General features: G+C 60.3%; 39 protein-coding genes and 1 pseudogene (1 of these 40 cut by a window edge). 29 read left to right on the top strand and 11 right to left on the bottom strand.

The window, feature by feature from the left end:
* Positions 1-892: the 5' portion of a helix-turn-helix domain-containing protein gene (locus FTE24_RS05845; RefSeq protein ID WP_150234977.1), read on the bottom strand. Its footprint begins 14 nt before the window's first position; only the first 892 of its 906 coding nucleotides appear in the window; its start codon is at positions 890-892; the stop codon falls past the left edge of the window.
* Between the two features lie 133 nt (positions 893-1,025).
* On the opposite strand from FTE24_RS05845, the gene FTE24_RS05840 reads away from it, so the two are divergent.
* The 5 genes from FTE24_RS05840 to FTE24_RS05820 are packed head-to-tail and all read left to right on the top strand — an operon-like array spanning position 1,026 to position 5,928.
* Positions 1,026-1,805, top strand: a complete 780-nt coding sequence (locus FTE24_RS05840) for an ABC transporter ATP-binding protein (protein ID WP_237401660.1) — start codon at positions 1,026-1,028, stop codon at positions 1,803-1,805.
* A complete protein-coding gene (locus FTE24_RS05835; RefSeq protein WP_150234979.1) occupies positions 1,802-2,671 on the top strand; it encodes an ABC transporter permease in 870 nt (289 codons plus the stop codon). The genes FTE24_RS05840 and FTE24_RS05835 overlap by 4 nt, the downstream gene beginning before the upstream one ends.
* Complete coding sequence (locus tag FTE24_RS05830; protein WP_160441670.1) at positions 2,664-3,467, top strand: ABC transporter permease; 804 nt, start codon at positions 2,664-2,666, stop codon at positions 3,465-3,467. Before FTE24_RS05835 ends, FTE24_RS05830 begins: the two co-directional genes overlap by 8 nt.
* Positions 3,468-3,527: 60 nt before the next feature.
* Positions 3,528-4,208, top strand: coding sequence for a response regulator transcription factor (locus tag FTE24_RS05825; RefSeq protein WP_150234987.1), 681 nt, complete (start codon positions 3,528-3,530; stop codon positions 4,206-4,208).
* Between the two features lie 13 nt (positions 4,209-4,221).
* Entirely contained in the window at positions 4,222-5,928 is a 1,707-nt protein-coding gene (locus FTE24_RS05820) for a sensor histidine kinase (protein ID WP_150234989.1), read from the top strand.
* A gap of 878 nt (positions 5,929-6,806) precedes the next feature.
* On the opposite strand, the gene FTE24_RS05815 is transcribed toward FTE24_RS05820, so the two are convergent.
* The gene (locus tag FTE24_RS05815) at positions 6,807-8,684 is read right to left on the bottom strand and encodes an LTA synthase family protein (protein ID WP_150234991.1); all 1,878 of its coding nucleotides are present in this window, start codon (positions 8,682-8,684) and stop codon (positions 6,807-6,809) included.
* Between the two features lie 390 nt (positions 8,685-9,074).
* Here FTE24_RS05815 and FTE24_RS05810 point away from each other — a divergent pair, with 390 nt between their 5' ends.
* The 11 genes from FTE24_RS05810 (at position 9,075) to FTE24_RS05760 (ending at position 27,168) form a co-directional block, all read left to right on the top strand.
* Entirely contained in the window at positions 9,075-10,253 is a 1,179-nt protein-coding gene (locus FTE24_RS05810) for a C40 family peptidase (RefSeq protein WP_160441669.1), read from the top strand.
* Positions 10,254-10,471: 218 nt separating this feature from the next.
* Positions 10,472-12,763, top strand: coding sequence for a helicase C-terminal domain-containing protein (locus FTE24_RS05805; protein ID WP_150234995.1), 2,292 nt, complete (start codon positions 10,472-10,474; stop codon positions 12,761-12,763).
* Positions 12,764-13,021: 258 nt separating this feature from the next.
* Positions 13,022-13,540, top strand: a complete 519-nt coding sequence (locus FTE24_RS05800; RefSeq protein WP_237401659.1) for a MarR family winged helix-turn-helix transcriptional regulator — start codon at positions 13,022-13,024, stop codon at positions 13,538-13,540.
* Positions 13,534-15,282: an ABC transporter ATP-binding protein gene (locus FTE24_RS05795; RefSeq protein WP_150234997.1), complete on the top strand. Its 1,749-nt coding sequence runs from the start codon at positions 13,534-13,536 to the stop codon at positions 15,280-15,282. The genes FTE24_RS05800 and FTE24_RS05795 overlap by 7 nt, the downstream gene beginning before the upstream one ends.
* A complete protein-coding gene (locus FTE24_RS05790) occupies positions 15,279-17,150 on the top strand; it encodes an ABC transporter ATP-binding protein (RefSeq protein WP_150234999.1) in 1,872 nt (623 codons plus the stop codon). Before FTE24_RS05795 ends, FTE24_RS05790 begins: the two co-directional genes overlap by 4 nt.
* A 313-nt stretch (positions 17,151-17,463) precedes the next feature.
* The gene (locus FTE24_RS05785; protein ID WP_160441668.1) at positions 17,464-19,467 is read left to right on the top strand and encodes a putative bifunctional diguanylate cyclase/phosphodiesterase; all 2,004 of its coding nucleotides are present in this window, start codon (positions 17,464-17,466) and stop codon (positions 19,465-19,467) included.
* A gap of 145 nt (positions 19,468-19,612) precedes the next feature.
* Entirely contained in the window at positions 19,613-20,566 is a 954-nt protein-coding gene (locus FTE24_RS05780; protein ID WP_150235003.1) for a diacylglycerol/lipid kinase family protein, read from the top strand.
* Between the two features lie 394 nt (positions 20,567-20,960).
* Positions 20,961-23,189, top strand: coding sequence for an MMPL family transporter (locus FTE24_RS05775; protein ID WP_150235005.1), 2,229 nt, complete (start codon positions 20,961-20,963; stop codon positions 23,187-23,189).
* Between the two features lie 197 nt (positions 23,190-23,386).
* A complete protein-coding gene (locus FTE24_RS05770; protein WP_150235007.1) occupies positions 23,387-24,337 on the top strand; it encodes a nucleoside hydrolase in 951 nt (316 codons plus the stop codon).
* Between the two features lie 748 nt (positions 24,338-25,085).
* Positions 25,086-25,559: a Dps family protein gene (locus FTE24_RS05765; RefSeq protein ID WP_150235009.1), complete on the top strand. Its 474-nt coding sequence runs from the start codon at positions 25,086-25,088 to the stop codon at positions 25,557-25,559.
* 331 nt (positions 25,560-25,890) lie between these two features.
* A complete protein-coding gene (locus FTE24_RS05760; RefSeq protein WP_150235011.1) occupies positions 25,891-27,168 on the top strand; it encodes a nitric oxide synthase oxygenase in 1,278 nt (425 codons plus the stop codon).
* A 136-nt stretch (positions 27,169-27,304) separates the two neighbouring features.
* On the opposite strand, the gene FTE24_RS05755 is transcribed toward FTE24_RS05760, so the two are convergent.
* Complete coding sequence (locus FTE24_RS05755) at positions 27,305-28,024, bottom strand: 3-ketoacyl-ACP reductase (RefSeq protein ID WP_141450401.1); 720 nt, start codon at positions 28,022-28,024, stop codon at positions 27,305-27,307.
* 285 nt (positions 28,025-28,309) lie between these two features.
* On the opposite strand from FTE24_RS05755, the gene FTE24_RS05750 reads away from it, so the two are divergent.
* The 3 genes from FTE24_RS05750 to FTE24_RS05740 all read left to right on the top strand — a co-directional run bounded on the left by FTE24_RS05750 (position 28,310) and on the right by FTE24_RS05740 (position 30,768).
* Complete coding sequence (locus FTE24_RS05750; RefSeq protein ID WP_150235012.1) at positions 28,310-28,789, top strand: hypothetical protein; 480 nt, start codon at positions 28,310-28,312, stop codon at positions 28,787-28,789.
* A gap of 166 nt (positions 28,790-28,955) precedes the next feature.
* Positions 28,956-29,456, top strand: coding sequence for a sigma-70 family RNA polymerase sigma factor (locus FTE24_RS05745; protein ID WP_337190020.1), 501 nt, complete (start codon positions 28,956-28,958; stop codon positions 29,454-29,456).
* Positions 29,449-30,768: an anti sigma factor C-terminal domain-containing protein gene (locus tag FTE24_RS05740; protein WP_150235016.1), complete on the top strand. Its 1,320-nt coding sequence runs from the start codon at positions 29,449-29,451 to the stop codon at positions 30,766-30,768. The genes FTE24_RS05745 and FTE24_RS05740 overlap by 8 nt, the downstream gene beginning before the upstream one ends.
* Positions 30,769-30,990: 222 nt before the next feature.
* Here FTE24_RS05740 and FTE24_RS05735 read toward each other — a convergent pair whose 3' ends face one another.
* Positions 30,991-31,812 (bottom strand): Nif3-like dinuclear metal center hexameric protein, encoded by an 822-nt coding sequence (locus FTE24_RS05735; RefSeq protein WP_150235019.1) that lies wholly within the window; start codon positions 31,810-31,812, stop codon positions 30,991-30,993.
* A gap of 52 nt (positions 31,813-31,864) precedes the next feature.
* Positions 31,865-33,997: an alpha-glucuronidase gene (locus tag FTE24_RS05730; RefSeq protein ID WP_150235021.1), complete on the bottom strand. Its 2,133-nt coding sequence runs from the start codon at positions 33,995-33,997 to the stop codon at positions 31,865-31,867.
* 276 nt (positions 33,998-34,273) lie between these two features.
* Between FTE24_RS05730 and FTE24_RS05725 the strand changes: the two genes are divergently transcribed.
* Entirely contained in the window at positions 34,274-34,966 is a 693-nt protein-coding gene (locus tag FTE24_RS05725; protein WP_150235023.1) for a GntR family transcriptional regulator, read from the top strand.
* 207 nt (positions 34,967-35,173) lie between these two features.
* Here the strand turns inward: FTE24_RS05725 and FTE24_RS05720 are convergent, their stop codons facing one another.
* The gene (locus FTE24_RS05720; protein ID WP_150235025.1) at positions 35,174-37,480 is read right to left on the bottom strand and encodes a hypothetical protein; all 2,307 of its coding nucleotides are present in this window, start codon (positions 37,478-37,480) and stop codon (positions 35,174-35,176) included.
* A gap of 177 nt (positions 37,481-37,657) precedes the next feature.
* On the bottom strand, positions 37,658-39,196 hold the full coding sequence (locus tag FTE24_RS05715) for an FAD-dependent oxidoreductase (RefSeq protein WP_141447492.1): 1,539 nt from the start codon (positions 39,194-39,196) through the stop codon (positions 37,658-37,660).
* Between the two features lie 248 nt (positions 39,197-39,444).
* Between FTE24_RS05715 and FTE24_RS05710 the strand changes: the two genes are divergently transcribed.
* Entirely contained in the window at positions 39,445-39,696 is a 252-nt protein-coding gene (locus FTE24_RS05710) for a hypothetical protein (RefSeq protein WP_150235026.1), read from the top strand.
* A gap of 228 nt (positions 39,697-39,924) precedes the next feature.
* Positions 39,925-41,844 carry a ribosomal protection-like ABC-F family protein gene (abc-f, locus tag FTE24_RS05705; RefSeq protein ID WP_150235028.1) on the top strand — a complete coding sequence of 640 codons (1,920 nt, stop codon included), beginning with the start codon at positions 39,925-39,927 and terminating at the stop codon, positions 41,842-41,844.
* A gap of 860 nt (positions 41,845-42,704) precedes the next feature.
* Here the strand turns inward: abc-f and FTE24_RS05700 are convergent.
* Positions 42,705-43,571, bottom strand: coding sequence for a manganese catalase family protein (locus tag FTE24_RS05700; RefSeq protein ID WP_141447489.1), 867 nt, complete (start codon positions 43,569-43,571; stop codon positions 42,705-42,707).
* Positions 43,572-43,936: 365 nt separating this feature from the next.
* On the opposite strand from FTE24_RS05700, the gene FTE24_RS05695 reads away from it, so the two are divergent.
* The 3 genes from FTE24_RS05695 (at position 43,937) to FTE24_RS05685 (ending at position 48,088) form a co-directional block, all read left to right on the top strand.
* Positions 43,937-44,902 (top strand): aminoglycoside phosphotransferase family protein, encoded by a 966-nt coding sequence (locus FTE24_RS05695; protein ID WP_150235030.1) that lies wholly within the window; start codon positions 43,937-43,939, stop codon positions 44,900-44,902.
* A 307-nt stretch (positions 44,903-45,209) separates the two neighbouring features.
* Positions 45,210-46,604 carry an MBOAT family O-acyltransferase gene (locus FTE24_RS05690; protein ID WP_141447487.1) on the top strand — a complete coding sequence of 465 codons (1,395 nt, stop codon included), beginning with the start codon at positions 45,210-45,212 and terminating at the stop codon, positions 46,602-46,604.
* A 32-nt stretch (positions 46,605-46,636) separates the two neighbouring features.
* Positions 46,637-48,088 (top strand): stalk domain-containing protein, encoded by a 1,452-nt coding sequence (locus FTE24_RS05685; protein WP_150235032.1) that lies wholly within the window; start codon positions 46,637-46,639, stop codon positions 48,086-48,088.
* A gap of 111 nt (positions 48,089-48,199) precedes the next feature.
* Here the strand turns inward: FTE24_RS05685 and FTE24_RS05680 are convergent, their stop codons facing one another.
* The 3 genes from FTE24_RS05680 to FTE24_RS05670 all read right to left on the bottom strand — a co-directional run bounded on the left by FTE24_RS05680 (position 48,200) and on the right by FTE24_RS05670 (position 52,646).
* Positions 48,200-49,555, bottom strand: a complete 1,356-nt coding sequence (locus FTE24_RS05680; protein WP_150235034.1) for a helix-turn-helix domain-containing protein — start codon at positions 49,553-49,555, stop codon at positions 48,200-48,202.
* A gap of 10 nt (positions 49,556-49,565) precedes the next feature.
* Positions 49,566-50,900: a hypothetical protein gene (locus tag FTE24_RS05675; protein WP_150235037.1), complete on the bottom strand. Its 1,335-nt coding sequence runs from the start codon at positions 50,898-50,900 to the stop codon at positions 49,566-49,568.
* Positions 50,901-51,272: 372 nt separating this feature from the next.
* Complete coding sequence (locus FTE24_RS05670; RefSeq protein ID WP_150235038.1) at positions 51,273-52,646, bottom strand: tetratricopeptide repeat protein; 1,374 nt, start codon at positions 52,644-52,646, stop codon at positions 51,273-51,275.
* Between the two features lie 441 nt (positions 52,647-53,087).
* On the opposite strand from FTE24_RS05670, the gene FTE24_RS05665 reads away from it, so the two are divergent.
* The 4 genes and pseudogenes from FTE24_RS05665 to FTE24_RS23210 form a co-directional block, all read left to right on the top strand.
* Positions 53,088-53,939, top strand: a complete 852-nt coding sequence (locus tag FTE24_RS05665) for a uroporphyrinogen-III synthase (RefSeq protein WP_150235040.1) — start codon at positions 53,088-53,090, stop codon at positions 53,937-53,939.
* 70 nt (positions 53,940-54,009) lie between these two features.
* Positions 54,010-54,396 carry a phasin family protein gene (locus FTE24_RS05660; RefSeq protein ID WP_141447481.1) on the top strand — a complete coding sequence of 129 codons (387 nt, stop codon included), beginning with the start codon at positions 54,010-54,012 and terminating at the stop codon, positions 54,394-54,396.
* A 1-nt stretch (position 54,397) separates the two neighbouring features.
* On the top strand, positions 54,398-56,071 hold the full coding sequence (locus FTE24_RS05655) for an ABC1 kinase family protein (protein ID WP_150235042.1): 1,674 nt from the start codon (positions 54,398-54,400) through the stop codon (positions 56,069-56,071).
* Positions 56,072-56,391: 320 nt separating this feature from the next.
* Positions 56,392-57,669, top strand: a pseudogene (locus FTE24_RS23210) (SulP family inorganic anion transporter); the annotation flags it as partial.
* Between the last annotated feature and the right edge of the window lie 2 nt (positions 57,670-57,671).

Below are 57,671 nucleotides of genomic sequence, written 5' to 3'. Positions count from 1 at the left end.
CTTCGAACGACAGATTGATCGGCCGGTCGGGCAGCGGTTCTTCCGTTTGAAGATGGGTGGTCGGCACGGTGTCCGGTACCTCTTCGAACGCGAAGCCGTCGACATGGATCTGCCCGGAACCGCTCAGTAGAACGCCGAACGAGATCTGCGCGGCGGATTCGGGGACGTCCAGCACGATCGCGTAATGGTTCCAGTCCAGCGTCCCGGTCAGCGGGCGGTTCGCCATGTTGTCGAACTGAAGCACGTCGCCGTCGGCCGCGTCCACCCGCATCCACAGCGCCGCGAAGCCCGGTTCGACCTGGTCCGTTTTGACGAATGCCGACAGCCGGATTCTTTGCCCGACATAACGTTCCGCCCGAAAGACCTGCATCATCGTGCCGAACTGCTCCGGCGCCTCGGCCGCGGCCGACTTGAGATAGCCGGACCCGGTTCCCCGGTGCACGGTATGGCGGTCGATACCCATTTCGTACAGAAAAGGATGACTCCCGCTCATGAACCAGCCTTTGACCGGAGACTCTTGAAGATTGGAATTTGTCTGCATGGAAAGTTCCTCCTTGTGCAGCATGCCGCCCATCCATCTGCGATAACGGGCAGGCGGCAGCCCGTATATTTTTTTGAATGCCCGGCCGAACGCTTCCTGCGACTCGAACCCGAACCGCAGCGCGAGATCGAGCACCCGCTCGTCCGTATGCAGCAGCGCGGACGCCGCGCCGGCCAGCCTTCTTGCGCGCACATACTCCGACATCGTCATGCCGGTCTCTCTCTGGAAAATCCGGTGAAAATGGAAAAAGGAAAACCCGGCTTCGGCCGCGATGTCTTCGCCCGTCAAGGCTCGTTCCAGATTGCGCTCGATATAGTCGATCGTTTTTTGCACCGCAGGATGATAGCTCACGTGAACGCCTCCTTGTACCCAGAGTAGCAGACCGGGCGCAGCGGGGTTTTGACTTTTTTTGCGAACTTTTATTCTTTCTTTAGATTTGCCTTCTACACTTGGGGCAGACGAAAAAGAAAGAGGCGATGCACACATGCAGGCGACACAAACGGAACGGGAAAAAAAGATCATGATCCCGCAGGCGGAGCAGCCGCTGGTCGAGATCGGGAACGTCACCAAACGGGTGCGGCGGCGGACGCTGCTCCAAAACGTGTCGTTCGCGGTCGAACGGGGCGAGATCTGCGGGCTGCTCGGGCCCAACGGGGCGGGCAAAACGACGCTGATCCGCGTCATGACCGGACTGATCCGGCCGGATTCCGGCGACGTCCTGATCGGCGGGCGCAGCGTGGTGCGCGATCGGCAGGCGGCCGCCGCGCAGTTCGGCGCGATCGTCGAATCGCCGATCTTCTTCCCGTACATGACGGGGCGAGACAATCTCGACAATCTGGCGCTGCTGCATCCCAACCTGCCCGACCGCGCGGCGCGGCGGCAGCGGGTGCGGGAAGTGCTTGAGATCGTGCGCATGGACCAGCGGGCCGACGAGCGCGTCAAAACGTATTCGCTCGGCATGAAGCAGCGGCTCGGTATCGCGCAGGCGCTGCTCGGCGATCCGCAGCTCCTGATCCTCGACGAGCCGGCGAACGGACTCGATCCGATGGGGATCCGGGAACTGCGCGAGCTGATTCTGCGGCTCAAGCACGACCTCGGCAAAACGGTGCTGATCTCCAGCCACCTGCTCGACGAACTTCAGAAAATCTGCGACCGCATCGTGGTCATTCGCGAAGGCGAGCGCGTCTTCGCGGGCAGCCGGGAAGAGATGATCGGCGATCACGGCAGTCTGGAAGAAGCGTTCGTGGAAAGGATGACGACATGAGCCTGCTGCTGTACGAACCTTCAAGCGGCGGGGTCGGCTTTCACAGGCTGCTGGCAGCGGAATGGGGCAAACTGTGGAACCGGCGCGTCGTGCGGCTGATGGCGCTCGCCGCTCCGCTGATGGCGCTCGTGTCGGCCCGCTATTTGCTGTCGCAAAACGGCGTGCTGGACCCGGGACTGCCGGAGTACGCGACGGCCGGCAGCGTGCCGGTGCTCGCGCTGGCCGAGATGCTCGTCACCGCGTTCAGCGGCATGATGCTGGTGCTGGCCGGCCTGACGGTGACGGAAGAATACCGCAGCGGCCAACTGCGCATGGGCCTACTGCGCGCCGTGTCGCTGAAGCGGATCATGGCGGCCAAATGGGTCGTCTGCCTGTCTTTTATGTGGATACAGCTGGCGCTCTATCTGATCTGCTCGGCGGCGATCGGGCGAATTCTGTTCCCCAACCCGGAGACTTATCCGTTGTTCTACGGGGCCGGCTTCGCGACGTACGGACAAGGGCTGCTGTACGATCTCGCGTACTACGGATTGGCCGCTCTTGCGCTGGCCGCGCTGCTGACCGTCTTTTTCTGGCTTGCGGCGGTCGGGCGTTCGTCCACGGTGACGCTTGCGCTCGGGATCGGTTTCCTGCTGCTGTCGTATCTGCTGCCGACGCTGCTGACGTATTTCCGGCCGCTGTTCGAGCTGGAGGCTTATGTACGGCTGTATTTTCTGTCGCTGCTCATGATCGAATGGGAAGGGCTGGCGGCGATGCTTGCGGACCTGCACGGGCTGCGGCTGTGGAATCTGGGCGTGATCGCGGCCTACGGCCTGCTGTTCGGCGTTATGACGGCGTTGATCTGGAGAAGGAGGGATTCTTTTGAATAAGGAAAAACAAATCGGAGTCGGAACGGGCAATCTGCTCCGAAGCGAAGCGCAGCGGGTGTTCAAACGCAAACGGACGTGGGCGGTCATCGCCGTCTACCTGCTCTTCGTGCCGCTGGAATGTTTGTTTCTGGCGATGATGAACACAAGTTTCTACGACATGAACCGTCCCGTGACGCTCGATTCGCTGAACACGGCGCCCTTTCTGCTGCGGGAGCTGGCGATTCTGATGCATTTCGTCGTCATTCCGATGCTTGCGGCGGACAGCTTCGGCGGCGACGTGTCTTCGGGCGCGCTGCGGCTGGCGCTGATCCGTCCGGTGTCGCGCGTGCGCCTGTTTCTGGCCAAATGGGCCGTGCTGGGCTTGATCGTCGGCGTTCTGACGCTGTTCACGTGGGCGGCCGGAACGGTGTTCGGGTCGATCTTTATGGCGCCCGCCGCCGAGACGACGCTGCCGGGCGCGGGCACGGTCGGCGCTGCGGGCGCGCTCGGCTACGGGCTGTCTTTTTACGGCATCGCTTTCTGCGTCTTCGTCGCCCTGATCGGGATCGGCGGCCTCGTGGCGCGGCTTGTGCCCAATCCGGTGCTGGCCTATGTCGGCATGCTGGCGGTCATCGTCGGCGGACTGTACGCGTCGGACCGGCTCGCTTTTCTGCTGTCGGTGTCCGATTCGATCTTCCGGTTTCTCGGCCAAACGGGCGGCAGCGACGGAGGTCTCGGCTGGACGGTCTGCGTGCTGCTCGCGGGCTGCGCTATAATGGGAACATGGAGTTGGAAACGGAGAGAATGGACGCAGTAGGCACGGACGGTTTGGAAAACGGGCGTGCCGCTGCGAAGCGAAAAGGAGGATGAGGCGGACATGGCCGATACGGTGCTGCTGGTGGACGACGAGCGCGAGATCGTGGCGTTCATGCGCGATGCGCTGGAAGACGAAGGATATGAGGTGCTGTGCGCCTATGGCGGACAGGAGGCGCTGGCGCTGCTGCCCCGCCGGCCCGATCTCGTCGTGCTCGACGTGATGATGCCCGGCATGGACGGCTACGAGCTGTGCGCGGCGATCCGCGAAAGCGCGTCCTGCCCCATCTTGTTCGTCAGCGCCCGGCGCTCCGAAGAAGACAGAGTGCGCGGGCTGATGGCCGGCGGCGACGACTACTTGGTGAAGCCGTTTGGCCTGCGCGAGTTCAAGACGAGAATCTACGCGCATCTGCGCCGGGAAAAAAGGGACCGCGGCGCAGCGGAGCGCTACCTGCGCTTCGGCGCCCTCGCGATCGACGCGCAGGCCCGCGAAGTCCGCCTCGGAGAGACAGCGCTCGCGTTCACCGGGCGCGAATTCGACATTGTGCTGCTGCTTGCGCTGCACCCGTCGCAGGTGTTCGCGCGCGAAGACATCTACGAGCGGATCTGGGGTCTCGAAGCGGACGGCGACTCGTCGACGGTCACGGAACACGTCAAAAAAGTCCGGGCCAAACTGCACGCCGCCGATCCCGAACTGAACCCCATCTCCACCGTGTGGGGGGTCGGATATAAATGGCGGATATGAGGGAGGTAGCGGAATGCGTGAAGCAGGCGGGACTCGCGGGGGAGAGCCCGGGAGCGAAGAGAGCAGGGAACAATCCGTGAGCCAGGCGGGCGAAGTTCGCGGGGCGGAAACCGTAGGCGAAGCGGGTGAAGGGAGTGGAGAGCGGGCGGCTCGCGGGGCGGAGCCTGTGGGCGAAGGGAGTGCTGCGGGCGGGGCTCCGAATGAACGCGCCGCTGTTCGAGGCGGAAGCGCGCCGGGCCTCAGCCCTGCAAAAGATCGGCTGCTAAAAAGCCTGATCCAGCGCACGTTCCAGCGGACGTTTCTGCTCAGCGTGCTGGCGACGGTGCTGACCTGGGCGCTGGGCCTGGGCGTCCTGCTCGTCTGGAGCGGCTCGCTGCGTCCGGCGAACTATTACGAAAGCCTTGTGCCTCAGGTCGCCGAACAGGTTCGGCAGCTCGGCGATCCGGTATCCCCGGCTTCGCGAAGCGCCGTCGCGGCGATCGTGCCGGCGGACGGGATAGATTACGAAGTGTTCGACGCCTCGGGCCGACGGATCTACGGTTCATTTGTCACGGACAGCGCGCATTCGATCCGCGGCGGGCCGGATCTGCTGTCGCGTCTGAACGGCCATGTATCAGCGAACGGCTATTATATACGCTACGAGCCGCTGACAGGGCCGGACGGCGCGTTCGCCGGCGCGATCGCACTGCGCTACAAGCTGACGGCCGCCGCGGCGAATCCGTCGCATGCCGTGCCGCTGCTGCTCGGCGGGCTGCTGATGGCGGCCGCGCCGTTCGCTTATTTGTACGGGTTCACGGTCTGGAGCGGCCGCCGCCTCAGCCGCAAGCTCGAAGAGCCGTTCGGGCATCTGATCGAAGGCGCGGAGAAAATCCGCGAGCACGATCTGGATTTCTCGCTGGAACGCGGAGGCACCGGCGTCCGCGAGCTGAACCAGCTGCTCGCCGCATTCGAGCAGATGCGCGAAGCGCTGCGGGAATCGCTGCGGCGCGAATGGGAGTCGGAACGCGACCGGCGCGACGCGATCGCGGCCGTCGCGCACGACCTCGGCACGCCGCTCAGCGTGATTCGCGGGCACGCGGAAGTGCTGCTGGAAGACGGAGGCCGCCGTCCCGAGCGCGCGGTCCGCTACGCCGAGACGATTCTCGGCGCGGTGGACCGTTCGATCTCGCTGACGGCGGACCTGTCGGAAGCCGCGCGGGTGGAACGTCCGGACTTTGCGCTCAGTCCGGAGCCGGTCGACCTGGAGGCGGCTTTCCGCGCCAAAGGGCGGGAATACGCCTTCCTGTGCCGAAAGCGCGGCCTCGCCTTCGAGCTGTCGGCACACGACCTGCGGGCCGAGGACGCACGCGGCCCGCTGCGATTGGACCAGCACCGGATCAACCGGGTGCTGGACAATCTTGTCAGTAACGCCCTCCGCTACGCGCCGGAGGGCGGCTCCGTCGCGGTCGAGCTTCGAATCCGGCCCGGCACGGCCGAATTCGAGGTGCGCGACGACGGCCCCGGCTTCGCGGAGGCCGGGGGCGGCCGCATCTTCGAGAAGTTCTATCGCGAAGATGCGGCAAGGTCTGCCGACGCCGGAACGGGCGGCGTCGGGCACTCCGGTCTCGGGCTGTTCATCGCCCGAACCGTCGTGCGCCGGCACGGCGGCGAGATCGCCGCGCGCAACCGCCCGGAGGGCGGCGCCAGCGTCTCCTTCTCCGTCGCGGAGCTGGAGGACTAGCCGGGCTGCGCGGCTGGGCTTGACTGGCGCATGGCCGCGCCCTGCGATCCCCGCGCCCAACCGCGCCCTGCACCCTCACGCGCTGCCCCGCCGCGCCCGGCTTCGCCATCGGGCCTGCCAACCCCGCCGCCCCGATCCGCCTTCCACAGCCTACAGCCGCATACCCCGCCCAAGTACCGGCTCAAAACCACCAATCCGACTTTATCCCACCCAAATAAGTGCTCCAAAGCAGCTAATTGTCCCGGCCCATTCGCTGCATAGAAAATAAGTGCGACAGAACACTTATTTTCCCCGTTCGGCCCGCCCCACACAGATATGTGCCAAAATAACTGTTCTCCTGCACTTATTTTCGGGAAATCATCTTTTTGAAGCGGAATAGCTGCTCTCACGCAGTTATTTTTGCATTCGAGTGTATAGAGGGCATTTCGAGCCTCCGGCGCTCCGCCGAGCCCGAACCCACCCCAATCCAACTCAAGCAAATTAAAAAAACCAAAAACACCACCAACAAATCTCGCGATTTGCGGTGGTGTTTTTTTGCAGGCACCCGGTCTGTTTGCGTTCGCACGATAAGCTTAACTTTTGATCGACGGGAAAGCTTCTCTGTTCACATGCGAAACCCGGAATCTTCTTGCAAGATTCCTTCAAATTTTGTTCTGCCCTCATGGCCGCCGCCGCTGTCGCGCCAGCTTGCAGGTCGCCTCCGCGAGCCCGCTTCACAATCCGCCGCTGTGCCAGCTCTGCACTCCGCCTTCGCGAGCCCGCTTCGCAATCCGCCGCTGCGCCAGCTCTACTCCGCTTCCGCAAGCTCGCCTCCACGCGCCAGTTCCGCCGCACTTCGGCCCGCCGCGCGCAGCTCTCCGCGTCGCCCCGCTACCGCCTCACTCTTCCTCCGCCGTCCCCGGCCGGTCCGGCTGCTGCCGGACGTAGCTGCTGGACAGTTCGAACAGTTGGAGCATGCGGTTGTACTGGTCTTCGGTGACGCCGGAGTCGGACGTGCCGCCTTTTTTGAGCGGGTAGTAGGTGCCGTCGGCGTATCCGGTGCCGGGGATGAACAGCGTGTCGCCCGCGATCAGCGAGCCCGAAGGCCAATAATAGCGTTCCGGGATCATGTTCTCCGACTGGTTCAGCAGGTCCTGGCCGAAGTGGATATGGTCGTCCAGCGAGACGCCGAGCAGATTCGCCGCCGTCGGCAGGATGTCCACCTGGGCGCCGAGCTGCGGCTGCACATGGGCTTCGTTCGTGTCGTCGCCGAGAATGAGAAACGGAATGTTCGGCATGTCGCTGTACGTATAGTCGTGACCGAGAATTTCTTTGGCCAATGCCAGGTCCTGTTCGTCCATCGAATGCAGCGGCAGGCCGAGATGGTCGCCGTACAGCATCAGCAGGCTGTCTTCCCACAGCCCTTTCTCTTTCAATTCGTCGATCAGCAGGCCGAGGCAGTAATCCGCATAGTTCTGCGCGCGGATATAATCGCCCACGAGCGTGCCTTCGTAACGCGCCGGCAGATCCATTTTGTATTTGTCCGCGGGGATCGTGAACGGGTGATGCGCGCTCATCGAGATGATCTGCGCGTAGAACGGCCGACTCGATTTGTCCATGTGCTGGAGCACGTCGGTCGTCTTGTCGTACAGCACTTCATCGGAAGCGCCGAAGAAGACCGTATCGTCCGTGCCGAAAAAGGCCTGGTCGTAATACTGGTCGAACCCGAGCGCGGCATACAGCTGGTTCCGGTTCCAGAACGAGACTTGATTGGTGTGGAACGTGGCCGTTTGGTAGCCGTTGGCTTCCAGCAGCTTCGGCAGGCTCGGCAGTGCCTTTTCGCCGTACGCGATGACGGACGCTTTGCGCGGCGGGATATAGAACGACGTATTCACCGTAAACTCCGCGTCCGACGTGTTGCCCTGGCCGGCGCTTTGGTAGAAGTTCGGGAAATAGAGCCCTTCCGCGGCGAGTTTGTTCAGGTTCGGCGTGACTTCTTGTCCGTCGATCTTGAGGCCGACCATAAAGTTCTGAAGCGATTCCAGCTGGAGGATGATCAGGTTCTTGCCCTGGGCCGCTCCGTAATGCGCCGGCGCTTCGGGCTGCTCGATACTTTTGAGTTCGTTGATCCGGGTCTGGCTGATCTCGTCGAGCGGCACCGGTTCTTCGTCGCGGTCGGTCAGCAGCGTGTACGCTTCGTAGTTGAGGATGCCCATCTTTTCCGCTTTGACGACTTCGTTCATGCTCGCGCGGTTCGGCCAGACGTTCATCGTGCACAAGACCAGCGAGACAATCAGCACGCTGCCGAGGACGCGGCGGTTCATCGGGCGGTGAACGACGTTTGCCCGCCATTTCCGCGCTTTTTTACTGGCAAAGAACCACACGGTCAGCACGAGGATATCGGTGAAAATAAGCAGGTACTGCGGCGCAAGCAGCGTGAACACGCTGTCGCTGACTTCGACGGCCTGCCGGCTCTGGTCGAGCGCATGGTAGTTGACGACGACGCCGTAGTATTTGAAATAGATAATCGCCGTGAAAAAAAGTCCCGTGACGAACAAATTGGTGACCATATACCACAGCAGTTTGCGTTTGGTCGCCAGCCATTCGAACAGGCAGAAAATAATCCATAAAAACGGGATCTCTGTCAACAGCGGTCCCCACAGCGGAGTATCTTCGAAAATCGGTCCCCAGGCGATATAGCCTTTGACCAACAGGATGAGGGTAAACAACACGAAAGGTCGGGTCCATACAGACCGCAGATACTTGATCGGCTCCATGGTGCAAAGCTCCTTTTCTGTACATGAAAATAAAGAGGGTCCGCCGGAAAATTCGTCTCGCCGGAAAACCTTTTATATAAGGTTAAACCGTTCGCGGCGTTTTGCCTCATTTTGGCTCAAGAGCCATAAATCCTTAGCTATTATGCTCCCGGACGCAAAAGATGTCAAAATCGTTTCTTATTTGTCTCCAATTTGCTCAAAACGCTGGAGATTTGCGCCGATAGAAGATAAACTAGCGATAGAATGCAGAACCGTCGGCCCGTTACCAGCCCAGCGCCTTTCCGTTTTTTTGCGGAAGCGCTTATCGACAACAGGACATGCGCGCGATTTGCGGTTTCGGCGACCCCGCCGAGCCGCCGTTTGCGCCCATGCCGTACCAAGGAGGCAATCATGAAAAGAAAGCTTTTCGGCTTGTTCGCAGTATCGACTCTTCTAGTGACTGTACCCGTCGTCGCGGAAGCGGCTCCCGGCAAAGTCGACCGTCCCGTCAATCTTCGTTCGGCTCCGTCGGCCTCGGAAGGAAGCGTGCACCGCACGCTGCAGCCGGGCACCAAGCTCGAAGTGCTCACCGCGCTCAACGCCCACTGGCTCAAAGTCGATGTAGGCGGCAAGACCGGATACGTATCGGCCTCCTATGTAACGTACGCCAAAGAAACGCAGTCGCAGAGCGCCGTCAAGGCCGCCGCGTCTTCGTCCGTCAAAACCGCGTCGTCCGCGGGCGTCAAGGGGACGCCTTCGGTCAAGCCGATCTCGGCCGCCGCGCAGGCTCCGATCGTTCAGGCAACGGTGGAATCCGTCGCTCCCGAAGCGGCACCTTCCGCGGCTCCGGCCGTCGTGCCCGCAGCCGTTTCGGCCAATACGGGCAGCGGAACCGTCGCCAAGAACGTCAATTTCCGCGCCGAACCGACGACGGGCAGCGCCGTGCACCGCGTCCTGTCGGCCGGCGAAGCGTTCACCGCCGTCGAACTCGCGAATTCCGCCTGGCTCAAGATTACCGACGCCAACGGCTTGACCGGCTACGTCTCGACCAGCTACGTCACGTACACGCTGCCCGGCGGAACTTCGGTCTCGCCGGCCGCGACTCCGGCTCCGCCGGTTGTCGACACGGCCGTGCCGCTGCCGCTTCCGAGCGTCCCGCTGCCGGTCGTTCCGCTTCCGGCGCCGCCGACCGGCAGCGCCATCGACTCGGGCACAGCCGACCGGATCATTCAGGACGCGCTGTCGCTGCAGGGCATCACGCGCTACGGGTTCGGCAAGAACGAAGCGCCGGTGCTGCTTGACTGCTCTTCGTTCACGCGCTACGTGTTCGGCCTGCAGGGTCTCAACCTGCCGTTCGGCACCGCGTACCAAAAAGATATCGGCATCGCGGTGGACAAAGACCAATGGCAAAAAGGCGACCTGCTGTTTTTCTGGAGCAGCGTGCCCGGCCTGATCGGCCATGTCGGCATCTACAACGGAGAAGGCGGACTGGTCCACAACAGCGCGAGCAAAGACGGCGTGGTCGTGGCCGACCTCGACCTGAAATACTGGCAGGATCATTACGTGTCCGCAAGACGCGTACTGCAATAAGCTTCCGGCAGTACGACGAACAGGCGTTTTCGAAGCTTTCGCTGCGGCGAAAGCTTCTTTTTTTGCGGCAAAACAAGAACTTGCGCAGCGCTTCGTCTATAATGGATAGACGTCTGCGGACGTCGTACGGTCTGCATAAAATCGCAAAAAATAAGCGAAACGCCGAAAAGGGCGAACAGGATATAGAAGCAACAGGTTATGCGGAAGGAGAAATGGGCATGGCTTATACGGTAAAAACTTCTGTGCGGCCGCTGGTGGAATACGTGTTTCGCAGCGGCAGCCTGGAGTCCGGCACCCGGTTCGGCAGCGCGCTGCAGGAAGGCACGCGTATCCACCGCGAAGTGCAGGAGAGCTACGGGGAGAACGACCGGAAGGAAGTATTCGTGAAAACGGAACTGACCTGCGCCGAAGGAGAGCTGACCGTGCAGGTGGAAGGACGCTGCGACGGGCTGCTGCTGGGCGAGGACGGCCTCTATACGATCGACGAGATCAAATCGACGTCGGAGACGGCGGACTTGATCGGAGACGGGCATGACGTGCATTGGGCGCAGGCCAGGTTTTACGCCTACATGCTGACGCTGGACCTGAAGCTTGAACAGATTCGCGTCCGGCTGACGTACGTGCACAAGCCGGGCGGCGAGCGCAGCGTGCGCGAAGTCGTGCAGACGGCGGAGGAGCTGGCGTCGTTCGTGCAGGACGTGGCCGAGCGCTACGCACTGTACGCGCTGCTGCTCAAACGGCGCGAAGAACGGCGCAACGAAGCCGCTTCGGCGCTCGCTTTCCCGTTCGGGCGCTACCGCGAAGGCCAGCGGCTGTTCGCGGGAGCGGTGTTCAAAACGGTGCGCGAAGAGAAAAACCTCATCGCGCGGGCGCCGACCGGCACCGGCAAGACGATCTCGACGCTGTTTCCCGCGATCAAAGCGATCGGGGAAGGGCTGATCAGCCGCATCTATTACCTCACCGCCAAGACAACCACGCGGGCCGGGGCGGAAGAAGCGCTGGCGCTGCTCGAACGAAACGGGGCGTATTTGAGTTCCATCACGATTACGGCGAAAGACAAAGTCTGCTTCAAGGAAGAAGAAGACTGCGCGGGCGGTCAATGCCGGTTCGCCGTCGGGTATTACGACCGGATCAACGACGCGCTGATCGACCTGTTCGAGCACGAGACGAGAATTACCCGCGACGTGCTCGAAACCTATGCGCGCAAGCATACGGTGTGCCCGTTCGAGTTTTCGCTCGACGCGGCTTATGCGGCGGACGTTGTCGTCTGCGATTACAACTACGTGTTCGATCCGCGCATCGCGTTCAAGCGGCTGTCCGACGAGCAGCGGAGCCGTTCGGCGCTGCTCGTCGACGAAGCGCACAATCTGGTCGAACGCGGACGCGAGATGTTCTCGGCCGACGTGCTGAAATCGGCGTTCCTCGCGATCAAGCGCGGCTACAAAGACGTGCACGAAGGCGTGCGCGCCGCGGCCGACCGGGTCAACGCGTATCTGATCCTGCTGCGCAAGCAGGCCGGGGAAGCAGGGCGCTTCGTCGGCAGCGAGCCGCCGGAAGTGATGTTCAAGCTGCTGGAGCCGTTCGTCGAGCAGGCGGAACACGCGCTCGTGACCGTGCACGGCAGCGAAGCCGAAGAAGAACTGCTGGAAGCCTATTTCTCGGCGCAGGCTTTCCTGCGGGTCGGGCGGCTGTACGGCGATCAGTACGTGACTTACGTGGAGACGGACGGCAGCGAAGTGCGGATGAAGATGTTCTGCCTCGATCCGTCGCAGCTGCTGCTCCAGTCGTCCAAAAACTACCGTTCCGCCGTCTATTTTTCCGCCACGCTCGCTCCGCTCGGGTTTTACCGGGAGATGCTCGGCGCCGCGGAAGACGACTATACGCTGTCGATTCCGTCGCCGTTCAGTCCCGAGCAGCTCGAAGTGACGGTGCTGCCGTTCTCCACGCGCTTCCGCGACCGAGAACGGACGCGGGACGCGCTGGCCGGGGCGCTGGCGGACACGGTGACCAAGCGTCCGGGCAACTACCTGTTCTTTTTCCCGTCGTACGCATATTTGCAGGAGATCCGGCAGGCGTTCGAGACGCGCGTCGACCGCGAGGCGATCGAGATTCTCGGGCAGGATTCGGGCATGTCGGAACTTGCGCGCACCGGATTCCTCGACGCGTTCTCGGCGGATCGGGAGAAGACGCTCGTCGGCTTCGCCGTCATGGGCGGCGTCTTCTCGGAAGGCATCGACCTCGCCGGCGACCGGTTGACCGGAGTGGCCGTGATCGGCGTCGGCCTGCCGCAGATCGGGCTGGAGCGCGATATCGTCCGGGATTACTACAACGAGCGCGGCCGCAGCGGCTTCAACTACGCCTACGTCTACCCGGGCATGAACAAAGTCCAGCAGGCCGGCGGGCGCTTGATCCGGACTGAAGCGGACCGCGGCGTGTTGATCCTGGCCGACGACCGGTTTCTTCAGGAACCTTACCGCTCGCTGCTGCCGGACGAATGGGGAACGAAATAACGCGCCGGTGAAAAGAAGACCGAACGAAGACACGACGAAGGCAAAACGAAAGCACAAGAAAAAGCCCTGCGCGCGATGCGCACGGGCTTTTTTCTCATGAAATACGCCGCCCTCGTGTCAAAGTTGACATTCATCAAGTCCGGTCATACAATTAGGGAGCAAATAGATAGGCAGGCTAAATATTAGTCGACCTAAATATATTTTTTTGAGGAAGAAGCAGACGCATTTCCGGCAACGGAGAAAGGGAGGCGCATCGCCATGGAATCGCGCTTGAGCCCGCTGGCCCGCGAATTGATGATCACGATCCGGAAATTCCAGCATGGGCGCAAAAAAAAGCATACCGGTCCGATGGCCGGACGCAAGCAGAGCGAAGGCATGCTGCTCATGGTGCTTCGCAGCCGCGTCGACCACGGGGAACCGGGCATCATGGTCTCGGAGATCAGCCGCATTCTGGACGTGGCTTCGCCGACCGTGACGCAGCTGATCAAAGGATTGGAATCGGACGGCCTCGTCGTGCGCGGCTCCGACCCGTCCGACCGGAGAGCGGTACGCATCTCGCTGACGGACGAAGGGGTGCGCGTCACCGATTCGTTTATTCGGGAAATGGAATCGATGGTCGGCGGATTGACGGATCATCTGGGCGAGGAAGATACCCGGACGCTCGTTCAGCTGCTGAATCGCACGCACGATTATTTCGCCGGTCGGGAGAACGAAGAGTCCGGCCAAGACCCGCACGCACAGGCGTCGGACGATAAAGGAGAGAGACCGTTATGTTGAAATTGTTTCGCATGCTGAAGCCTTACCGGGTCGGCGTCGTGCTCGTCCTGTTGATGGTGTTCGTGCAGGCGCTCGCTGAGCTGTTCCTGCCGACGCTGATGGCCGACATCGTCGACAAAGGCATCGTGAACAGCGATATCCCTTACATCTGGCAAATCGGCGGCATTATGCTGGGCGTGGCGATGATCGGGATGCTGTGCTCGATCGCGGCCAGTTATCTGTCGGCCAAAGTGTCGCTCGGCTTCGGCCGCGACCTGCGCAGCCGGGTGTTCTCGCATGCGCAGCGTTTTACGCTCAAGGAATTCGACAAGTTCGGTACCGCTTCGCTGATTACGCGCACGACCAACGACATTACGCAGGTGCAGCAGGTGCTGACGATGATGCTGCGCATGATGGCGATGGCGCCGATGATGATGATCGGCGGCATTATCATGGCCGTATCCAAAGACGCCAAGCTGTCGCTGGTGCTCGTCGTGGTCATCCCGGTGCTGGCGCTGCTTATCTTGCTGATCGGGCGCAGCGCGCTGCCGCTGTTCAAGGCGATGCAGAAAAAGATCGACCGGCTGAATCTGGTGCTGCGCGAGAACCTGACCGGCATTCGCGTCATTCGGGCGTTCGGACGCGAAGACAGCGAACGCGGCCGCTTCGACCATGCAAGCAGCGATCTCAAAGACACCGCGATCCGCGTCAACAAGCTGATGGCGCTGATGATGCCGGCCATGATGCTGATCCTCAACTTCTCGACGATCGCGATCATCTGGTTCGGCAGTATCCGCATCGACGCCGGCGAGATGGAGATCGGCAACCTGATGGCTTTCGTGCAGTACGCCATGCAGATTCTGTTCTCCCTGATCATGGTCTCGATCATCTTCGTCATGGTACCGCGGGCTTCCGTATCGGCCGGCCGGATTAACGAAGTGCTCGATGCGCTGCCGGACATCGAAGATCCGACTCAGCCGAGCCGCCCTTCGCAGCGCGGACGGCTTGAATTCCGCGACGTCTCGTTCACTTACGAAGGCGCCGAAGCGCCGGCGATCGAACACGTCTCGTTCGAAGCCGGCCCCGGCGAAGTCACGGCCCTGATCGGCGGAACCGGCTCGGGCAAATCGACGCTCGTCAGCCTTATTCCCCGCTTCTACGACGTCTCGTCGGGATCGGTCCTCGTGGACGGCGTCGATATCCGCGAGCTGCAGCAGGAAGAACTGCGCCTCAAGATCGGCTACGTGCCGCAGAAGGCGCTGCTGTTCACCGGCAGCGTGATGGAAAATATCCGCTACGGCAAACAGTCCGCCAGCGACGAAGAAGTGCGCGAAGCGGCGCGGATCGCACAGGCGGCCGAATTTATCGACGGTCTGGACGAAGGCTACGACGCGCCGGTCTCGCAGGGCGGATCGAATCTGTCCGGCGGCCAGAAGCAGCGGTTGTCGATCGCCCGCGCGCTGGTGCGCCGTCCGGAAGTGTACATCTTCGACGACAGCTTCTCCGCGCTCGACTTCAAGACCGACGCCAGGCTGCGCGCCGCGCTCAAGCAGGAGACGCAGAACGCGACCGTGCTGATGGTCGCGCAGCGGGTCAGCACCGTCATGGATGCCGACCGGATCGTCGTGCTTGATCAAGGCCGCGTGGCTGGTATCGGCAGCCACGACGAACTGCTGCGCACGAGCGACGTCTACCGCGAGATCGTGTCTTCGCAGCTGTCGGAAGAAGAAATGGGCAAACGGGCAGAGGAGGGAATGTCATGAGCGAACACAATCGCAATCAACCGCCGCGCAAAGGACCCGGACCCGGCCCGGGCATGGGCGGCCCCGGCGGCATGATGATGCCGGTCGCCAAGCCGAAAAATTTCAAGGCGACGTTCAAGCGTCTCACCGGCTATTTGGCGCCGTACAAATTCCACCTGCTCGTCGTGCTGATCACGGCAATCCTGAGCACGGTGTTCAACATTCTCGGTCCCAAGATCATGGCGAACGCCGTGACCCGGCTGAGCGAAGGCGTCATGGCGAAGATGCAGGGCATCCCGAACGCCGCCGTCGACTTCGAATACATCTGGCAGATCATTATGATTCTGGCCGGTCTGTACGTCCTGAGCGCGCTGTTCGGCTATATCCAGCAGTTCGTCATGGCCGGCGTCGCGCAGCGCACGTCCTACAGCCTGCGCAAAGAGGTCAAGGAGAAGCTTGACCGCCTGCCGCTGAAATATTACGACAAACATCCGTACGGCGACGTGCTGAGCCGCGTCACGAACGACATGGACAATATCAGCAACACGCTGCAGCAGAGTCTGACGCAGATCATCACGTCGCTCGTGACGATCATCGGCGTCATCATCATGATGCTGACGATCAGCCCGATCATGACGCTGATCACGGTGCTGACGATTCCGCTCAGCCTGGTCGTCGTCATCCTGATCGCCAAGCGCTCGCAAAAATATTTTGCCAGCCAGCAGCGCTCGCTCGGCGACCTGAACGGGCACGTCGAAGAAATGTACAACGGCCAGCGCGTGATCAAAGCGTACGGCCGCGAAGCCGCTTCGCTCGAAAAGTTCGAGACGCATAACAAGGAACTGTACGAATCCGGCTGGAAAGCCCAGTACATTTCCGGTCTGATCATGCCGCTGATGTCGTTTATCGGCAATATCGGCTACGTGCTGATCTGCGTCGTGGGCGGCATCTTCGTCACCAACGGCCGGATCAATATCGGCGACATTCTCGCGTTTATCCAATATGCGAGACAGTTCTCCCAGCCGATCACCCAGACAGCGAACATCGCCAACATTATCCAGTCCGCGATCGCTTCGGCGGAGCGCGTCTTCGAAGTGCTGGACGAAGAAGAGCAGACGCCGGACCGCAAGCTCGAACGCCATCTGACGGGCCGCGGCGAAGTGAAGTTCGAACACGTCCGCTTCGGATATACCGAAGAGAAGATGCTGATCAACGACATGAGCATCGACGTCTCGCCGGGACAGACCGTCGCGGTCGTCGGCCCTACCGGAGCCGGCAAAACGACGCTGATCAACCTGCTGATGCGGTTCTACGAATTGAACGGCGGCTCGATCAAGATCGACGGCGTCGATACGGCCGACATGGACCGCAAGCAGCTGCGCAGCCTGTTCGGCATGGTGCTGCAGGATACGTGGCTGTTCGGCGGCACGATCCGCGAGAATATCGCGTACGGCCGCGAAGGCGCGACCGAAGAAGAGATCGTGCGCGCAGCCGAAGCGGCAAGAGCGGATCACTTTATCCGCACGCTGCCGGAAGGCTACGACACGGTGCTCAACGAAGACGCGTCGAACATCTCGCAGGGGCAAAAGCAGCTGCTGACGATCGCGCGCGCCGTCCTGGCCGATCCGCGCATCCTGATTCTCGACGAAGCGACGAGCAGCGTCGATACGCGGACCGAAATCTTTATCCAGCAGGCCATGGGCGAGCTGATGAAGGGCCGCACAAGCTTCGTGATCGCGCACCGTCTGTCGACGATCAAAGGCGCCGATCTCATTCTCGTCATGAATCACGGCGAAGTGATCGAGCAGGGCACGCACGAAGAACTGCTGTCCTCCGACGGGTTCTACGCGGATCTGTACAACAGCCAATTTTCGGAAGAAGCGGGCTAACCACAACCCGGCGTCCCGAAGCCCCGAAAGCCTGTCCGTACAGGCTTGGACAACACTTTGGGAGCAAGGTCGCACGCAAGAACCGGCAGTCTCTGCCGGTTCTTTTTCGTGCGCGTACGGCGGACTTTCTTTTTTTTGCGGCAATTGTACGGTTCTGATGGATTTCACCCAGTTATTCGATATAATTAAGGCAAAGGTTTACTTGCCTCAAGCAAGAGCATTCATCGTGTATGCAACAAATATCATAACGCAAAGTGGGAACCGATTTATGATCTCTGTCCTTGTCACCGGTTTAACGGAGAATTGGAACGGCATGCTGATCGTTTTGTCGCTGGCCGTCGCGCTGCTCTCCGCTTATTTGGGCTTCGACCTCGCCGTGGGCAAAAGCCGGTCCGCCAAAGGGGCGAAGAGGCTCCGCCTTGCCGCGGCCGCATTGGTTCTCGGAACGGGTACCTCGCTCGTCCATGTTATGAGTCTGCTTTCTTACCATCATCGTATTACGCCGCATTACGCGCCGGCGCTCGTCGTGTCGGCCGTCGCGTGCGCCAGCTTGTCCGCCTACATAATGCTTGCGCTCTTCACCAGACAGAGCCCGCTGAGCAGCCGGCTCGCCGGCGGCGCTTTCGGGCTCGGCGTCACGGTCATGTCCGCGCTCGGCTTGTTCGCGCTGCGCCCGGGGCTGTTCGTCGCCGTCGACCCGTTCGTCGGCTTTTTCTCGGTCGCGATCCTGTTCATCGCCGCTTACTTTGCGCTGTACGTGCTCGGCAATTTTCGCGGTTCGGCCGCAAGCGGGATGTCCAAGCCGGGCGCGGCCCTTATTCTGGGCTCGGGCATCTTCGCGATGCAGTACACGCTGCTGGGCGCGCTGCGCGTCGACGGCGTCCGTTCGGACGCGGCCGTGCTGGACTATGCCGGCCTGCCTTCGTCTTATTTCGTGGCCGGCGTCTCGGCGCTGGTCGCACTGATTCTGGCGATCACGTGGATCTTCATGGTATTCGAGCGGCGGACGCTCAAGCAGATCGCTTTTCTCGATCCGCTGACCGGCCTGCGCAACCGTTACGCGCTGCCGGAAGAGTTCGAGCGCCGGGCGGCCGACCTCCGGCTCGGCTCGATGGTGCTGATCAACCTGGACCGCTTCAAAGTGATCAACGACACGCTCGGACGCGATCTCGGCGACCTGCTGCTGACCCATGCCGCGAAGCGGATCCGTACCCGGATTCAGGAGCGCGAAGCGCTGTTTCGTATGGACGGCGACGAGTTTTTGCTCGTCGGCTCCGACAGCGATCCCAACGTGCTGCTTCAGCGGGTCGATCGGATGCTTGAAGAGATCAGCCGTCCGTACATGATCGAAGGCAACGAATTGTACGTGACGGCAAGCGCCGGCATCAGTCTGTTCCCGGACCACGGAAGCGACCGTTCGTCGCTGCTCAAGGCGGCCGACGCGGCCCTCTACCAGGCCAAATCTTCAGGCAAGGACAAAACCGTTTTCTTCAACGCCGGCATCGGCGGGCAGCTGAGCCGCAAGATGGAGCTGGAGAAAGACCTCAGGCTGGCGCTCGAACACCGGCAGTTTTTTATCGTCTATCAGCCGAAATGGGACGCGAAGCTCGGACGGGAAGCCGGGTTCGAAGCACTGCTGCGCTGGCAGCATCCAGACAAGGGTATCGTATCTCCCGGGGAGTTTATTCCGATCGCGGAAGAGACGGGGCTGATCGTGCCGATGACCCGCTGGATGCTGGGCGAAGTGTGCCGGCTGAACCGGCGCTGGCACGACGAAGGCCTGTTCCGGGTGTGCGTCTCGGTCAATATGTCGTACCGTGTGTTCGAGAGCATGACGCTGCTGGACATGGTCGAAGACGCGCTTCGTTCGAGCGGCCTGGAAGGCGCGATGCTGGAGCTGGAAATTACCGAATCGATCGCGATGAAAAATATGGCGATCACGCTGTCCCAACTTCAGCGCGTGCGCGATCTGGGCGTCAAAGTCTCGATGGACGATTTCGGCACGGGGCATTCTTCGCTCGGCCGGCTGGACGAGATTCCGGTCGATACGCTCAAGATCGACCAATCGTTCGTCAAAAGCAGCGACCGCGTCTCCAAGCAGGCGCTGATCGTCGGCATTATCGGCATTGCGCGCCTGCTTGACCTGGAAGTCGTGGCCGAAGGCGTCGAGACGGTCGAGCAGGCCGAGTTCCTGCTGTCGCGCGGCTGCGTCCTGATGCAGGGCTATTATTACGGGCGCCCGATGCTGCCGGAAGAAGTCGAAGCGGGCGCGTGGAAGCTTGTCGCGGTCGCGAATCAGGCGGCGAGCGCCGATTGATTCGCTTTGAAATCGTTATCGGCTTGATCGTTCGCTTATTTTCGCTGCGGTCTGCTGACGTTCGCTTTGTGTCTGGGTAATAACTTGGAAACGAAGGCCGGATCACGACGTCCGGTCCGCGATTAAGCGAACGGGAGATGAGCCTATGCGTTGGGAAAAAGCAATGCTCGTATACAACAGCAAAGCCGGCAAGGAAAAAGCGGGACAGCTTGGCGCGGCGGTGGAAGCGCTGGCCGGAGAGATCGGCGAATTGACGCTGGTGCAGACGCAAAATCCGGGCGACGGCGAGACCGTGTGCCGCGAGCGCGGCGGGGAATTCGATCTGGTGCTGCTGCTCGGCGGCGACGGAACGGTGCACGAATGTATCAACGGCGCGGCCGAAGCCAATCCCGTGCCGGACGTCGCGATTTTGCCGGGCGGAACGTGCAACGATTTCGCGCGCACGCTGCGCCTGCCGCTGCAGGTCGGGCGCGCGGCGGAGGAAGTGCTGGAAGGCCGGCTGCTCGATACGGACGTCGGCACGATCAACGGACGGATCTTCACGAACTTCGTCGGCATCGGGCTTATTACCGATACGTCGGAAAATATCGATTCGGACCAAAAAGAGCGCATGGGCAAACTGAGCTATTTTCTCAGCACGCTGCGCACACTGCGTCAAGCCGAGCCGTTTCGCTTCCGCCTGACCCATGACGAAGGCGTCGTGGACAGCGAAGCGGTCATGATCCTTGCCGCCAACGGCCGGTCGCTCGGCACGGCGAAGCTGCCTTTTCCCGGAGACGGCGTGCACGACGGCCAGCTTGACGTGCTGATCGTCAGGGAAGCCGGATTGTCGCTGGCCTGGCAGGTCATCAACGGCGGCGACCTGACCGATTACCGCGAGAGCGGGGGCGTGATCGAATATATCCGCACCGCTTCGCTGCGGATCGAGACCGACGAGCCGAAGCGGATCGACACCGACGGCGAGATCTATTTGGAGACGCCGGCCGACATCTCGGTGCTGACGTCGCGCATGCGGTTTTTCTACGGCCCGGAATCGGCGGGCATCGCGGGCGGCTTGATCGGCGGAGCCGCCGCGAAAGCGGACGCTCCCGAACGATAAGGGGCAGCGGACTGCCCGGTGTTGTGCCCGGCATTGTGCCCGGAAGACCTTGATACCGGGGCAAGCCGGACCATTTTTTGCATATATGACCGGAAGCGCGGCATCCCGAGTCCGCTTTCGGCTTTTTTTATGCGCGGCGAACGATCGGCAGCGTAAATAATAAACGTTGACCAGAAATGACTCGTGAGTCATAATGAACAGGAATGACCTGCGGGTCACCTGGAGCGGCGCAGCCGTTTGGGGATTTTCGCGCGGGCCAATTTGCGTGACCGGGTTTGCGCGACCGGGCGTTACTGGCCCGGCTTGCATGACCGGGTTTGCGCCGCGGAATTTGCATAGAAGCATGTACCATCATCATATCAGGCATCGGGAAGATGCCGAGCGGGAGGAACAGATGAACAAGAGAACAGGAGTGACCGGAGCATTGACCGGACCGGTCGGAAGATGGGTCGTCGTCGCGGTCTGGATTGCCGCGGCCGTGCTATTGAACGTGATGTGGCCGGGCATCGGCGAACGCGAGAATAACGGAGCCGCGGACCTGAGCGCCGAGTATCCGTCCGTTCAGGCGGCGCAGCTCGCCGAGCGCGAGTTCCCCGGAGACGGCGGACAGCCGGCGCTGCTCGTCTGGAACCGCGGCGCGGGACTCGGCGAAGCGGACCTGAGCGGAATCGCCAAGCTGACGGAGTCGCTTGAAGCCGAGCCGCTGCCGCAGCAGACCGGGGTGCTGCCGCTGCACCGGCTGCCGGAGCCTGCCCGCCAGGGTCTGCTGTCGGAAGACGGCAGCACGATCGTGCTGCCGGTCACGTTCGGCGAAGGCGCCGATACGGAAACGCTCAAGGAAAGCGTGGCACAGCTGGAAGAGCGCGCATCCGCCGTGCTAGGCGGCGATCCGTTCGCGGCAGCAGCCGGAACGGGCGAACTGTCCGCGCGCGTGACCGGGCCGGTCGGCATCGCGATCGACGCCGGCGCGCTGTTCCAGAACGCCGACGTGTCGCTGCTGATCGGCACCGTCGTCTTGGTGCTGGTCATTCTGCTGCTGATCTACCGTTCGCCGATTCTGGCCCTGATTCCGATCGTGGCTGTCGGCTTCGCGTATCTGGTCATCAGCCCGGTGCTCGGCACAATGGCCGACCGCGGCTGGATCGTCGCCGATTCGCAGGGCATCTCGATCATGACCGTGCTGCTGTTCGGGGCCGGGACGGACTACTGCCTGTTCCTGATCACGCGCTTCCGGCAGTGTCTGACCGAGACGTCCGACAAGCGCACGGCGATCAAGGCCGCGCTGTCCGGTTCGTCCGGCGCTATCGCGATGAGCGGCCTGACGGTCGTGCTCTCGCTGTTCACGCTGCTGCTGGCGCAGTACGGCGCCTACCACCGCTTCGCGGTTCCGTTCGGCGTCGCGATCCTGATCATGGGCATCGCCAGCCTGACGCTCGTGCCCGCGATGCTGGCTCTGATCGGCCGCGCTTCGTTCTTCCCGTTCGTGCCGCGCACGCCGGAGATGGAACAAGAACGCGCCCGCAGCAAAAACAAGCCGTTCCAGCCCCGCCCCAAAAAAGAAAGCCGGATCGGCCGCCTGGTCACCGTCCGTCCGTGGACCGTCGTCATTGCGTCGCTGATCGTGCTCGGCGGACTGGCCGCCGCTTCGACGCAGGTTCGCTTCACGTATGACCTGCTGTCTTCGTTCCCGTCCGACATGCCTTCCGTCGAAGGGTTCGATACGATCGCGAACGGCTTCTCGCCGGGCGAACTCGCTCCCGTGCAGGTGATCGTCGATGCCGAAGGCATGGAGACCGGCCTCGCCGGGCAGCTGGCCGATCTCGGCTTCGTCGACGCGGTCGCCGAGCCGGAGAGCGGCGCGGAGAACAGCAATATCCAGCTCTACAGCGTCAAATTGAACGTGAATCCGTATGCCAACGAAGCGATGGACGACGTCGCGCGGCTGCGCACGGCCGCCGAATCGGCGCTGACGGAAGCGGGCGTCACTTCGGCGGCCGACAAAGTCTGGATCGGCGGACAGACGGCCACCCAGGCCGATACCCGCGCGGCGACCGAACGGGATACCGATATCGTGATTCCGGTCGTGATCGGGTTGATCGCGATTCTGCTGCTCGCCTACCTGCGGTCGGTCGTCGCCACGGTGTACCTGATCGCGACCGTCGTCTTGTCCTATTTTTCCGCGCTGGGCCTCGGTTGGCTCATTCTGCATTACGCGCTGGGCCAAGAGGCGATCCAGGGCGCGATTCCGCTGTACGCTTTCGTCTTCCTGGTCGCGCTCGGCGAGGATTACAACATCTTCATGATCTCGAGTATTTGGAAAAAAAGCCGCCATCTGCCGCTCAAGCAGGCGATTCGCGAAGGCGTCGGCGAGACCGGCACCGTCATCACTTCGGCCGGCGTCATTCTCGCGGGCACGTTCGCGGTGCTTGCGACGCTGCCGATCCAGGTGCTGGTGCAGTTCGGCGTCGTCGCCGCGCTGGGCGTCCTGCTCGACACGTTCATCGTGCGTCCGTTCCTCGTACCCGCGATCACGATGCTGCTCGGCAAAGCCGCGTTCTGGCCGGGCCGCGCTCCGGTTGCGGACAAAGAGCCGGCTGCCGACACGCCGGCTTCGGGAGTCTGAGTATAGGTTTGGTGCAGCTTGGGCGGGGCTCAAAAGCCGCCTAAACGCTGTCTGCCGAGGCAGATGCCCGTCCGCTTAATTTGCCGCCTTGCCTTTACTCCGCTCGCCCTGCGGGTCATAATGAACAGTGTTGTGACGGGTAGGCAAGAGCCGGGCATCCGCCCAGAGGCATTATGAAGAATTGAGGAGTGGAACGTTTGAAAACACCTGTATATTTCAATCATGACGGCGGAGTGGACGATTTGGTCTCGCTGTTTCTGCTGCTGCAAATGGACGACATCGAAGTCACCGGCGTCTCGGTCATTCCGGCCGACGGCTATCTGGAGCCGGCTACCGATGCCAGCCGCAAGATCATCGACCGCTTCGGCGGAGGCCGGGCCGTCGAAGTGTCCAAATCGAACTCGCGCGGCAAAAATCCGTTCCCGGCCGAATGGCGCATGCATTCGTTCTTCGTGGACGCGCTGCCGATTCTGAACGAATCGGGCCGCATGGACGCGCCGCTGTCGCCGCTTCCGGCGCATCGCCATCTGATCGAGACGGTCAAGCGTACCGAAGGACAGACGACGCTGCTGTTCACCGGCCCGCTGACCGACCTTGCGCGGGCGCTGGACGAAGCGCCGGAGATCGAACAGAAGATCTCGCGCCTATTCTGGATGGGCGGCACGTTCCAGGCCGGCAACGTGCAGGAACCGGAACATGACGGCACAGCCGAATGGAACGTGTTCTGGGACCCGGAATCGGCCGACCGCGTGTTCCGCAGCGGTATCGAGATCGATCTGGTCGCGCTGGAGAGCACGAACAAAGTGCCGTTGACGCTCGCGGTGCGCAATCGCTGGGCGTCGGAACGCCGCTTCGAAGGCGTCGACTTCCTCGGTCAGTGCTACGCGTTCTGCCCGCCGCTGGTCTATATGGAGACGAACTCCACCTACTATCTGTGGGACGTGCTGACGACCGCTTCGCTCGGCAAGCCGGAGCTGGTGGAACGCCGCACCGTGAACGCGATCGTCATCCCCGACGGCCCGAGCCAGGGCCGCACGGTCGAGACGGCCGAAGGACGCCCTGTCCAGCTCGTCCACGACGTGGACGGCGCCGGCTTCTTCGATTACGTCACGGAGTTGGCGAAGGGTTCCGCGCCTGAGCGTATATAATACGCTCCAGGCTTCGCGCCTTGCTGCGCAAGTCGATACCGGAGCGAGCCTAGCACGCTCCAAGTTTCGCGCCTTGCTGCGCAAGTCGATACCGGAGCGTATATAATACGCTCCAGGCTTCGCGCCTTGCTGCGCAAGTCGATACCGGAGCGAGCCTAGCACGCTCCAAGTTTCGCGCCCCGATGTGCAGCGGGGCACCCAAATCAAGAACAGGGAAACCCCCGCCGTCTGCTCAAGCAGGCGGCGGGGGTTTCCTGCTGTCCGCCGGGCTGTCCTCGGTCGGCGGCAGCTCCGGAACGTCTTTTGCCTTTCCACAACCGCTTGGTTCAAATAGGCACATCAAAAGCTGACTTTTCGTCAGCTTTTTTCTCTTTTTTGACCCATTTCAGAGAAGTTGCTGACTTTAGGTCAACAATTTTTCTGAAATGGACGATTTGGCGGGGAAAAGCAAAACAAAAGTTGACTATTCATCAACATTTGTTTGTTTAGCCGAAGCTTTTCGCTTGAATTGCTGACTTTTCGTCAACTTTTCCGACTCGGTCGTTATTTGACTCTGGGGTTATTCGACTCTGGGGTTATCCGGTTGGCAGCTTCGTCCGGCAGCGAAGACAAATTCACCAATATGCCCTCGCTTCAAAATTCCCGGGAAAAACTTTCGCCGAACGCTCGCTTTTTCCACATGACGGTGCTATAATTTAAACAAGGATTTAGAACAAGTCTAAATTTAAAATAAAGGAGCCAATCACTCATGGAAACCGTCAAAACGAACGTAAACGTCGATACTACCGTCGAATTGCATCGCGCGCTCAATAAACAGGTCGCTGACTGGTCCGTCCTCTACACGAAGCTGCATAACTACCACTGGTACGTCAAAGGCACGCATTTCTTCACCCTGCACGCCAAATTCGAAGAATTGTACAACGCCGCCACGCTGCGCATGGACGAAGTGGCGGAGCGCCTGCTCACGATCGGCGGATCGCCTGCCGCGACGCTGCGCGAACACCTCGAACTGACCAGCGTGTCCGAAGCAAGAGGCGGCGAGACCGCCGAGCAAATGGTCGAAACGCTGGTGCGCGATTTCCGCGCCGAATCGGCCGAACTTCAGGAAGCGATCCAGATCGCGGGAGCGCTTGAAGACAAAGTGACCGAAGACATGCTGATCGGCATGCAGACGGCCGTCGACAAAGACGCCTGGATGCTGGAAGCCTATATGGGCCGCTAAGGCGAACGCCCAACAAATCGCCTGCCCAATCGCTGATTCAGTCTTCGACCCAATTGTCGAATCGATCACCTGCTCAATCGCCGGCGAAATAAACGGCCAGATCAACGGTCAAATCAACGACAGCACCGCGAAATACGGAATATATCCAACCGGTTTCGGAATGCCCGCTGCGACAGCCGCGCATCCGAACCCGGTTTTTTGTCGCGGTTTGCCGCCTGCCCTTTTGGTTTCGACACGAAATCTTCGCGAAATCGTCTCTTTTTTTCGGCCGCGCTGGCTTATGATACAAATAGATGTGATTACGATCACTTACGGGAATGGAGGGGTAGGCATGGAGGAGCGCGAAGAGCGCGCAGTTCTGCTTGCGGAAGCGGAACTTTTTATCCGCCGGTGCTACGCGGAACTCGGGCAGGCGGAGGAAGAAGCGGAGCGGCGCATCGGCGAGATTCGCCGGGAGATCGAAGCAAGCGGGACGTACGCGCACACGTACGACGAACTGCGCCACGGGGCGCGGATGGCTTGGCGCAGCAGCAACCGCTGCATCGGGCGCCTGCCGTGGGACAGTCTGCACGTGATCGACCGGCGGGAACTCTCGTCCGAAGCGGAGATTGCGCAGGCGCTGATCGAGCATCTCGATTACGCGACGAACCGCGGCCGTATCCGGCCGACGATCACGGTCTTCAAGCCGGCCGATTCGACCGGACCCGGCGTGCGTGTATGGAACGAGCAGCTGATCCGCTACGCGGGTTACCGGTCGGGCAGCGGGGCGCGTATCGGCGATCCGGCTTCGCTGGAATTTACGGCCGTGTGCGAACGGCTCGGCTGGAGCGGCGCACGAACGGACTACGACGTGCTGCCGCTGGTCGTCCAGCTCGACGGCCGGGAACCGAAATGGTTCGAGCTGCCGCGAAGCAAAGTGCTGGAGGTCGACATCCGGCATCCGGACCTTCCGGGCTTCGACGAACTGGGGCTCAAATGGTACGCGGTGCCGGCTGTCTCCGGCATGCGGCTTGAGATCGGCGGCATCTCCTACGGCGGAGCGCCGTTTAACGGCTGGTACATGGGCACGGAGATCGGGGCGCGCAACTTCGCGGACGAAGGCCGCTACGATCAGCTGCCCGCCGTCGCCGATCTGATGGGACTCGATCGCAGCCGGCGCAGCACGCTCTGGCAGGACCGGGCGCTGGTCGAGCTGAACGTCGCGGTGCTGGAGTCTTACCGGGCGGCCGGCGTCAGCATGATCGACCATCATACGGCGGCCGCGCAGTTCGAGACGTTCGAGAAGCGCGAACGCGAAGCCGGCCGGGCCGTGACGGGCAACTGGGCCTGGCTGATCCCGCCGATGTCGCCGGCTACGACGCACGTTTTCCACAAACGGTACGACAATACGATCGAGAAGCCGAATTTCTTTTATGCCAAAAAACCGTATGCCGCGCAGCGCGATTCTTCATCGGCTGCGTCGGGACAGACGGAGCGGCAGCCGACCGGCGTCTGTCCGATGACCGGAGCGGGCGGGAGTCCGGCAGCCCGGGAGAGCGGCGGCGCGGATCGCCTCGCATCCCGCCCCGATACGGGTTCCGCTCCGGCCGGAGCATGTCCGTTTCATTAAGCGCGGCCGGGTGGAAAAGAAACCGTCCGGGCCCAAGCGGCGAAGAATCGTCAAAAAACCTCTACCGATCAAGCGGCAGAGGTTTTTTTGGGTGTTTCTGTTCCGATCGTTCGATGCGCCTGCGAACAGTCACGTTTTACTGCGGATTCGTCGTCCAGATGCCGGCCGATTTTACGAATACGCGTGTCGGCAGCTTCAACGTGGAGACGGCCAGGTCGGCAACGTCTTCGGCCTGCATCATGCGGTCTTCGTCGCCGATCGGCAGATTGTTGTTGGACGCGAGTTCCGTGTTGACGGTGCTCGGGTTCAGCGTCACGACGCGGATATTCGACTTGCGCACTTCCTGCATGACGGCTTCGCCCATGGCGATCAGTCCCGCTTTGGACGCGCAGTAGGCCGAGCCGGTCGCGAAGCCGCGTTCGCCCGCCGTGGAAGCGACGTTCAGGATGTTGCCGCCGTTCTGCTCGATCATGAACGGCAGGGCGGCGCGTGTCGCGTAGTAGGCGCCCATGAGGTTGACACGGATGATTTGTTCCCACTCGTCCGGGTCCATCTCGACGAGTTTGCCGAACGAGCCGATGCCGGCGTTGTTGATCAGGATGTCGATCGCGCCGAGCTGTTCGTGCAGGGTATGGATCGCGGCTTCGATATCGGCGCGGGCCGAGACGTCGGCTGCGTGCACGAATACGTTCACGCCGTATTTTTCCGACAGTTCGCTCTTGAGCGATTCCAGGTCGGAAGCGGTACGCGCGATCAGGCCGAGATGCACGCCTTCGGCGGCGAGCGCTTCGGCGATGGCACGTCCGATGCCTTTGCCCGCTCCGGTAATGACGGCCGTTTGATTTTTGAGTTCGATCAGGGTCATCTTAACTTCCTCCTCGTTAGAAAATCCTACTTTAAAAGTGTAACGGACCGGACCTGTTTTTCCAAGCGTACCGTATATAGCGAAGCAGGCAAAAGCATAATAAAATCATGTTTTCGCGACTTTTGTCGGTCGGTTGTTTCAAACAGCGAGGAAGCGGGTAAAATTATTATTTGTTTCCATTTTGCAGCCAATAGCGGTATACTATTCTCCGGCTTCCCTTTATAAAAGGCGGCGGCATGCCGATATTTATTGTAAAAAAGGAACGGGAGAAACCGCATGAACAGAATTCTTATCGAACGAACCGTTAACGACGTCCTGACCCGTTCGAACAGCCAGATCGAAGTCGTGCTGGAGCATCTGTTTCCCGGCAAACGATTGATCGGCGGCAAATATAATCTCGACGAGAATCGGATTACGCTGTATCTGGGCGTGCTCGAGCAGCAGTGCAAGCTTCTGTTCGATTCGCTTGAACCGTTCGAAGAATACGTGCGGGTCGTTCTGGCCCATGAACTGGGACACGCGCACGATCCGGAACTCGACTATCTGTCCGAACGTCTGGTCAATATCCGCGGCAAGCTGTCTCGCACCCGCGTCTCGCTCCGTCTGGAAGAAAATGCCTGGCGGTATGCGGACGACCTTCTGCGCCGGGAGAATCCCGCGATTTTCGACACGATTATGGGGTACTCGCTGAGCGGTTATTACGAACTGCTGCCCGAATATGCCCATTATGCGGAATCGGCCGCGACGACGGCTTGATCGATTCCGCGTTTTTCCGTTTTGCCTGAGACGTTCTGCCCCATTTTTCGCCTGAAACTTCCGGCCTTTGTTTCCTTCGGGGAACGCGGGCCGGAAGTTTTTTTGCGTACGGGTAACTTTTGCAGGATTCAAACGTGGTTAGAGTGTTCCGAAAGGGGGGAGAACGATCCGATCGCTCGATGAGCTGTACCGCCATTACATGCAGGATGTCTATCGCTATCTGCTGTTTCTCAGCAGGGACCATCATACGGCGGAAGATTTGACGCAGGAGACCTTTACCCGGGCTTATCTGCATATCGAAAGTCTCGGCGACGGGGAAAAAGTCAAGCGCTGGCTGTTCCGGGTGGCGCATAACGCGTTTATCGACCGAACCCGCCGCGCCCGGAAAACGGACGTACGCGAAGCGGAGTTTTTCGAACGGCTGCGCGATGCGGAGACGCCGGAATCCCTCCTGCTCGGCAAAGAAGCCGGCGAAGAAGCGCTCGAACGGCTAAGCGAACTGCCGAATGCGCAGAGGCAAGCTTTTCTGCTGTACCATCATTACGAATTTTCTTATGCCGATGCGGCGGAGATTATGGGCATCGGGCTGTCTCTGTACAAGTCCACGCTGTTTCGCGCCCGGCAAAAATTGAGAGCTTATACCGAAAGGAGAATGCGGCGTGACTGAATCGTTCAAACGCAAATTGCAGGCTTACCAGAACGGAACGCTGCCCGGCGAAGAGCGGGCGGAGCTGGAAGCGGAGCTTGAGAAGCTGGAAGCTTATCAGGCGTATCTGGACGAGCTGATGGAAGACGACAGCGAGCCGGACCGCCTGGCGGATCGCGCAGAAGAAGACGGAAGCGGAAGCCGGGAAACGGCAGAGGGGCGAAAAAGCGGCTTCGGCGAAAACGAGCGGCTGCGTCGGAAAAAGGAACGGCGGATTATCCGGCGCGCCAAATGGAAATCCAGAGGCATCACGGCGCTTGTAACGCTGATCGTGCTCGGCCTCGTCTTCGGAGGTTCGGGGCTGTTCACGCATTACTACTATACGCAGAGAGAAGTCGGACCTACGGCCCAGGCGCTGCGCGAAGTGAACGAACAGGCGCTCGGCCTGATCGTGGAGACGACGATGCCGAACCGCTATCTGATGCCAAATGGCGGAGATCCGGGTCTCTTGTTCGATCTGACGATCTCCGGCAGGGTGCAGCATGTATGGGGGAGCGAAGGGGTATCGGAAAAAGAAATCCGTCAGGACTACCGGTTCGGCCGAATCCGGGATACGCGCATCACAAGCTTGAACGGCGCGTCTGATCTGTATTCGAAGCGGTTTGCCACAGCGGACGAAGGGCGGCTATGGCTGCCCGGCGGCAGCGACCGCAAGCAGGAAGAAGCCCGGAACGCCGGTGTCTGGCAGACGTTGTCCGACCTGCCCAAGCTGACGGTATCGGAGCTGTACGTGTCGTTGGACCGCGAATACGGGCAGCAAGAGCTGGACCGGAAGTTTTGGGGACTTCGGGTTGCCCCTCGCTGGTTCGCCGCGCGCAGCGGACAGGAATGGGCCGGCCTGGACAGTTACACGGTGATGGATGCGGAAGGAAACACCAAGCCGGCGCAGCCGGAAGATTACCTGAATCTCTACGTGCACAATCCGGTCGGTGCGAACGGAGGCATGGGGGCGAGCTACATTCCGGTCCGCAGCGAGACGAACGGGGAATACCTCAAGCATGGAGCGCTGTCCTGGAAAAGCGGGCTGGTCGAAGCGCTGCGCCGCGTCGCCCAGAGCCCGGAAGTCGCGGCATCGGTCAGCCCGGTCGATTTTGCTTCGGCCGCGGCGGAAGTCGAAGCGAACGGATCAAAAGTCTACGGCGTCGTCGTGACAGGCCGCAGCGAAGAACTGGCGAAGCTGCAAAACGAGCCGTGGATGAAAGGGGCGATCGTGCGCCTGGGCGACAGCGCGCTGGATACGGCCCAACTCGATCCGTACAAGTCGTACCGCTGACGCAGTAACAGCTGACGCAGTAGCCCCGGCAGAACCGGAATCCGCGAAGTCACCGAAGACACGCACACAAATCAGGCTCCGAAAAAATCGCCCGACGCTCCCGCAGCGGAGGGTCGGGCGACTTCGGAGCCTGTTTGGCGTTCGTCTTTACAGGCCGAGCTGCCGCCAAGAGGCCAAATGGCAAAGACGCCGGCCGGCGGCAGGATGCTTTTTCCCGGCAGATTACACACTGCGAAATACCGGTTCTTCGCGGATATGCCGCACCGGAATATGCGGGAACAGCCCGGCCAGCCGGACCGCAAGCGCGGCCATGCCCGGTTCCTCGCTCTCGGCGTGGCCGAGCGCGATCAGCCCGCACGGCCGTCCGAGCCGGTTCGCTTCGCGCACGTATTCCGGCGTTTCCCATTCCGGGCCTTCGCCGTACACGACCAGGTCCGCCCGCTCCGCTTCCAGCAGCGGAATCGCGAGCGCGCCTCCGCCGCGGTAGCCGGCCAGCAGCACGGCCCGCGAGCAAATCGCTGCGGGATCGCCGGCGAGGCGCAGCGCAGGCAGGCCGAGCCGGCGCTTGATCCCGGCCGCGATCTCGCCGAGCGCCGCCGGCGGAAGATCCGCGAGCGCCGCTTCCGGGCGGTGTTCGCGCACGTAGGGCGCCCAGCCCAGCGCTTCGGCCAGCGCCGCCGTTACGCCGTCCGGCACGTAACGGTGCAGCGCGTCATGACAGCGGTAGACGGCGATGCCCGAGCGTTCGACCGCCTGCCGCTTGGCCCGCGCGACTTCGTTCTCCGCCGCTTCGGCGCCGCGTTCGAGATGCGAGAAAAACAACCCTTCGTGCGCGATCACCAGATTGGCGCCGGCTTCCCGGGCCTGCCCGATCACGCGCAGCGTCGGCATGAAGGCGGTGACGATACCGGTCACCGGCAGATCGGGCCGGCCGTGCAGCAGCCGGTCGACGGTCGGCTCCGGCATCGAGGCAGCCGGAGCGAGCAGGGCATCGATGACCGTACGAACGGTCGGGACGGTCGGTATGATCGGCGTAATGGGCATGGACGAACCTCCTCCTGTTCAAAGGGAATACACGGCTGCGATCCTGCGGGTCTTAGTCGTAAATCAGGCGGCCCCGTTCGTCGGGAATACCCGATTTCCGGTAGAAGTACGTGTTCACGACGTCCCGCCACTGGCGCGCGTTCTCCGCCTGGCTCTGCAGACGGTCCAAGATAGACGCAAAACGGTCGGTATCGACTTCGTTTTCGAGCCGGCGCCACTCTTCGATCCATGCTTCGACCGCGGCCGCGCCTTCGAATCGGCTGTCGTAAATATGCTGGATGACCGTTTTGCCGGATTGGAGCCGATGCGTATAAGGGACATGATGGAAAAAGAGCAGCAGCTCGTCCGGACAATCGGCGAGCGACTCGTAACGGTCCCGGTTCTCCGGAGCGTACTGCCCCGTATAGCCCGTGCCTGTTGCAAGCGTCCGGTCGACGCCGACGCCGTTCCGGTCGGCGAAATGGTACGTGCCCCATTTCGAATATTCGTAGCCGTCCACGTCGACCGCGTAATGATAGTGCGGCTGTACCATCCAGCCGACGCCGAGCGGAGCGGTGTAGCTTTCGTACACCGGCCACGATTGCAGCAGCAGCCGCCGGACGAAAGTCGCCGCGGCGCTGCCGGTGCCGAACGTCAGCGCGCTCCACTCGGCGGCGATCTCTTCGGCGGAAGCTTCCGGGTTCCATGCCAGGCGGCCGAAGCCGTACAGATTGGCCTGCGCCAAATGGTGGCCGGTCCAGTTGTCGTCGTCGCCGATATTGGAGACGGCCGCGACGCCGCTGTATGCGAAGCGGTGGACTTCGCCGGCGGCGATCCTGCTCACCGTGCTGCCCGGTCCGGCCAGCCGCGTATCGAAGTCGAGCGCCTGTTTCCACTGCGGGACGAGGAAGCAGACGTCGCGCTGCTGTCCCGTATATTCCTGCGCGATCTGGAATTCCATCATCTGATTGGTGTGCGGCATCGCGCCGAACAGGGGCGAGACCGGCTCGCGCGTCTGAAAATCCATCGGCCCGTTCTTGATCTGGAGCACGACGTTTGCGCGGAACCGTCCGTCAAGCGGACGGAAATGGTCGTAAGCGGCCCGCGCGCGGTCTGTCGACCGGTCGCGCCAGTCCTGATGGCAGTCGTAGACGAAGCAGCGCCACAGCACGAGTCCGCCGAACGGGGCCAGCGCGTCGGCCAGCAGGTTCGCGCCGTCGGCGTGATCGCGCCCGTAGCTGAACGGTCCCGGCCGGTTCTCGGAATCGGCTTTGACGACGAAGCCGCCGAAGTCCGGGATCGCCGCGTAGATTTCTTCCGCCGTGCGCCGCCACCAGGCTTTGACGCTTTCGTCGAGCGGATCGGCCGTATCAAGTCCGCCGAGTTCGATCGGCGCGGCATAATTGACGCTCAGGAACAGCCGGATGCCGAAGCCGCCGAAGATCTGCGCGAGCCGCGCGACGTCGGGCAGGCGATCGGCGGCGATCAGCTTCGTCTCTTCGCGGTGAACGTTGACGTTGTTGACGCAGATCGCGTTAAGGCCGACCGAAGCGAGCAGCCGGGCATAATCGGCGATACGCGGCGAATCGGACAGCACGCGGCCGTTTCGGTAGAAGATCGAGCCGCCGGAATATCCGCGCTCCACGCTGCCGTCCATATTGTCCCATTGGTCGATCATTCGCAGCGCGCTGCGCGGCGCTTCCGTCCGGTCCAGCTCCGCCGGAGGACCTGCCTCCGACAATTGGAACAGCCGGAGAAACGCGAAGACCGCGTGCAGCAGGCCGACGTCCGAGCCGCCCAGCAGCACGGCGTAAGGCTCGGCCGCGGCATCCGCGCCGCCGGAACCGTCCGCTTCGGCGGACGAAGCTTCGCGGCTGTTCGCCGTGCCGAAGCGCAGGCGGAAGCTTTCCGGCGCCAGAGCCTGCGCGTCCATCTGCGCCAGGGCGGCCTGCGCCGCTTCGGGCGAGCCGAGCGCGATAAACGGCGCGCCCGCCTTGATCGTCAGCGCCGGCTCGATGCCGGCCAGAGCCGCTAGGCCGCCGGTCAGTTCGCGCAGCGCGGTCGCGCCCGGCCCTTCCGGCCGCAGGTCGAAGCGGGCGGACAGGCGCGAGAGCAGCGGCCGCCACGCTTCGATGACGCTTTCGTCCGTCCGGCGCCCGGCCGGCAGCCAGGCGCGGTAACCTCTCGACGTTTCCAATCCGCTCATCGTTCTCTCCTCCCGCGGGCGCCGGTCGGGTTCAAGCCGTTCGCGCCGCCTCTTTTTCGGCCGGGACCGTACTTGCTTGCCGCTTGGACCCCGGTGCATCTGCCTGCCGTCTTCATGAAATATTCCTCCCTGTCAGAAGCCGATTTGATCCGGAAAAATCTTGTATACAAGAACACCCCCATCATAGGGTGATTCCCTAAAAATGTCAATCGGTGCATTCCGCTTCTGCCGGAAACGTTGTATACTACCGACAACAAGCAAAGGGGGCGCATGGCCATGACCGTTAAAGCGGAGATTTTGCGGCAGCTGAAGCACGATATACTGACGCTTGCGCTCAAGCCGGGCAGCCGGCTCGGCGAGACCGCTTTGTCGGAACGCTTCCGCATCTCCCGTACGCCGCTGAGGGACGTGCTGAAGCAGCTCGAACGCGAAGGGTATCTCGACGTCTACCCGAAGCGGGGCAATCTCGTGTCGTACATCGACCTGGAATCGGTCGAACAAATCATCTATCTGCGCGTCACGCTCGAACGGGACATTCTGCGCAATCTCGCTTCCCGCACCCGGCCGCTGCCGCCGGCAGGCGTGCTGGAGCTCGGCGGCATCCTGGAGCGGCAGGCCCAGATCGTCCGCAGCGGGCAGGACCGCGAAGATTTCCTGCATTGGGACGACGCTTTTCACCAGGCGCTGTTCGCGCTGGAAGGCCGGGAATTTCTGTGGGACCTGATCCGGCAGGCCAACGTCCATTACGCGCGGTACCGGCGGCTGCATCTGCTCGAACGATCGAAGATGGAGACGCTGCTCGGCGAGCATCGCCTGATCTTCGACAGCGTGGTCAACCGCGATGCCGCGCGGATCGACGAACTCGTGCGGCGCCATCTGCACGAAGACGTCAACGCGGCTTATTTGCGGGAACATTTTGCCGCTTACCTCAAGCTGCCGCCGCTCGGCGAGCCGGAGCAGCCGCTATAAGCGGAGGCGCTTGCGGCCGGTTCCGCCGGCGGCCGGGCAGAGCGGCAGAGCGAACCATGCAGGCGCCGGAAGCCACGGAGGAGCCGCACGGGAGACCGCACGGGAGGAGGCCGTACGGCAAAAACCGCAAGCCAAAAAGACGACTCCGGCAAGCATCGGAGTCGTCTTTTCGCTGCGGCTGACGGTTCTGCGGACCGGCGGCCGATTCTAGTTGCGGGTCGATCCTTCGACCTTCCCGTCGTATTCGGAGAAAGCGTCTTTAAGAATATCGAAGCTTTGCTTCGGCCGTTCGTGGTAGGCCGGCAGATCCCACGCATCCCATGTGTACATGCGGGATTTCGGGGCTGCTTTCGAAGCGGAGCCCGCCTGCGACAGCACGGCCGAGACCGAGATGCCGTTCGTGTCGATCGGCGTGACGCTGTCCGTGCCATACGGATATTTCCATACCTGCAGGCGGCTCGGATCGGTGAAGCCGAGCAGCATCCACGGGATGCGCAGCTCCAGCGTATCGCCTTCGAGATACCAATCCGACAAGTTGTTGAACTTGTCGGATTCCGGGTCGTTCGTGCCCCAGTGCAGCTTGCCCACGTCGTACGCTTCGAACGGCGTATCGACCTTGCTCTGGGGCAGGTACAGTTCCCGGTTCAGGGCAAGCTTCCACGGCAGGAAGATTCCGGCTTCGTCGTTCGCGTAGGCGGCTTTGTACGGCACCGACTTCAGCTTGTAGCCGTACAGCCAGCTGAACTGGTCGTAGCCGCTGTTCACGTACAGCCGTCCGCCCTGCCCGGCCTCGAAGCGGGCGAGGAATTCCTGTCCGCCGTCGAAGCGTATGCCCGGCGCAAGCTTCGCGTTCTTGCTGCCGCCCGGCGTCGTATCGAAGCCGAGCGTCAGTTCGTCCGCGTCGAAATTCCAGTCCCCGCCGTCTTTTTGCAGCAGCACGTACAGATCCGAAGCGTCGTGGGTCATCGCCATTTTCACGCCGTTCCCGACGTCTTCGGCGACCAGCCCGCGCTTTTCCCAGTCGTCGGTCCTGCCGTCGATCTTCATCGCGTCTTCGGCCGTTTCTTCCGGTTCGATCGCGACCACGCCGAAATGTTCTTCGTTGGTCAGGCGGTTGCGCCACATGGCCCGGCGGTCGCCGGGCGCTTCCAGTTCGATCGTGTTCCAGGTGAACTTGAACCATTCGTCCTGCCACTCGAACAGCAGCGCCCCGTCGTAATCTTCGTTATAGATCTGCTTGAGCATGCCCGCGTTCAGTTCGCCCTGCTGCTGTTCCTGGTGCATGCCCTGACTTCGGCCGAGCAGGCCGTAGTGGGCAATACCGCGGGAACTCGGCATGCCGAATTCGGCGATGATCAGCGGGATGCCTTTGTGATGCGCGCGCAGTTCGTTCAGATAGCCGGCATACGGATCTTTTTCCCCGGCGGCGTTCACGTAATCCAGATATTTCTGGTCGCGGCGCAGCGAATCCGGATAGTACGGATACACGTGGTACGACGCGAAATAACCGGCGGACCAGTCCTGCGTCGGTTCGATATGCATCGGATCGACGGGCACGAGGTCTTCCTGCGGCAGCGGCTCGTTCGGATGATCGAGCGGATCGGTCGTGACCCAGTTGGTAAAAGAAACCGGGTGTTGCCAGCCGTATTTCATCTCTTCTTCCGCCAGCACGTCGAGCATCTGCGCCAGCCAGCTCTCGAACGGGGAAGCCTCGGCCTTGGCGCGGAAATACTTGCCGGCGTAAGGCTTCATGCCGACATGCGCTTCGTTGGTCGCCTGCACGGCATACGGATACCATTCCGTGCCGACGATCCAGCCGAGCAGGTACGGCGAGACGTCGGCCTTGTACGTACCGGACGCGTGCCCGGTTCGGGCCGGGATATCGGCCTGGCCGTGCACGACGGCCGCCGCGTCGCGAATCTCTTGTTCGAAGCTGCTTGTGATCGTCTTGGAGAACGCGTCGCGGCCGTTCGAGTCGGCGCCGATCAGGTCTTCCTCCGGCGACCAGATGCCCTGCATCAGCATGAGCGGCTTGTCCTGGCCGGCGTTGAATTCCGCCAGCGCTTCATAGAAGTCCGGCGGCAGAATCGTGTAGATGCGGACGGCTTTGATGTTCATGGCCTGCATCTGCGGGAACCAGCGCAAATAGTCGTCTTTGGTCGGCGACACCTGGCCGGGGAAATGTCCCGGCGTCGTGGCGCCGAAGTTGATGCCGGGCCAGAACGAAGTCTGCCACTGCTTGCCGTCGTACGTCGCGAGCTGCCCGTCGACGACGGAAGCGGTGCGCTTGATCCCGTTTTGTTCGAACACGGGAATAACCGGTGCTGGAAGCGGCGCGGTAGCGGACGGATCGGAACCGGCCGGCTTGGAGTCGGGTCCGCCGGCCGTTTCGTCGCCGAAGCCGGCCGAACGCCAGATCAGGACGGCGGCCAACGCCAGAACGACCAGTCCGAGAAAGCTCAGGAAAACATACGGAATCTGCCGGGGCCTGCGGAAATTTTTGCGAGAACTCATGCTCCACCTCGGTTTGCATAAATTTCGTCATTGGAACGATTTTACTGTCATTGTACAGGATGCGCGGCGGGGATGCGCGGTTTTTATCGCATTGAAGCCTGCGGCGCCCGATCCGCAAAAACCCCGGTTTCCGCTGGGGAAACCGGGGCCATGCCGCGAAGTTCGACAAGCGGCCTTTTATTCTTCGATGCGTTCCAGCGGATCGGTCGCAGGGCCTTCGATCACGTCGCCGTTATACGCGAAGCGCGAACCGTGGCACGGGCAGTCCCACGAACGTTCCGCTTCGTTCCAGGCCGTCTCGCAGCCCATATGCGTGCAGGTCGTGTCGACGAGGAACAGCTCGCCTTTTGGATCGCGGTACGCGCCGACTTTTTTGCCGTTGTGGCGAACGAGCGCGCCCTGATCGGGTTCCAGGTTGCTGATCTTCTCGTCCGCGCCGCCGAATTTGCCCGTAATCATTTCCTTGGCCATTTTCATGCCGGTTACGAGCGTCTGTCCGAGGCTCTTGTCATTGAAGCGGCCCGGGTTGAACGTGTTCATATGCGGGTTGGAGCGGCGAATGACGTTGTCGCGAATAAGCAGGCCGGCGAACGTGCCGTTCGTCATGCCCCATTTGTTGAAACCGGTCGCGATGAACGTGAACGGATAGTCCGAGGACAGAGGCCCGATATACGGGATCTTGTCCAGCGTGGTGATATCCTGCGCCGACCAGCGGAACGGAATCTCGCGCGAACCGAACGTTTCGCCCGCGAATTTCTCCAGCGCCAGATAGTGGTCGAACGTGTTCTCGTCCTTGCCGGTCGGATGGTTCTCGCCGCCGACGATCAGCACTTCTTCGCCTTCGAACGTCGCCGAGCGGATCGAGCGCTTCGAGTCGTCGATGCTCAGGTACATGCCGCCCTGGAACGACGTTTCCGGCTTGACCGCAAGCGCGTACGAACGCTCGACGGACAGTCGGGTAAAGTAGCCCGCAGGCACGTTCCAGAACGGATAGTGGGTCGTGACGATCATCTCGTTGCAGTAGATGCGGAATTCGCCGTCGATCGTGTACGCTTCGATCGGCTTGCCGTATACCGCGCCTTCGATCGTCGTATTTTCATAGATCAGCCCGCCGTTCTCGATGATCTTCTCCACGAGGAACTTGAGGTATTTGAGCGGGTTGAACTGCGCCTGTCCCGGCATGGAGATGACGCCTTTGGCCTGGACCGGAATCGGCAGCGAATCGTGCCACTCGCCGGGAATGCCGAGTTCCTGGTACGCTTCGAACTCTTTGCGCAGATCGTCCAGTTTGTCGTCCTGCGTCGTATACAGATAAGCGGTCTCTTCTTGGAAATCGCAGTCGATGTTATGCTTCTGGACCATGTCGCGGATGAAATTCAGGCCTTCCATATTCGCTTCATAGTAGGATCTGGCGATTTCGGGACGGAAATTGGTCAGGAATTCGCTATAGATCAAGCCGTGCTGCGCGGAAATTTTGGCGGTCGTGTAGCCGGTCGTGCCGTCCAGAATCTGACCGGCATCGACCAACGCGACTTTGTAGCCTTCGAGCGACAGCAAATAGGCGGTCGTCACGCCGGCGATGCCCGCGCCGATTACGGCGGCGTCGACTTTGAGGTCTTCGCGCATCTCGGGGAAAGTCGGCAGCGTCGTGACCGTTCTCCACATGGACCTCGGGTATCTCGGAAGTTCGGATGGAACGTTGAATTTTTCGCTCATGTTTATGGTCCTCCTCGGTGTCGGTCGGGATTGTCTGAACTCTACCTCCCTTATTTACCACCTCGGGGCATTAAGAAACGAAAGAGCGAGCAGTCCAAGCAAGTAAACTTGTTCGGAGCTGTCGAAAATCGGATAAATCGGGCGAGCGGAGCCGTAAAAGCAAGGCGCCCTCAGCGTAAAAAAAGCTTGCCTTCTGCCGAATCGTCCGGTTAAGATAAACGCATACGACGACAAGGAGGTGAGACAGGATGCGTAATTTTAATTCGCTGAACTCTTTATTTGTAGTGCTCGATCGGCTGCCTTTGGCGCTGGGCGGCATTGTTCATGTTCAAAACCGCAACGGGATCAGTCTGTCCAAATTTGAGCCGACAACGCTGAAATTCGGTCAAGGCACCCGTCTGTCCGGAACTGCACATGACCAGCGAAATGCCGCTCCTGTCTCGCGTCTGCGGACAAGGTCAGCGCTCTTCGCGCGGCCGATCGACCAACCGCAGCCTTGACCGCCCCGGAACGCACTGTCCGGGCGTACGGTTCCGGCTTGCCGGGCCGCGCGTACTAGCGCTTCAACCTTCATCCGAATACGACTTTCGAGGCCGCAGGGGGACATTTCCCCTGCGGCCTTTTTGCATACCCAAAATTCGAATACGCGGGGGAAAGTCTCCGTCCGGTCCCGGAAGCGAGGGCGGTCGGAGCGCACCCATTACGGAACACGCGAAAGGATGAACGACATGTTAATGATCAACTGCTATCAAGTCAAAAAGTTTTACGGAGCCGAGGAAGTGCTGAGCGGAGTCTCGTTCGATATCTATGAAGGGGAAAAAGTCGGGCTGCTGGGCGGCAACGGAGCCGGCAAATCGACGCTGTTTCGCCTATTGTCCGGCGCGGAACCGCCCGACGAAGGAAACGTGTCGCTGCGCCGCGGCGCGCGCGTCGGCGTGCTGGACCAGATTCCGGATTACGGGGAGCAAAGCGTCGGAGACGTGCTGCTGGGCGTGTTCGGGACCTCGCTTGCGCTGCAGGCGAAGCTGCGCGAGCTGGAAGCGTCGATGAGCGGGGCGGAAGGCGCGGCGCTCGACCGGATGCTGCGCGAATATGGCGAGACGCAGGAAGCGTTCGAACGCGGAGGCGGCTACGAAATTCCGGCCAAAGTGGACACGGTCGCTTCCGGTCTGGGCATTTCCGCCGGGCAGCGGGAGCGTCCGTTCGCGGAACTGTCCGGCGGCGAGAAGACCAAAGTCGCGCTGGCTGCGCTGCTGCTGGAAGAAGCCGATCTGCTGCTGCTCGACGAGCCGACCAACCATCTCGACATGGAAGCGGCGGCGTGGCTGGAGAGCTTCATCCGCGATTCGTCATCGACGATCGTCGTCGTCTCCCACGACCGTTATTTTCTGACGCAGACGGTGGAAAAGGTCATCGAACTCGAAGACGGCGAAGCGACTTCGTATCCGTGCGGGTACGTGCAATACCGGGAGGAAAAAGAAGCCCGGCTGCTGCGTCAGTTCGAAGATTACAAAGAGCAGCAAAAAGTGATCAAGCAGATGAAAGAAGCGATCAAGCGGCTGATCGAGTGGGGCAAAAAGGGCGACAACCCGAAGTTTTTCCGCAAAGCCGCTTCCATGCAAAAAGCGCTCGACCGAATGGAAAAGGTCAAGCGCCCGGTGCTGGAGCGCACCGCGATCGGGCTGGCGCTTGCGACCGACGGACGCACGGGCGAAGACGTGCTGACGCTGGACGCGGTGCGCAAATCTTTCGGCAGCCGCGTCCTGCTGCGCGAAGCGGAAGCGCTGCTGCGCTACGGCGAACGCGCCGTGCTGGTCGGCGGCAACGGAGCGGGCAAAACGACGCTGATGCGCATGGTGCTGGGCCAGGAAAGCCCGGATGCCGGCGAACTGCGCCTCGGCTCGCGCGTGCGCCTCGGCTATCTGGCACAGGAAGAATCGCCGCCGGCCGACCGCACGAGCGTGCTTGATTATTACAAAGAGCAGGCCGCCATGGAAGAAGGCGAAGCGCGCGGCAGCCTGGCGAAGTTCCTGTTCTACGGCAAAGACGTGTTCAAGCCCGTCGCCGGACTATCCGGCGGCGAATGGAGCCGGCTGCGCCTGGCCGTGCTCATGCGGCAGAAGCCGAACCTGCTGCTGCTCGACGAGCCGACCAACCATCTCGACATCGCTTCGCGCGAAGCGCTGGAAGAAGCGCTGGAAGAATACGACGGCACGATTCTGGCCGTCTCGCACGACCGGTTCTTCATTAACCGCATCGCGCAGCGCGTCTGGTCGCTGGAAAGCGGCGAGCTTGTGTCGACGCTCGGCGGCTACGACGATTACCGCGCCGAGCGGCAGAAAGCGCAGCGCACAGCCGAGGAGCGCTCGGGAGCGCAGGGGGCGGGAGCGGGAGGCGCGAAGCCGGGTGAAGGGTCGGGAAGCCGGAATGGAGGGCAGAGCGAAGCACCGCGCCTCGATCCCGCGAAGCTGGAGCGGGACATTGCCGAACTGGAAGTGCGCGCAGCCGAACTCGGCGCAGCGCTGGCCGACCCGGCCCATGCGCTGGAGGCGCACCGCCTGAGCGAATGGCTCGCGGAGCAAGACGCGACGCAAGCCCGGATCGACGCGCTGACGGAAGCGTGGCTGGCGCTGGCGGACGGGGAGTGAAAAGCCCAAGCCGAATCCGGGCGGGCAGCGGTCAGGCGCATTGGCCGACAGCGAGAAAGGAACAGTAAAAGGTAAGAGCAGAGGTAGAGGGAGAGGGAGAGGGAGAGGGAGAGGGAGAGGGAGAGGGAGAGGTGGAGGTAAAAGTGACGGTGAAACAAAAGTGAATTTAAAGAGGAGAAAAGAAAATAAAAGGCGGTGAAAAGAGAGTCGGAGAAGGAGATTTCGTGCTGGGAGCGGCGGCGTGGATGCGGCGAACGAATCCGCACCGATGCAGGACGTTAAACGACAAGCAGGTCTATATTAAGCAAGCGTATGTTCAAAACAAACTTATGTTTAAAAAATTTATATTCAAAACGGGTTTGTATTCAGCTCGATTTGAGCTTCGTTTCGGTTTGTTATCCAATCCGCCGGCACACAATCTGCTCAGTCTGGCGGCGAAAGACACGAAATAACTGCGAAAATACAGTTATTTCGTGCTTTTCGCAACACCATCCGCAAATAGCTGCACCAATGCATCTATTCGGCGGCGAATGGCTCCTTTTGAGCCATATGGCTTCAAATAACTGTATCTGCGCAGTTATTTGAGTTTTGACCGGCAACGCAAGCGAATTAACTGTATCTACGCAGTTATTTCTTCGGAAGCGGGCTTGCCGCGTCTGCCGGCGTCGAATCGGCCGCGCTTTCGCGTCTATGCAGCGCCCGCGCCGCCCCAGCGCCAGCGCCGCGCCTCGCGCCCGGCCGCGCTTTCGCGCCTGCGCCGCGCCTGCACCTGCGCCGCCGCAAGCCCACACAAAAAAGGACGTCCCCCTACAGGAGACGTCCTTTTTTCAACCTTCCTAATCCTCTAACCCATCCCCCGCTTACAGCAGCCCTTTGCCGGCTTTGCTGCTTTCGTTCGTCAGCTTCGGCAGGGCGCCGGGGCGGGAGAACGTGAAGTCCGGCGCCGGGGTGAGGACCGGCTTTTCGCCCATGGCCTGAGGTTTCGCGACGTACTCGAATTTGCCCTGGTTGTCCATGGACGGGCCTTTGGCCCAGCGGCCTTCGGCGCTTTCTTCGCCCTCGGAGAAGTTCATGAACTGGTGCGAGACTTCCTGCAGCTCCAGCTCGCGAGGGAACGAAGCCGGCACGATGGTGCCTTCCATCGATTCGATCTCGGCGATAGCGGCCATCCACTGGTTCTGGTGCATCGTATCGCGCGCCAGCATGAAGCCCATCATCTTGCGGATGCCGGGGTCGGTCGTCATCTCGTACAGGCGGGCAACCTGCAGGCGGCCCTGGGACTCGGCGTTGAGGTTCGCACGGAAATCGGCGAGCAGGTTGCCGCTGGCTACGATGTAGCGCGAGTTCCACGGGTAGCCTACGCTGTCGGTCGGCGTCGCGCCGAGGCCGGACACGATCAGGTGCTGCGGATTCATGCCGCCTAGCGCCGCTTCGATCAGCGGGTCTTTGGCCGCTTCTTCGAGTTGGTCGACCGGCGCGCCGTCCAGCAGTTGGGCGATCATCGTGGTCAGCATTTCGACATGGCCGATCTCTTCCGTGCCGATATCCAGCAGCATGTCGCGGTATTTCTGATCGGCGCGACAGTTCCAGCCCTGGAACAAATACTGCATCATGACGGACATTTCGCCGTATTGGCCGCCGAGCACTTCCTGCAGCTTTTTGGCGAAAATCGGGTCCGGTTTTTCCGGTCTGGCGTGGTATTGAAGTTCTTTCATGTGGATAAACATCGTAACTCCTCCTCTTGATGGTCAAGTTGGTCTCTGGCTGCTAAAGGCCTGAAAACGTTCGACTTTCCGACGAAGCTTACAGAAAGATGCATATCTGGATATGAACACTCAATCCGTTCCGCTATTTTTTTACCCGCCTCACGGAAATTTAATCTTTTTTGCGAACGAAAAAGGATACGGATTTTATTTATCGAAAGGAACAGCAAGCGATACAACGCGCAGCATCGGGCTCATGATCGAAAACGGATCAAAAAAATCGAAAACGGATCGAAAACGGATCGAATCAGTCGGGCGGAGCGTCTAATCATGGGCGGAAACGAAACCTGCTGCTGCCAAAAAAGACCTTGAAGGAGCGAAAACCCGATATGGAGAGCGTAACGAAACGGAGATTAAGCACGGAAGAGATCGAGCGGATCGCGCAAAAAACGTTCGGATGCGGCTGCACGAAAATCGAGGAGTTGACCGAAGGATGGGCCAATTCGGCGTACGCGCTGGACTTGGAGAACGGCGGGACGGCCATTCTCAAATCGGCGGCGGAGTCCGAGGAAGGCCGGATGCGCTGCGAGCGCGGGCTGATGCGGACCGAAGTCGAGGTCATGCGCAGGCTCAAGGAAGCCGGTACGGTGCCGGTTCCGGACATTTATGCGTACGATGCGGAAAAAACGATCGTGCCGTGCGAATATTTTCTGATGGAGCGGTTGACGGGCACGTCCTACGACAAAGTGCGCGGCGAGCTGCCGTCCGGGGAACGCGAAGCGATCGACGCGGAACTGGGCCGCTTTTTCCGGCAAATTCATGAGATCAAAGGAACGGAGTTCGGCTATTACCTGCCCCATCCGTCGAACGCTCCGAACTGGGACGACGCTTTTCTTGCGCTGATGCGCGACGTCATGCAGGACGGGCGGGACGCGGGCGTGGAGCTGCCGATGTCCTACGAGGAACTGGACGAGCAGTTGGAGCGCCATCGTCCGTCGCTGCGGGCATTCACGACGCCGACGCTGATCCACTGGGATTCCTGGCCGGGCAACGTGCTGGTCAAGGACGGACGGGTGGAAGGGATCATCGACTTCGAACGCGCGCTGTGGGCCGATCCGCTGATGGAATACGGCTTCGGCAAATTCATGGATTCGCCGGCTTACGAGACGGCCTACGGTCTGGAAGGCGAAGCGTCCGATCGAATCGTTCGCCGGGCGCTGTACCCGCTGTATCTCGATCTGGTCATGCGGGTGGAATGCGATTACCGGGGGTTCGGGCCGGAACATACGCAATGGGCGCAGCAGAATCTGAAGCATGGCTGGGAGCGGCTGCTGGACATGACGAACAGTCTGTAGCGTCTTATGCACACTGTGCGGCCGTACCGCGGAATTCTTTTTTCTGCGGTACGGTTTTTTTGATGCGCGAACGCGTTTGGGCTTCAAAGCTGCAAAAAGGTACAAAAAGTTGGAATAAACTTTAATTTTGTCCCAACTTCGTTGCTTAGACATGGGTCGAGTCGGTATAATGGGCGTTGTGCGTAAACGGCTTTTTTAGCCGGTTTTCGCGCGGTCTTTTGGATGTGTCCACTGGGTAAATCTCGCATTCGCGCCGCTTTGCGTTCGCCTTCCGGCGGAGCGCCAGGCGAAGAGAGGAAGGGAAGACGTGCTTTTCAATTCTTACGAGTTTATTTTTGCGTATTTGCCGGTCGTCTTTATCGGCTACTTTGCCTTGAACCGGTTCAAGCTCTACAATCTGGCCAAGATCTGGATGGCGTTGGCCTCGCTGTTCTTTTACGCCTATGAGGATACGCGGTATTTGCCGCTCATTCTGGGCTCGATCGCATTCAACTACATAGTGGGGCGCGGCCTCAGCCATATCAATGCGAACGGCGTGAACCACAAAGGCCGCTGGCTGCTGATTCTCGGCGTGGTCGGCGACGTGGCGCTGCTCGGCTACTACAAGTATGCCGACTTCTTTATTGACAATTACAACGGATTGTTCGGACAGGACGCTTCGCTGCTGCACATCGTGCTGCCGCTCGGCATCAGTTTCTTCACGTTCACGCAGCTCGCCTACCTGGTCGACGCTTATCGCGGCAAAGTGAAGGAATACAACGTAGCCAACTACATTTTGTTCGTAACGTTTTTCCCGCATTTGATTGCCGGTCCGATTTTGCACCACAAGGAAATGATGCCGCAGTTCGACGATCCGGAAGGCAAACGGATCCGGGCCGACAACATTTCGCGCGGTATTTTCATTTTCTGCATCGGCTTGTTCAAAAAGGTCATCATCGCCGACCTGCTTGCGCCGATCGCGACGGCGGGCTTCGACAGCGGGCAGGCGCTGCACTTCGTGGAAGCCTGGACGACGTCGCTCGCCTATACCGGCCAGCTGTACTTCGACTTCAGCGCATACTCGGATATGGCGATCGGCCTCGGCCTGATCTTCAACATCAAGCTGCCGGTCAACTTCAACTCGCCGTACAAAGGCACGAGTATCAAGGACTTCTGGGCGAGATGGCATATGACGCTCAGCCGTTTCCTGAAAGATTATATTTACATCCCGCTCGGAGGCAACCGCAAAGGCACGACGCGGACCTACATCAACTTGTTCCTGACCTTCCTGATCGGCGGATTCTGGCACGGAGCGGGCTGGACTTTCATCATCTGGGGCGCGATGCACGGCGCTGCGCAGGTCGTTCAGCGTCTCTGGCAGCTGACCGGCATCAAGATGAACAAATACGTCGGCTGGTTCATTACGTTCAACTTCGTCAATATCGCCTGGGTATTCTTCCGGGCGCAGCACTGGTCCGACGGCGTGCGCATCCTCAAAGGGATGTTCGGCATGAGCGGGGTAATCCTGCCTCCGGATCTGCTGACGGCAGGGCTGCCGCTCGTCGCGGTGTCGCTGCTGATCGCTTTGTTCGCGCGCAACTCGATCGAATTGACGGAACGTTTCAAGCCGACGCTCGGCCGGGCCGTATTCGCGGCTGCCCTTTTCGTCGTGTCGCTTCTGTATTTCAACCAAATCAGCGAATTCCTCTACTTCAACTTCTGAGATAAGGATTCGGTTCGTCATGGGGGAAGGTTATGGATAACAAAGGTTATCGCAAGTTTTTGATTAAATTTACCGCCAGCGTGCTCGTGTTCGCGCTGCTGGTCGGTTCGTTCATGTATGTCGTCGACCCGCTGCAAATGTACCGCAAGTCGTCGTTGTACCCGCCGCTGTATTCATCGCAGGAGCGTTACCAGAACGCGGGTCTTGCCCGCAGCTACGATTACGATACGATCATTCTCGGCAGTTCGATGACCCAGAACTTCGTACCGTCATACGTGGAGAGCGTGCTGGGCGGCCAAGTCATGAAGCTGTCGATCGAAGGTTCGACGGCGATGGAACAAAGCGCCGTCGGCCGGACCGCGCTGGACACCGGCAAAGTCAAGCGCGTCCTCTGGGGCCTCGATTACTTCGCGATGCGCCAGGACGTCGGGGCGGAGTCGGAGAACATGCCGATGTACATGTACGATAACAACCCGTTCAACGATTACGAATATTTGTTTAATATCTCGAACGTCAAGCATGCCTGGAAAGCGCTGACGACGCCGGAAGAAGAGTCCAAAGCGTTCCGGAATCTGGATCTGCTGCGCAACTGGGACAAATCGGCCAAGTACAGCCAGGCGGCCGTGCTCGATACGTGGGAGAAAGCCCGAATCAAGGAAGCCGGCTACGGTAAAAACGAATTTTCGCTCGAAAACGTGGAAGCCGTGTTCAACAAATACGTGCTGAGCCTGATCGAAGAACATCCGGAAGTGGAATTCACGTTCTACTACCCGCCGTACACCATTTTGCGTCAGCAGGTCTGGGCAGAGACGAATCCGGTCCGGGCGGAAAACCAGTACGCGATGAAAAAGTATATGTTCGAACAGTTCAGCAAGCATTCGAACGTCAGCGTGTACGATTTTCAGGAAGATTCGTCGATCACGTACGATCTGGGCCAGTACAAAGATTTGTCCCACCACAGCCAGGACATCAACGAACGGATCGTGCGCGAAATCGCGGAAGGCAAACATTTGTTGACCGCAGACAACGTGGACAAGTTCAACGAAGAGCTGGAGAGCCAGCTGTCGCATCTGGCGGTCGATATGGACAGCGGGGCGTTCAGCCTGTTCGTCTACGTCGACGGCAAGGAAGTGGAATTCGGCGTGCCGGCCCAGGTGCGCGAAGGCCATATTCTCGTGCCGATCAAGGAGCTGGCGGCCGCATTGGGCGCCGAATTCGGCTTCGACGGCACGAGCGTCGTCAAGCTGCGCAAAGGCGATATCGTCGCGACGCTGACCAAAGGCAGCGCGCAGATGACCGTGCAGCGCGGCGGGAACGAAGCCGATGCGCAGACGGTCGATCTCGGCTACGAGATGCAGAATCTGAGCGGCAGCATGATGGTGGCGGCCGAGCCGGCTGCCGACGTGTTCGCGCAGTCGCTCGAAGTGACGGAGCCGCAGCCGTATCTCAAAGAGATCCGGATCGAGACCGGTTCGGCGGAATAAAGCGTTACCGCGCGCGAAGTTCGTTCGCGCACACCTACACGAAAAAGCGCCGCGAAGCAGGGAAATTCCTGTTCCGCGGCGCTTTTTCGTTTGGGCCGCGGCGCTTCCGGGCTATTCGGCTTCGCCGGCCGCTGCGGGAACGGGCGGCACGAACATCGGCGGCAGCGACAGCAGCGAAGCGAGCTGCCGGAAATGCTGCGGATTGTTCAATTCCTGCGACAGCTTCCAGCAGTGGCGCACATGCTCCGCGGCTTGGGCGCATCGGCCGCGGCGGTTATGGTAGACGGCCAGATGGAAGTGCAGGCTGGCAAAGCTGCTGCGTACGATCGGTTCCGGATAATAATTGCCGGGCCTCTGCGCCATATAGCGGTCCAGCGGCACGTAATGGTCTTCGAGCAGGCGGTCGACGTCCGCGTCGTAACGGTTCGCCGCTTCGACGATGTTGACCAGGCCGCTCACCGTTTCGTTCGGATGGCGCTGCATGTACTCGGAATAAGCGGGCAGCACGGACAGGTTGCCGAGCGTCAGCTCCAGGTCGAGCATGTTGCCGAGCGCGAACACTTTGAACTGCTCGACTTCCTCACGTCCGTCGTCGTCCATCCCTTCGAAGTCGTCCAGATTGCCGTAGCGCTCGCCGTACGTACGCGCTTCTTCGTAGCGCTTCTGCCCGATCAGCGCCAACTGCTTGTGCAGGAGGCCGCTGCCGTAATAGAACACGAGCGGTTTGACCGGCCGGACCGGCGGTTCGTCTTCCTGCGGCTTTGCCGTGCCCGAGCGCAGCTCCGCGTACAGTCCAGAAGCGGCTTCGAACAGTTCGTCGGCCGCGGCTTCCATCTCGGCGTACTTGCCGAGTTCGTAGTAGAGGTTGCCGAGGCGCAGCAGCGCGTCGAGTCTCAGACGGATCGGAAGCAGGCCGCAAAAAGGTTCGAACCGGACTGCGGCTTTGAGCTTTTCTTCGCCGTCTTCGCTGAGCCGGGCACGAAACAACCGGTATTGGCTGACCGCCAGGCGGAGCGAATGCTGGTGTTTCTCGTGTTCGATGACACTTTCGTAGAACGGGGCGGACCGCACAAAATGACCGTTCATGAACAGTTCTTCGCCTTTTTCGAACACGAACGGCACGTACTTGAGATCTTCGAGCAGCCGCCTCAGCACTTCATGCACGAGATCGGTCCGCCCCGATTCGGAGCAGGCCAACAGAAAAGGCTCGATCCGCCGCCGGTTCGGCTTGCCGCCGTAGAAGCATTCCCCGACGTATTCGTCGAACAGCCAGCCGGGGGGCATGCCCAGCGCCCGGGTGATCGTATCCAGTTGGTGAAAAGAAACGGGCTTCGGCGGCGTGCTGTTCAGAATTGCGCTGAATACGCCCCGGTTAATGCCCGATTTTTCGCTCAACGTCGAGAAGTTAAGGCCCTGATTCGCCATTTCTTTTTCGATCGCCGAACGCAGTTCAAACGATTTTTGCATGATGCACCTCTCAGAGGTCCTCCGGTTCGGACTGCCCGCTGTACATGAGCGTGAGCGAAGCAAGCAGCCGGAACATTCGGTGATTGTTCAATCGACTCGAGAGCTCCCAGCTTTGCAGCGCCGCTTGAAGCGACTCTTCGAACCGGCCCCGGCCGAAGTGGTAGATCGAGAACTGGTAGAGCAGGCGGGCGAAGCGATTGCGGCACACCTGTCTGTAGTAGGCGTTGTCCTGCAGTGCCAGCATCTGCTCCAGGTCGAGCGGAAAGCGCGGCAGCCATTCGTCGACCGAGATGCCGAACCGGTTCGCGGTCTTGAGCAGAACGATGAGGCCGGATACCGTTTCTTTGGGATGCAGTTCGAGCATGTCCACATAGTCCGGCAGCACTTCGAGTTCCCCGCCGAGCAGCCGGCAGCCCAGTCGGTTGGCCTGCGCGAACAGCGTCATGCCCCGTGCGGCCTGCTGCGCTTCGGCGTCGCTGCCGGCCAGCCAGCTCAAGTCTTCGTAAAAGCGGGAATACGATTGGGCGGCCTCGAATTCGCCTTTTTCGCACAGCGCGATTTGCTTGACGACATAACCCTGCCCGTAATAAAAGACGAACGTCCGGCCGAGCGGGGAATCCGGGCGGAACGGTCTTCCGGGCTTTTCTTTCGTGCCGAACAGCCGGAGGCAGAGCGAGATCAGTTCGTCGCCCAGCTTCTCCAGTTCTTCGGCGTCCATGCGGTTGTAGCACAGATAAGCCATGATCAGCAGCGATTGCATCTTGAGTTCGTCGGGCAGATTATCGCGGTAAGGCGAGAAAGCATTGAGCTGTCGGGAGTTGTTCTCTTCGTCCTGATTGAGACGGAGCATGAAGAGGCGGTAATGGCAGACCGCTTTTTCAACAGAATGACGGTCGTCCTGATGCAGCAGCATATACTCAAATAGACGTTCCACAAGGATTTTGGTTCCCTCTTTTTTGAAACCAAGCTCCGCAATTTCAAACAGGAGCGGCAAATAACGGGAATCGCCTTCCAGTCGGGCCAGAATCCGTTCAACGCATGCCGCCTGCCCGAGCTCGATGCATCTTGTCAGGAACGGCTTGATTCGGCTTCGGCTCGGACGGCCGTCGAAGAAGCATTCGTCGACGTAAAGGTCGAAGTAAGCTTCTTCCTTGAGCCCGAGCGCCGAAGTGATTTGGGTCAAATGATGAAAAGCCATCGGACTGCGCCGCGACGCTCCGCCTACGAGAATAAGGCTGAGCGATCCGCGGGAAATTCCGGATTTTTCCGACAAAACGGAGAAGTTGTAACCCAACTCCCGCATATCCTGTTTGATGGCCGATCGAAGTTGGCTGGAAGTCTGCATGTAGGCACCTCGGTCAGGAATATGAAAAAGCCGACCCGACGAATGTCGGGCCGAAAATTGAATTGCAAGCGAGAAAAACGTGTACTCTTCTATCGATCGATTCATTATAAGCCCCGATAGCGAAACGTTTGTGACATATCTTTAATATCTTAGTAACTAAATAAAGAAAAGTGGAGGGTTGGGGGGAGTTGGAAGGAGGACCGATTAATCTTGAGAAACCAAAAAAGCGTACGATGAATGCTGCTTCATCATACGCTTTTTTGGAAAAAAAATTAGAAGATGCCTGTTCCGTTAGTCAGTGTCGTGAAGAAGCCTGGCAGCTTGGCAGCGGCTACGACGAGCAAAGCGGCGACGAGCGAAAATTTAGAAAACTTAGACATTGAGATACACACTCCTCATCAGATTTTCGTAGGTCTTGGTTTGTTCGGCATTCGCGAAAGAACGAAGTTCTTCAAAAAGAGGAACACTCTTCATGAAGATGTTCTTGTTGCTTATTTTAACAGTCATTTCAAGACACTGTAAAGCATAAGATAACGCGCGGTCATACCGTTTTTGACGAAAATGATAGCGGGCCAATTCATAAAAAATGCTGGCGTACCGGTTCAAGCTGCTCGTTCGCTTATAATTCAGGGTGTTGATGTTATAGCTTTGGAGGGCAGGAGAGAAATGGTCGACGAAAGGGTCGATGGAAGCTTCGTATTTATTGGCGCATTCCAGCACGGTAAGAAAGCTGGGCAGCACTTCGTCCGGATTCTCGTCCAGAAATTCGGTATACGCGTCGAGTACGTCCATGTTGCCGGCCAGCACTTCCAGATTCATCTCGTTCGCTTTGGCGTACAGTTTGAAATTTTCGACTTCGGCCCGCCCGCTTTTGTCCAGGGGCAGCTCAAAATCGCTGAGGTCTTTGTAGGCGTCTATGCACTGCCGGGCCGCCTCGTAATTGCCCTCCTGCTCGTACACCGCTTCCCGCAAAATAAAGCTGTGACCGTAATAGAAAATAAGCGGGCGTTCGGTCGGAATCGGCTTTTGGGAGCTGTTCTTCCGCGCTTTTTTCTTCTCGATTTCGTAAATGGCCTGCACGAACTCATGCAGTTCCGTCGAATAAAGCTCCACTTCGGTCCATCTCTCAAGCAGCAAATAAACGTTCGCCAGCTTCAGCAGGCCGTCGAGGCGGTAATGGTCCGGCAGTTTGCCCGAGAACGGTTCGAAGCGCATGGCGGCCCGCCAATTTTGCTCGTTATCCTCGCCTAGAGCGGCGTGAAACAAACGGTAATAGCTGATCGCAAGCCGCTCCGAATGATGGTATTTCTCGTTCTCCACCACGCATTCGTAGAAAATGAGCGATTCCTGTTTGCGGCCCGTCGTGAACAGCGTCTCCGCGATGTCGAAGATCATCGAGACGTGCTTGAGATCTTCAAGCAGGCGGGACAGCACTTCGCGGATGCAGTCGGTTCGTCCGAGTTCGGCGCAGCGGATCAGGAAAGGCTCGACGCGTCGCCGGTTGGGCTTGCCGTCGTAGAAGCATTCTTCGATATACAGGTCGAACATCCAGCCTTCCGGTTTGCCGAATGCGCGGGTGATCGCTTCCATCTGGTTCAGGGAAATCGGCTTCGGCGGGGTTCCGTTCAGGATGGCGCTGAAGATGCCGCGGTTAATGCCGGACCGTTCGCCGAAACTGGAAAAGTTCATGCCGAGTTCGGCGATGCCGTTTTCAATTTCCGAACGGAGAGTTTTCGTTAGTTCCATGTCTGCACCTCGCTTACGCTGCTAGAGTCCATTCCGGGTCTAGGCTTCTCATATAATGCTTTTAATACTAGTAATTTACAATATACAGGACGGAACGAATAAAGGTCAACGACTTTCGCGCAGGCAAAAAATGGATGGAACCGGAAGTGTATTCGTTGGCTGCGCTTCTTACATTTAGAGGGAAAAATCGGATCGTGTGCGGACTTGGATGGTGCGTTAGATTATATATCGGAAAGCCGCAGGAAGATATGATAGTAATTTTGGCCATACATGAATATAAGTATTTTTAAGGGTAAAAGAGAAGGGAAGGACGCGCTTTTGGAGATTCGGGGCGTTTTGGGTCCGGGCGGTTGCAATTTTGCGTCGGGGAAGCGAAAATAGGTGGAAAGCGGCACGGCCGTATGGAAAGCCTTCTACAAAGACAAGGGAGGGGCAAATCGGTTGGCGAAAAGACTGGAAGGAAAACGGATCGCGATTACCGGTCCGCGCAAAGCGGAAGAGTTGAGCAAAATCGTGCAGAACATGGGCGGAACAGCGCTCGTGCGCCCGGCGCAGGGAACGGTGTTTCTGGACGAACCGGAACTGGGCGGCGGGATCTCGGAATGGATCCGCCTGAAGCCCGAGTGGTCCCTGCTGACGACCGGGATGGGGCTGGAAGCGCTGATCAATACGGCGCAGGAGATGGAAGTGTCGGAAGCTTTTATGGAAGCTTTGGCCCATTCGAACGTCGCGGCCCGCGGGTACAAGACGGTCAACGCGCTCAAGAAGCGCGGGATCGCCCCGCTCGTCCGCGACGACGACGGCAGCACGGAAGGACTGATTCGCGAGCTGGAAGCGCACGATTTGTCCGGAACGAAAGTGATGGTGCAGCTGCATGGCGATCCGGCGCCGCATCTCGTCTCCTGGCTGGAGAGCCGCGGGGCTTCGGTGCGCACGGTACTGCCTTACAAGCATATCGCGCCGCCGGACGAACAGCTTGAGCAGCTGCTGGGCGACATTCTGGAGCGCCGGGTGGACGCCGTGACGTTCACGAGCGGCCCGCAGGTGCGTTTCCTGATCGGGCATGCGGCCGCGGCGGGCAAGGAAGAAGCGCTGCGGGCTTCGTTCGAGCACGAAGTCGTGGCGGTGGCAGTCGGCAAGGTGACTGCCCAGTCGATCCGCGAAGAAGGCATCGAGCGCGTGATCGCGCCCAAAGAAGAGCGGATGGGCAGCATGATGGTGGAATTGGCGAAGTATTACGCGTCTTCCGGCGAAGAACGGGCGGAAGACGGGGAAGAAGAAAGCACGATTTGAGCTTTCGCGTTCCTGAAGGTTGCATGGGACAAGCGAACGTATCCTATTTCATAAACGGAGGAATCTTTCAATGAGCGATCTGTTTAAAAAGGCGTTGTCTCTCGGAATCGGCCTGACGGTAGCAAGCAAGGAGAAAGTGGAGAAAACGGTCGAGGAATTGGTGAAAAAAGGCGAGATCGCGCCGTCCGAATCGAAAGCGGTCGTCAACAAGCTGATCGAGCGCGGGGAAGAAGAACGTTCGACGATCAAAAACATGGTGCAGGATCAGGTTCGCCGCGTGCTGCAGGAACTGGACGTTCCGTCGGGCAGCGACGTGGTCAGTCTTGAGCAGCGGATCGCCGTGCTGGAACAGCGCGTCGCCCAGCTCGAAGGCGGCAAGCCTGCGGTAACGGCAGACCCGGCTGCGGAGACGAACAACTACCGGACAGGCGCGCCGGGCGAAACGACGGCCGAGTAACATGGCGGTCCATATCCGGCATGCCGGCCGCTACCGGGAAATCGCGGTCGCATTGATCCGGCACGGCTTCGGCTATATGGTCGAAGAGATGGGACTGACGCGCGTTCTGCGGCTGCCCATCCGCTGGATCCGGCGCGAGGCGCCGGAAACGAAAACGCTCGGCGAGCGTATCCGTCTCGTCATGGAAGCGCTTGGGCCTACGTTCATCAAGCTGGGGCAGCTGGCGAGCACCCGCTCGGACCTGCTGCCGGCGTCCGTCGTGCTGGAACTGTCCAAGCTTCAGGACGACGTGCCTCCGTTCGGGGCGGAAGAAGCCAGGCAGATCGTGGAGCTTGAGCTCGGCGGTTCGATCGAGAGCTTCATGACCGATTTTTCGGAAGAGCCGATCGCCGCCGCTTCGATCGGGCAGGTGCACAGCGCCCGCCTGATCGAAGGAGGGCAGCGGGTCGCGGTCAAAGTGCAGCGGCCCGGCGTCAAGCGGCTGGTCACGCGGGATCTGGAAATTTTGCACGACCTCGTCGCACTTGGCGAGAAACGTTGGGAGTGGGTAACCCGCTACCAGGTGACGCAGCTCGTGGACGAATTTGCGCGCTCGATGGAAGCAGAGCTGGATTACACGTCGGAAGCGCGCAACATGGAGCGGATCTCCGCGCAGTTCAGCCAGGACCCCCATATCCATGTGCCCGACGTGCTGTGGGCCTGTACGTCCGAACGCGTGCTGACGATGAGCTACATCGAAGGCATCAAGCCGACGGACCGGCAGTACCTCGAACATCGCGGCTACGACGTGAAGACCATCGCGTCGCGGATCGTGAACGCCGTGCTGAACCAGATTTTTATCGCCGGCTTTTTCCATGCGGACCCGCATCCCGGCAATCTGCTCATCATGAAGGACGGATCGATCACGTTTCTCGATTTCGGCATGGTCGGCCGGCTCAGCCCGGATATGCGCGAGTATTTGTCGTCGCTTGTCATCGCGCTGATGCGGCAGGATACGCCGGCGATGGTGCGGGCGATCGAACGGATGGGCATGATCCACGAAGATACGGACGTGGGCGCGCTCAAGCGCGATCTGGAACGACTCAGGGAGCGCTATTACGACGTCGCTTTTTCCGACGTCAATCTGGGGCAGGTCATCAACGACTTCTTCTCCACGGCCCGCCAGCACGGTATCGGCATTCCGCCGGACCTGCTGATGCTGGGCAAGGCGCTGATCACGACGGAAGGCATGGTGGAGCAGCTCGATCCGTCGCTGAGCATCGTGACGTTGGCCGAACCGTTCGGCCGGAAGCTTGCGCGGGAGAAGTTCGGGCCCGACCGGCTGCGGCGCAAAACGGTCAGCGGGGCGCTCGGCCTGGCCGATTCGCTGGCGGGGCTGCCGGACCGGCTGCGCCACCTGACGTCCTTCATCAGCGGAGGCCGGGTCAAGGTCGAACTGGAGATGCCGGAGCTTAGGCGGGCGTCCCGGGGCGTCGACCGGCTCGTCAACCGGCTTGCGTTCAGCATCGTGCTGCTCGCGTTCAGCATCGTCATGGCCGGCCTCGTGGTCGGCGCTTCGCTGGCCCAGAAAGAGACCGTCATCTGGAATTATCCGATCATCGAGATGGGACTGGTCGTGGCGGTGCTGATGGTGCTGCTCCTGCTGCTGTCCATTTTCAAGTCGGGTCGTTTCTAGCGGGTGCAAATTCATGAAAAAAGCGGAAATAAACGGGTCAGACGGCGAAAAGGTTAGGAAATCGCCTTCTGGCTCTTTGTTTTGCGATTTTGCTGCTGTAGCCGTGCTTGTTCGAATTCTGTATAATGAGGGTCTTGACGACAACGGACCCGGGTTTTTCTGAAAGGGGAAAACGCCACGACTACTACCCTTTCAACGCTTAATCACAGGTTTACGTTTTCCTGAAACGCACACGCTTTAGGTGCGATTCAGGGGAGCGTAACCTTACCTTTAGTGTTGACAAGGTATTACAACAGTGAGATACGGAAAGCGAGAGGATTATGGAGTTCAGACAACAGTGGTTCGGCAATGTGCGGGGCGATGTCCTGTCCGGCATCACGGTGGCGTTGGCGCTGATCCCGGAAGCGATCGGGTTCTCGATCGTGGCCGGCGTCGATCCCATCGTCGGTTTGCATGCGTCGATCGTCATCGCGATCGTGATCGCGTTCGTCGGCGGGCGAGCGGGCATGATCTCGGCGGCGACGGGCGCGATGGCGGTGCTGATGGGCAGCTTGTACCGCGATTACGGGATGGAGTATTTGTTGGCGGCGGGCGTGTTGGCCGGCATCATTCAGGTTCTGCTCGGCGCTTTCGGCATCGGGCGCTTTATTACGTTTATCCCGAAGCCCGTCATGACGGGCTTCGTTAACGCGCTTGCGATCATTATCTTCATGGCGCAGCTTCCGCAGTTCGTCGGGGCGGGACCGGCAATGTATATCGTGGTGGCGGGTACGCTCGCGATCATCTATATCCTGCCGCGATTCACCAAAGCCGTTCCGGCGCCGCTCGTGGCGATCGTGGTCATGTCGCTGATCGCCGTCTGGTTGAATCTGGACGTCAAAACGGTCGGGGAAATGGGCGAACTCGGCAATACGCCGCCGATGTTCCATATTCCGCAGATCGAGCTGACGTGGAACATGTTCAGGGTCATTCTGCCGGTGTCGATCTCGCTGGCGCTGGTCGGACTGCTCGAATCGCTGCTGACGGCCACGATCGTGGACGACATGACCGAGACGAAGAGCAGCAAAAACGTCGAAGCCCGCGGTCAGGGTATCGCCAACATCGTCAACGGATTTTTCGGCGGCATGGCCGGCTGCGCGATGATCGGGCAGTCCGTTATCAATATCAAGTCGGGCGGACGCGGCCGGCTGTCGACCTTTACGGCCGGCGCGTTCCTGCTGATCCTGCTCGTGCTGCTGGGCGATATCGTCAGCCGGATTCCTCTGGCGGCGCTCGTCGGCGTCATGATCATGGTCTCGATCGGCACGTTCGACTGGAGTTCGCTGTACCGGGCGAACAAGATTCCGCTCGCCGATACGATCGTCATGCTGATCGTGGTCGGCATCGTCGTAGCGACCGACAATCTGTCGATCGGCGTAGGGGTCGGCGTCGTGCTGTGCACCTTGCATTTCGGTTGGAAAATCGCGAAGCTTAAAGTGACGGCAAACGTCGGGGCGGAAGACGGGGTCAAAGTATACGAAGTGCGCGGCCAGATGTTTTTCGGAACGGCGTCGCATTTCGTGGAACATTTTACGCCGGCGAACGATCCGGACCGGGTCGT

Source organism: Saccharibacillus sp. WB 17 (assembly GCF_008634075.2).
Taxonomy (GTDB): domain Bacteria; phylum Bacillota; class Bacilli; order Paenibacillales; family Paenibacillaceae; genus Saccharibacillus; species Saccharibacillus brassicae.
This window is presented reverse-complemented; position numbering and strand designations above follow the sequence as displayed.

What these genes read in the sequence shown, in the direction of transcription:
- FTE24_RS05840 (WP_237401660.1), top strand. Translation starts at nt 1,026, where the DNA reads ATGCAGGCGACACAAACGGAACGGGAAAAAAAGATCATGATCCCGCAG.
- FTE24_RS05835 (WP_150234979.1), top strand. Translation starts at nt 1,802, where the DNA reads ATGAGCCTGCTGCTGTACGAACCTTCAAGCGGCGGGGTCGGCTTTCAC.
- FTE24_RS05825 (WP_150234987.1), top strand. Translation starts at nt 3,528, where the DNA reads ATGGCCGATACGGTGCTGCTGGTGGACGACGAGCGCGAGATCGTGGCG.
- FTE24_RS05820 (WP_150234989.1), top strand. Translation starts at nt 4,222, where the DNA reads ATGCGTGAAGCAGGCGGGACTCGCGGGGGAGAGCCCGGGAGCGAAGAG.
- FTE24_RS05815 (WP_150234991.1), bottom strand. Translation starts at nt 8,684, where the DNA reads ATGGAGCCGATCAAGTATCTGCGGTCTGTATGGACCCGACCTTTCGTG.
- FTE24_RS05810 (WP_160441669.1), top strand. Translation starts at nt 9,075, where the DNA reads ATGAAAAGAAAGCTTTTCGGCTTGTTCGCAGTATCGACTCTTCTAGTG.
- FTE24_RS05805 (WP_150234995.1), top strand. Translation starts at nt 10,472, where the DNA reads ATGGCTTATACGGTAAAAACTTCTGTGCGGCCGCTGGTGGAATACGTG.
- FTE24_RS05800 (WP_237401659.1), top strand. Translation starts at nt 13,022, where the DNA reads ATGGAATCGCGCTTGAGCCCGCTGGCCCGCGAATTGATGATCACGATC.
- FTE24_RS05795 (WP_150234997.1), top strand. Translation starts at nt 13,534, where the DNA reads ATGTTGAAATTGTTTCGCATGCTGAAGCCTTACCGGGTCGGCGTCGTG.
- FTE24_RS05790 (WP_150234999.1), top strand. Translation starts at nt 15,279, where the DNA reads ATGAGCGAACACAATCGCAATCAACCGCCGCGCAAAGGACCCGGACCC.
- FTE24_RS05785 (WP_160441668.1), top strand. Translation starts at nt 17,464, where the DNA reads ATGCTGATCGTTTTGTCGCTGGCCGTCGCGCTGCTCTCCGCTTATTTG.
- FTE24_RS05780 (WP_150235003.1), top strand. Translation starts at nt 19,613, where the DNA reads ATGCGTTGGGAAAAAGCAATGCTCGTATACAACAGCAAAGCCGGCAAG.
- FTE24_RS05775 (WP_150235005.1), top strand. Translation starts at nt 20,961, where the DNA reads ATGAACAAGAGAACAGGAGTGACCGGAGCATTGACCGGACCGGTCGGA.
- FTE24_RS05765 (WP_150235009.1), top strand. Translation starts at nt 25,086, where the DNA reads ATGGAAACCGTCAAAACGAACGTAAACGTCGATACTACCGTCGAATTG.
- FTE24_RS05760 (WP_150235011.1), top strand. Translation starts at nt 25,891, where the DNA reads ATGGAGGAGCGCGAAGAGCGCGCAGTTCTGCTTGCGGAAGCGGAACTT.
- FTE24_RS05750 (WP_150235012.1), top strand. Translation starts at nt 28,310, where the DNA reads ATGAACAGAATTCTTATCGAACGAACCGTTAACGACGTCCTGACCCGT.
- FTE24_RS05735 (WP_150235019.1), bottom strand. Translation starts at nt 31,812, where the DNA reads ATGCCCATTACGCCGATCATACCGACCGTCCCGACCGTTCGTACGGTC.
- FTE24_RS05730 (WP_150235021.1), bottom strand. Translation starts at nt 33,997, where the DNA reads ATGAGCGGATTGGAAACGTCGAGAGGTTACCGCGCCTGGCTGCCGGCC.
- FTE24_RS05725 (WP_150235023.1), top strand. Translation starts at nt 34,274, where the DNA reads ATGACCGTTAAAGCGGAGATTTTGCGGCAGCTGAAGCACGATATACTG.
- FTE24_RS05720 (WP_150235025.1), bottom strand. Translation starts at nt 37,480, where the DNA reads ATGAGTTCTCGCAAAAATTTCCGCAGGCCCCGGCAGATTCCGTATGTT.
- FTE24_RS05715 (WP_141447492.1), bottom strand. Translation starts at nt 39,196, where the DNA reads ATGAGCGAAAAATTCAACGTTCCATCCGAACTTCCGAGATACCCGAGG.
- FTE24_RS05710 (WP_150235026.1), top strand. Translation starts at nt 39,445, where the DNA reads ATGCGTAATTTTAATTCGCTGAACTCTTTATTTGTAGTGCTCGATCGG.
- abc-f (WP_150235028.1), top strand. Translation starts at nt 39,925, where the DNA reads ATGTTAATGATCAACTGCTATCAAGTCAAAAAGTTTTACGGAGCCGAG.
- FTE24_RS05700 (WP_141447489.1), bottom strand. Translation starts at nt 43,571, where the DNA reads ATGTTTATCCACATGAAAGAACTTCAATACCACGCCAGACCGGAAAAA.
- FTE24_RS05695 (WP_150235030.1), top strand. Translation starts at nt 43,937, where the DNA reads ATGGAGAGCGTAACGAAACGGAGATTAAGCACGGAAGAGATCGAGCGG.
- FTE24_RS05685 (WP_150235032.1), top strand. Translation starts at nt 46,637, where the DNA reads ATGGATAACAAAGGTTATCGCAAGTTTTTGATTAAATTTACCGCCAGC.
- FTE24_RS05680 (WP_150235034.1), bottom strand. Translation starts at nt 49,555, where the DNA reads ATGCAAAAATCGTTTGAACTGCGTTCGGCGATCGAAAAAGAAATGGCG.
- FTE24_RS05675 (WP_150235037.1), bottom strand. Translation starts at nt 50,900, where the DNA reads ATGCAGACTTCCAGCCAACTTCGATCGGCCATCAAACAGGATATGCGG.
- FTE24_RS05670 (WP_150235038.1), bottom strand. Translation starts at nt 52,646, where the DNA reads ATGGAACTAACGAAAACTCTCCGTTCGGAAATTGAAAACGGCATCGCC.
- FTE24_RS05660 (WP_141447481.1), top strand. Translation starts at nt 54,010, where the DNA reads ATGAGCGATCTGTTTAAAAAGGCGTTGTCTCTCGGAATCGGCCTGACG.
- FTE24_RS05655 (WP_150235042.1), top strand. Translation starts at nt 54,398, where the DNA reads ATGGCGGTCCATATCCGGCATGCCGGCCGCTACCGGGAAATCGCGGTC.